General features: G+C 38.3%; 48 protein-coding genes, 1 tRNA gene and 3 pseudogenes. 23 read left to right on the top strand and 29 right to left on the bottom strand.

Going from position 1 to position 57,671, the window contains the following annotated elements:
- Positions 1 to 9: 9 nt before the first annotated feature.
- The 4 genes from ldpA to menD form a co-directional block, all read right to left on the bottom strand.
- Positions 10 to 1,092, bottom strand: coding sequence for a circadian clock protein LdpA (gene ldpA, locus VB691_RS13440; protein WP_323292008.1), 1,083 nt, complete (start codon positions 1,090 to 1,092; stop codon positions 10 to 12).
- Positions 1,093 to 1,172: 80 nt separating this feature from the next.
- Entirely contained in the window at positions 1,173 to 1,295 is a 123-nt protein-coding gene (locus VB691_RS13435) for an ATPase domain-containing protein (RefSeq protein ID WP_323292007.1), read from the bottom strand.
- Positions 1,296 to 1,358: 63 nt separating this feature from the next.
- A complete protein-coding gene (locus tag VB691_RS13430) occupies positions 1,359 to 1,664 on the bottom strand; it encodes an EAL domain-containing protein (RefSeq protein WP_323292202.1) in 306 nt (101 codons plus the stop codon).
- A gap of 24 nt (positions 1,665 to 1,688) precedes the next feature.
- Positions 1,689 to 3,458: a 2-succinyl-5-enolpyruvyl-6-hydroxy-3-cyclohexene-1-carboxylic-acid synthase gene (menD, locus tag VB691_RS13425; protein WP_323292006.1), complete on the bottom strand. Its 1,770-nt coding sequence runs from the start codon at positions 3,456 to 3,458 to the stop codon at positions 1,689 to 1,691.
- A gap of 258 nt (positions 3,459 to 3,716) precedes the next feature.
- On the opposite strand from menD, the gene VB691_RS13420 reads away from it, so the two are divergent.
- From VB691_RS13420 to gatA, 6 genes and pseudogenes are all read left to right on the top strand, one after another.
- Positions 3,717 to 4,046: a hypothetical protein gene (locus VB691_RS13420; RefSeq protein ID WP_323292005.1), complete on the top strand. Its 330-nt coding sequence runs from the start codon at positions 3,717 to 3,719 to the stop codon at positions 4,044 to 4,046.
- Positions 4,039 to 4,728 (top strand): annotated as a pseudogene (locus tag VB691_RS13415) (caspase family protein); the annotation flags it as partial. The gene VB691_RS13420 and the pseudogene VB691_RS13415, both read left to right, overlap by 8 nt.
- 384 nt (positions 4,729 to 5,112) lie before the next feature.
- Positions 5,113 to 6,210 (top strand): annotated as a pseudogene (locus VB691_RS13410) (formylglycine-generating enzyme family protein); the annotation flags it as partial.
- A gap of 561 nt (positions 6,211 to 6,771) precedes the next feature.
- A complete protein-coding gene (locus VB691_RS13405; protein WP_323292201.1) occupies positions 6,772 to 7,347 on the top strand; it encodes a zeta toxin family protein in 576 nt (191 codons plus the stop codon).
- A complete protein-coding gene (locus VB691_RS13400) occupies positions 7,340 to 7,513 on the top strand; it encodes a hypothetical protein (protein WP_323292004.1) in 174 nt (57 codons plus the stop codon). The genes VB691_RS13405 and VB691_RS13400 overlap by 8 nt, the downstream gene beginning before the upstream one ends.
- A gap of 73 nt (positions 7,514 to 7,586) precedes the next feature.
- Positions 7,587 to 9,035: an Asp-tRNA(Asn)/Glu-tRNA(Gln) amidotransferase subunit GatA gene (gatA, locus tag VB691_RS13395; protein WP_323292003.1), complete on the top strand. Its 1,449-nt coding sequence runs from the start codon at positions 7,587 to 7,589 to the stop codon at positions 9,033 to 9,035.
- A 124-nt stretch (positions 9,036 to 9,159) separates the two neighbouring features.
- Here gatA and VB691_RS13390 read toward each other — a convergent pair whose 3' ends face one another.
- Positions 9,160 to 9,903 carry a DUF3782 domain-containing protein gene (locus VB691_RS13390; protein ID WP_323292002.1) on the bottom strand — a complete coding sequence of 248 codons (744 nt, stop codon included), beginning with the start codon at positions 9,901 to 9,903 and terminating at the stop codon, positions 9,160 to 9,162.
- 233 nt (positions 9,904 to 10,136) lie between these two features.
- On the opposite strand from VB691_RS13390, the gene VB691_RS13385 reads away from it, so the two are divergent.
- Positions 10,137 to 11,030: an alpha/beta hydrolase gene (locus tag VB691_RS13385; RefSeq protein WP_323292001.1), complete on the top strand. Its 894-nt coding sequence runs from the start codon at positions 10,137 to 10,139 to the stop codon at positions 11,028 to 11,030.
- A 45-nt stretch (positions 11,031 to 11,075) separates the two neighbouring features.
- Here the strand turns inward: VB691_RS13385 and VB691_RS13380 are convergent, their stop codons facing one another.
- Both VB691_RS13380 and VB691_RS13375 read right to left on the bottom strand, forming a co-directional pair.
- A complete protein-coding gene (locus VB691_RS13380) occupies positions 11,076 to 11,426 on the bottom strand; it encodes a cell division protein SepF (protein ID WP_323292000.1) in 351 nt (116 codons plus the stop codon).
- 548 nt (positions 11,427 to 11,974) lie between these two features.
- Positions 11,975 to 13,651 (bottom strand): caspase family protein, encoded by a 1,677-nt coding sequence (locus VB691_RS13375; RefSeq protein WP_323291999.1) that lies wholly within the window; start codon positions 13,649 to 13,651, stop codon positions 11,975 to 11,977.
- 166 nt (positions 13,652 to 13,817) lie between these two features.
- Here VB691_RS13375 and rpmF point away from each other — a divergent pair, with 166 nt between their 5' ends.
- Positions 13,818 to 13,997, top strand: a complete 180-nt coding sequence (gene rpmF / locus VB691_RS13370; protein WP_323291998.1) for a 50S ribosomal protein L32 — start codon at positions 13,818 to 13,820, stop codon at positions 13,995 to 13,997.
- A gap of 88 nt (positions 13,998 to 14,085) precedes the next feature.
- Here the strand turns inward: rpmF and VB691_RS13365 are convergent.
- A tRNA-Ala gene (locus VB691_RS13365) sits at positions 14,086 to 14,158 on the bottom strand.
- Between the two features lie 73 nt (positions 14,159 to 14,231).
- Between VB691_RS13365 and VB691_RS13360 the strand changes: the two genes are divergently transcribed.
- Entirely contained in the window at positions 14,232 to 15,110 is an 879-nt protein-coding gene (locus VB691_RS13360; RefSeq protein WP_323291997.1) for a rhodanese-related sulfurtransferase, read from the top strand.
- Between the two features lie 69 nt (positions 15,111 to 15,179).
- Positions 15,180 to 16,316, top strand: a complete 1,137-nt coding sequence (gene cbiD, locus VB691_RS13355) for a cobalt-precorrin-5B (C(1))-methyltransferase CbiD (RefSeq protein WP_323292200.1) — start codon at positions 15,180 to 15,182, stop codon at positions 16,314 to 16,316.
- On the opposite strand, the gene queA is transcribed toward cbiD, so the two are convergent.
- Positions 16,299 to 17,384 carry a tRNA preQ1(34) S-adenosylmethionine ribosyltransferase-isomerase QueA gene (gene queA, locus VB691_RS13350; RefSeq protein WP_323291996.1) on the bottom strand — a complete coding sequence of 362 codons (1,086 nt, stop codon included), beginning with the start codon at positions 17,382 to 17,384 and terminating at the stop codon, positions 16,299 to 16,301. The genes cbiD and queA overlap by 18 nt on opposite strands.
- 269 nt (positions 17,385 to 17,653) lie before the next feature.
- Between queA and VB691_RS13345 the strand changes: the two genes are divergently transcribed.
- The gene (locus tag VB691_RS13345) at positions 17,654 to 18,043 is read left to right on the top strand and encodes a hypothetical protein (RefSeq protein ID WP_323291995.1); all 390 of its coding nucleotides are present in this window, start codon (positions 17,654 to 17,656) and stop codon (positions 18,041 to 18,043) included.
- Between the two features lie 245 nt (positions 18,044 to 18,288).
- On the top strand, positions 18,289 to 19,680 hold the full coding sequence (locus tag VB691_RS13340) for a transposase (RefSeq protein WP_323291994.1): 1,392 nt from the start codon (positions 18,289 to 18,291) through the stop codon (positions 19,678 to 19,680).
- A gap of 44 nt (positions 19,681 to 19,724) precedes the next feature.
- On the opposite strand, the gene VB691_RS13335 is transcribed toward VB691_RS13340, so the two are convergent.
- The 3 genes from VB691_RS13335 to VB691_RS13325 form a co-directional block, all read right to left on the bottom strand.
- A complete protein-coding gene (locus VB691_RS13335) occupies positions 19,725 to 20,033 on the bottom strand; it encodes a TMEM14 family protein (protein WP_323291993.1) in 309 nt (102 codons plus the stop codon).
- Between the two features lie 3 nt (positions 20,034 to 20,036).
- Complete coding sequence (locus VB691_RS13330; RefSeq protein ID WP_323291992.1) at positions 20,037 to 20,807, bottom strand: circadian clock KaiB family protein; 771 nt, start codon at positions 20,805 to 20,807, stop codon at positions 20,037 to 20,039.
- A gap of 169 nt (positions 20,808 to 20,976) precedes the next feature.
- Positions 20,977 to 22,251 carry a type IV pilus twitching motility protein PilT gene (locus VB691_RS13325; RefSeq protein ID WP_323291991.1) on the bottom strand — a complete coding sequence of 425 codons (1,275 nt, stop codon included), beginning with the start codon at positions 22,249 to 22,251 and terminating at the stop codon, positions 20,977 to 20,979.
- Between the two features lie 424 nt (positions 22,252 to 22,675).
- Here VB691_RS13325 and VB691_RS13320 point away from each other — a divergent pair, with 424 nt between their 5' ends.
- Entirely contained in the window at positions 22,676 to 23,050 is a 375-nt protein-coding gene (locus VB691_RS13320) for a hypothetical protein (RefSeq protein ID WP_323291990.1), read from the top strand.
- 108 nt (positions 23,051 to 23,158) lie between these two features.
- Here the strand turns inward: VB691_RS13320 and VB691_RS13315 are convergent, their stop codons facing one another.
- From VB691_RS13315 to VB691_RS13280, 8 genes are all read right to left on the bottom strand, one after another.
- A complete protein-coding gene (locus VB691_RS13315) occupies positions 23,159 to 23,542 on the bottom strand; it encodes a F0F1 ATP synthase subunit epsilon (protein WP_323291989.1) in 384 nt (127 codons plus the stop codon).
- A gap of 3 nt (positions 23,543 to 23,545) precedes the next feature.
- Entirely contained in the window at positions 23,546 to 24,946 is a 1,401-nt protein-coding gene (atpD, locus tag VB691_RS13310; protein WP_323291988.1) for a F0F1 ATP synthase subunit beta, read from the bottom strand.
- Between the two features lie 45 nt (positions 24,947 to 24,991).
- Positions 24,992 to 25,888 (bottom strand): F0F1 ATP synthase subunit gamma, encoded by an 897-nt coding sequence (locus VB691_RS13305; protein WP_323291987.1) that lies wholly within the window; start codon positions 25,886 to 25,888, stop codon positions 24,992 to 24,994.
- 139 nt (positions 25,889 to 26,027) lie between these two features.
- Positions 26,028 to 27,368, bottom strand: a complete 1,341-nt coding sequence (locus VB691_RS13300; RefSeq protein ID WP_323291986.1) for an acyltransferase — start codon at positions 27,366 to 27,368, stop codon at positions 26,028 to 26,030.
- Positions 27,369 to 27,417: 49 nt separating this feature from the next.
- On the bottom strand, positions 27,418 to 28,950 hold the full coding sequence (locus VB691_RS13295) for an alternate F1F0 ATPase, F1 subunit alpha (protein ID WP_323291985.1): 1,533 nt from the start codon (positions 28,948 to 28,950) through the stop codon (positions 27,418 to 27,420).
- Positions 28,934 to 29,707 (bottom strand): hypothetical protein, encoded by a 774-nt coding sequence (locus VB691_RS13290; protein ID WP_323291984.1) that lies wholly within the window; start codon positions 29,705 to 29,707, stop codon positions 28,934 to 28,936. The genes VB691_RS13295 and VB691_RS13290 overlap by 17 nt, the downstream gene beginning before the upstream one ends.
- Before the next feature lie 47 nt (positions 29,708 to 29,754).
- Complete coding sequence (locus tag VB691_RS13285; protein ID WP_323291983.1) at positions 29,755 to 30,033, bottom strand: F0F1 ATP synthase subunit C; 279 nt, start codon at positions 30,031 to 30,033, stop codon at positions 29,755 to 29,757.
- A complete protein-coding gene (locus VB691_RS13280; protein ID WP_323291982.1) occupies positions 30,026 to 30,721 on the bottom strand; it encodes a F0F1 ATP synthase subunit A in 696 nt (231 codons plus the stop codon). The genes VB691_RS13285 and VB691_RS13280 overlap by 8 nt, the downstream gene beginning before the upstream one ends.
- A gap of 189 nt (positions 30,722 to 30,910) precedes the next feature.
- Here VB691_RS13280 and VB691_RS13275 point away from each other — a divergent pair, with 189 nt between their 5' ends.
- Positions 30,911 to 31,231: an ATP synthase subunit I gene (locus VB691_RS13275; protein WP_323291981.1), complete on the top strand. Its 321-nt coding sequence runs from the start codon at positions 30,911 to 30,913 to the stop codon at positions 31,229 to 31,231.
- A 40-nt stretch (positions 31,232 to 31,271) separates the two neighbouring features.
- Here the strand turns inward: VB691_RS13275 and pheS are convergent, their stop codons facing one another.
- Positions 31,272 to 32,276: a phenylalanine--tRNA ligase subunit alpha gene (pheS, locus tag VB691_RS13270; protein WP_323291980.1), complete on the bottom strand. Its 1,005-nt coding sequence runs from the start codon at positions 32,274 to 32,276 to the stop codon at positions 31,272 to 31,274.
- 372 nt (positions 32,277 to 32,648) lie between these two features.
- Between pheS and VB691_RS13265 the strand changes: the two genes are divergently transcribed.
- The 3 genes from VB691_RS13265 to VB691_RS13255 are packed head-to-tail and all read left to right on the top strand — an operon-like array spanning position 32,649 to position 34,773.
- A complete protein-coding gene (locus tag VB691_RS13265) occupies positions 32,649 to 32,933 on the top strand; it encodes a type II toxin-antitoxin system RelE/ParE family toxin (RefSeq protein ID WP_323291979.1) in 285 nt (94 codons plus the stop codon).
- Positions 32,934 to 32,941: 8 nt separating this feature from the next.
- Entirely contained in the window at positions 32,942 to 33,241 is a 300-nt protein-coding gene (locus VB691_RS13260; RefSeq protein WP_323291978.1) for a HigA family addiction module antitoxin, read from the top strand.
- 50 nt (positions 33,242 to 33,291) lie between these two features.
- Complete coding sequence (locus tag VB691_RS13255; protein ID WP_323291977.1) at positions 33,292 to 34,773, top strand: DEAD/DEAH box helicase; 1,482 nt, start codon at positions 33,292 to 33,294, stop codon at positions 34,771 to 34,773.
- Positions 34,774 to 34,997: 224 nt separating this feature from the next.
- On the opposite strand, the gene VB691_RS13250 is transcribed toward VB691_RS13255, so the two are convergent.
- Positions 34,998 to 35,867 (bottom strand): RnfABCDGE type electron transport complex subunit D, encoded by an 870-nt coding sequence (locus VB691_RS13250; protein WP_323291976.1) that lies wholly within the window; start codon positions 35,865 to 35,867, stop codon positions 34,998 to 35,000.
- 394 nt (positions 35,868 to 36,261) lie between these two features.
- Between VB691_RS13250 and VB691_RS13245 the strand changes: the two genes are divergently transcribed.
- The 3 genes from VB691_RS13245 (at position 36,262) to VB691_RS13235 (ending at position 40,162) form a co-directional block, all read left to right on the top strand.
- Positions 36,262 to 37,731 (top strand): efflux RND transporter periplasmic adaptor subunit, encoded by a 1,470-nt coding sequence (locus tag VB691_RS13245; RefSeq protein WP_323291975.1) that lies wholly within the window; start codon positions 36,262 to 36,264, stop codon positions 37,729 to 37,731.
- A 15-nt stretch (positions 37,732 to 37,746) separates the two neighbouring features.
- Positions 37,747 to 38,964: an ABC transporter permease gene (locus VB691_RS13240; protein ID WP_323291974.1), complete on the top strand. Its 1,218-nt coding sequence runs from the start codon at positions 37,747 to 37,749 to the stop codon at positions 38,962 to 38,964.
- Between the two features lie 82 nt (positions 38,965 to 39,046).
- On the top strand, positions 39,047 to 40,162 hold the full coding sequence (locus tag VB691_RS13235; protein ID WP_323291973.1) for a fatty acid desaturase: 1,116 nt from the start codon (positions 39,047 to 39,049) through the stop codon (positions 40,160 to 40,162).
- Between the two features lie 18 nt (positions 40,163 to 40,180).
- Here VB691_RS13235 and VB691_RS13230 read toward each other — a convergent pair whose 3' ends face one another.
- The gene (locus VB691_RS13230) at positions 40,181 to 41,260 is read right to left on the bottom strand and encodes an ABC transporter ATP-binding protein (RefSeq protein WP_323292199.1); all 1,080 of its coding nucleotides are present in this window, start codon (positions 41,258 to 41,260) and stop codon (positions 40,181 to 40,183) included.
- Positions 41,261 to 41,459: 199 nt separating this feature from the next.
- Between VB691_RS13230 and VB691_RS13225 the strand changes: the two genes are divergently transcribed.
- On the top strand, positions 41,460 to 42,170 hold the full coding sequence (locus tag VB691_RS13225) for a purine phosphorylase (protein WP_323291972.1): 711 nt from the start codon (positions 41,460 to 41,462) through the stop codon (positions 42,168 to 42,170).
- Between the two features lie 201 nt (positions 42,171 to 42,371).
- Here the strand turns inward: VB691_RS13225 and VB691_RS13220 are convergent, their stop codons facing one another.
- The 5 genes and pseudogenes from VB691_RS13220 to VB691_RS13200 form a co-directional block, all read right to left on the bottom strand.
- Entirely contained in the window at positions 42,372 to 43,022 is a 651-nt protein-coding gene (locus VB691_RS13220) for a DUF1295 domain-containing protein (protein WP_323291971.1), read from the bottom strand.
- Between the two features lie 29 nt (positions 43,023 to 43,051).
- Positions 43,052 to 44,221 carry a glycosyltransferase family 4 protein gene (locus VB691_RS13215; protein WP_323291970.1) on the bottom strand — a complete coding sequence of 390 codons (1,170 nt, stop codon included), beginning with the start codon at positions 44,219 to 44,221 and terminating at the stop codon, positions 43,052 to 43,054.
- Between the two features lie 54 nt (positions 44,222 to 44,275).
- Positions 44,276 to 44,422 (bottom strand): annotated as a pseudogene (locus tag VB691_RS13210) (CHAT domain-containing protein); the annotation flags it as partial.
- A 10-nt stretch (positions 44,423 to 44,432) separates the two neighbouring features.
- Positions 44,433 to 46,712, bottom strand: a complete 2,280-nt coding sequence (gene hypF / locus VB691_RS13205; protein WP_323291969.1) for a carbamoyltransferase HypF — start codon at positions 46,710 to 46,712, stop codon at positions 44,433 to 44,435.
- Positions 46,713 to 46,816: 104 nt separating this feature from the next.
- Positions 46,817 to 47,464, bottom strand: coding sequence for an excinuclease ABC subunit C (locus VB691_RS13200; RefSeq protein ID WP_323291968.1), 648 nt, complete (start codon positions 47,462 to 47,464; stop codon positions 46,817 to 46,819).
- A 91-nt stretch (positions 47,465 to 47,555) separates the two neighbouring features.
- On the opposite strand from VB691_RS13200, the gene ffh reads away from it, so the two are divergent.
- Positions 47,556 to 49,028, top strand: a complete 1,473-nt coding sequence (gene ffh, locus VB691_RS13195; RefSeq protein ID WP_323291967.1) for a signal recognition particle protein — start codon at positions 47,556 to 47,558, stop codon at positions 49,026 to 49,028.
- Positions 49,029 to 49,234: 206 nt separating this feature from the next.
- Positions 49,235 to 49,378 carry a hypothetical protein gene (locus VB691_RS13190; protein ID WP_323291966.1) on the top strand — a complete coding sequence of 48 codons (144 nt, stop codon included), beginning with the start codon at positions 49,235 to 49,237 and terminating at the stop codon, positions 49,376 to 49,378.
- A 91-nt stretch (positions 49,379 to 49,469) separates the two neighbouring features.
- On the opposite strand, the gene VB691_RS13185 is transcribed toward VB691_RS13190, so the two are convergent.
- A complete protein-coding gene (locus VB691_RS13185; protein WP_323291965.1) occupies positions 49,470 to 57,260 on the bottom strand; it encodes an RHS repeat-associated core domain-containing protein in 7,791 nt (2,596 codons plus the stop codon).
- Between the last annotated feature and the right edge of the window lie 411 nt (positions 57,261 to 57,671).

Genomic DNA, 57,671 nt, shown 5'->3' with positions numbered 1-57,671 from the left:
CGTCAATGGTTAGGCGTTGCAGAAATTCCCTAGGGGTTTCAACTGTGACACAAGAGAATAAGCGGTTTCAACGGCTTGCCAGAGTAATTCGGGGGAATCTTCCAGCAAATTGCTTGTGTTTAAGGACATGGCTTGTCTTTCTAATGTTTCTAACAGGGGAGATAATAAACAACGGGCATAACTTCCATAGGCAATACCGGCCACAGATTGGCTGGCGGTTATCCCATCATTTAAAAGACCTAGTTCCTTCAATTTTGGGGCCGTATAGTCGTTAGTTCCCCCTGCCAATTGTATCCATCCTGGTAAGTTAGCGTTAAGGACTTTTTGGCCTAATTTGATGGTTGCATGGGTAGTTCCTTGGCCTATGTCTCCACTCATGGGACGACCATCTGTTTGCCAAATTAAGGCACAGGGTAAGGGAGAAATGAGGTCATAGAGGGTTTGTAAATAGTTGATTAACCCTTCACCGTCGGGACAACTAATGGCCAGGAGTTTCAACTGAGAAACCCAGGGGCTTAATTGTTGCCACAGTTGACTAAATTCCGCCTCTCTGCCTACTTGAGTATGGATTTCAATGGCATCTATGCCCATGGTTTCAATCAGGGACGCGATCGCCTTTGGGGTAATAATATGCGATCGCGTATCGATCAGCTTGAGGGGACAGACGGGCAAACAACGACCACATCCATAACATCGCCGATCAATTACTCCCTCTAGGCTAATGGCCTGGGCTGGACAAATAGACTCACAGGGACGGGGACAGTCGGGGGGGCAGTGTTCAGGGTTAAAATGGGCTTTCCGAAAGTGGGGATCTTCACCGTCGTTTAAACTTACCATTAACCAGGGTTTATTTATCCCTGGAAACCCCTTATTTTGTGCTATTTTTGCCCATTGACTGGCAATTCTTATCCCATCTTGGGCGGCAGTAATGACGGCCGGATCTGCGGCCACATCAATGCAGTCCGCACCCGCTAAGGTATAAACGAGGGCTAAACTACGGATGGCAGGCAAGTCTTGGAAACTTGCGCCACAGATTAGCTTAAACCATTGTCCTGCTTTTAGTGACTGCAAGGGAAATATTAGATCGCTCACCTCTCTATGCTAATGGTTTCTGTCCCAATTGTGGGGATTTTTTTCGGGCGGTTAGTTTATCTTTTTTCTCTCCCTAAACTTTAGCCCGCAGACCCACAAATTAAAGTTGGTCTACCCTGGGGTAAACCGCCTCCGGTAATTTCATCAAGTCCTTGAATACCTGTCGGACATTTGACTAATTGTAGATTTTGGTTGTTTTCCATAAAATAATTCTCTCTGTCACTAATTTTACTGCTGACTGGCTACTGAATTTCGACTTCTTGAATTCAGGTTGTCTCCTCAAACTCAAAAGGAGCAGGTTTCGCTATTTCATAACCTTGAGCATAATCTACCCCCATAGCCTCTAATTTTTCTAAGATAACTGAATTTTCCACAAACTCAGCTATTGTTTGCAAATTCATAACATGACCAATGCGATTAAAACTCTCAACAATTGTCCGATCAATCTCACTATTAACTAATTTTCTCACAAAACTGCCATCAATTTTCAAATAATCAACGGGGAAATTTTTAATGTAATCAAAAGAGTTCATACCATGGCCGAAATCATCGATCGCAAAACGACAGCCCAGTTTTTTCAGTTTAAAATGTTACCTTTAGTCAAGGAAGTCATTTAATTTTGCTAACTGATCTAAATTATTTTTCAACCAAAAAGTATCTTTTTTTCTCTCTGTTTTTAGTTCTAACACACGAATACCTGTAGTGGGTAAAGAATTTAATATTTTTTTGAATTGTGTCCAATTTTTGATCAAGATATGTTCAATATTATAGGTTTGGCAAAGTTGAGTAAAATCAATATTTTGTGGGGTTGCAAAATAATCTTCAAATAAGGATTTATCTTGGGAAATTGGTAACATCTCAAAGATGCCACCCCCATTATTATTAATCAAGATAATTGTTAAATGTCCTTGAAACTTCTGACTGATTAAAAAGCCATTTGTATCATGTAAAAGGGCTAAATCTCCTGTAATTAAAATACTACTTTTAGCCTTATAAGCAATGCCTAAAGCCGTCGATAAAGTGCCATCAATTCCATTCGCACCACGATTAAAATAAGGCATAATTTGACGATCATTCGGCATCCAAAAAAATTCCGCATACCGCACAGACATACTATTAGCAATAAAAACAGGTGTCTTTTCTGGTAAAACCTTAGAAACTAACCACATAACTTTAGTTTCTGATAGTTCTTTCATCTTACTAAATGTCTGATTAATTTCTTTATTAACCTGACTATTTGCGGCTTTCCATTGTTTTAAATAGGATAAATCTCTTTTAGCATCATAATCAAAATCATCATAACATTCTAAGTCCATATTTTCCACAGAAACGCGAATATAATGGGTTTTATGATGAATCGGATCGAGACTATCAGGACGCTCATCAATAATCCAATATTGAGGATTAATTTGTGTTAACCAAGTTCTTAATTCTTTGCTTGTCGGTAATTCTCCGACTTGAATAATGACATCAGGAACTAAAGTTTCTGCAATTTCAGGATTGCGTAAAATCAAATCATAGGTATTAATTATATTGTTTTTTCTTGGCCTATAATTTCTGATAGGTGATAAAGCTTCCGCTAAAATTGGATAGTTTAAAAATTGAGACATATAATTAATATTGTTACAATAGGGATACCAATTTTCTGAATCAGAAACACCAGCAATAATAATTCCTTTAGGAATATATAACCACTTACCTAAATAATCACTTAGAAAATAATCACCCCCAATAAGTTTATGATTGCCTGATTCAATATTTGACCAGAAATTTTTAAAATCAATCTTAGAAACTTGTTCCTCTATTTCTGGTTGAATAATAGGAGCCAAAGGTTCACGAAAGGGACAATTTAGATGCACCACTCCCTTATAAGGAAATAGGGTATGATCCCAAGCAGTTACTATCATTTGTCTGAGATAACGTAACATTGTGATCTCAGTGGATGGTAAAGATAATTCTGTATACCAATTACAATAATTTCCGTATAATTTAACCTGATCAATGGTTTGTCCAGCGTGACAATTTCGTAATTCTGGGGGACGATCTGCGGTTAATACTAATAAGGGAACTTTACTTTCTTTTGCTTCAATAATAGCCGGATAAAAGTTCGCTCCAGCAGTCCCAGAAGTACAAATTAAAGCTACAGGAAGATGGGAACGTTTCGCCATTCCTAAAGCAAAAAAAGCAGCCGATCGCTCATCTAAAATAGGGATAGTTTCAATGTTAGGATGATTAGCAAAAGCAACGGTTAAAGGAGTAGATCTAGAACCAGGACAAACCACAGTAGTAGTTAACCCTAACTGGGCTAAAGTTTCAACTAAAATAGAACACCATAACGTATTAACATTGCGAAAATCAAGCTGCATTCTTTAATTTTTATCCTAACAATATACCATTATTAATCTTATCATAGCAGTCCTAAGTTTTTGTAAGGGTAATTCATGAATTTATCCTACAGATAGCTTATATGGATAGGAGCTTAATATTAATATTATTAAGCTCTTTCGCCTTGTCACAGGCAAGATGCCTATGTTACTATTTACAAATGATTTAGATTTGCCCTATATCAAGAGTTGCTTAGTAACCTTTTAATTTCAAGTTAAAACCATCAGGAAATAATAATTATGTCAGAAGAAAAAGGAATTTGGATTATTCGGGAAACTGATGATAGTAAAGCTATCTCAGACTGGGGTGCTGACTATGATGATTCATCAGATAATAATCGTAATGGTTTTATTAGTGCTAGTCAATTAAAACGCAATGTAGGTGAGTTTTTGGAAGTGATCAAAGACGCATTTACTCAAGCGGAAAATGCTTCAGAAGGAATACAATTATCAGAGTTAGAATGTTCCATTGAAATTAGTGGAAAAGGACAAATAGGCATCTTAGGAACTGGTGGTGAAGCGGGAGCAAAAGGCGCAATTAAATTAAAATTTACTCGGAAAAATGGCTAAAAATTGGGCGATTTGTGTTGGTATCAATTATTATAAATTTAATCCACCGTTAGGATGTGCGGTTAATGATGCAAAGAAAATGAGTGATTTTTTTCAAGGGGCAAACTTTCATGAAATTTATCTCTTTACAGATGATTCACCTCCTATTCCTGGTACAAATAATGATTTTGATTCTAAACCAACTTATATTGATTTTTCTTATTGGTTGGGAAAGCGATTTAAACCCAAAAATAAACCCTTAGATCTCTCAGATAATCTCTGGTTTTTCTTTAGTGGTCATGGTTGGCGATATCGAGGTCAAGACTATCTTTTATTGTCTGATAGTAACTCAGATCCAGAGTATATTGAACGCACTGCTATTCCTATTAGTGATGTTACTCATTATCTCCGTCAGTCTGGCGCAGGTAATATTATAATGTTGATTGATGCTTGTCGAGATTCTGCTAAAGGTTCGAGTCTTGAATTAGCCAAAGAGCAAGGAGTTATTAAGATTTCTTCTTGTCAACCAAATCAATTATCTTATGAAATAAAACCCTTAAATCATGGGGCTTTTACCTACGCTTTATTAGAGTCTTTACAGTTACAAGGTGAGGGAAACTGTGCTACTTTGGAAAGATTATGTAACCGTTTGAGAAGTAGAGTTAAAGACATTTGTTGGCAATATCAGCAAAAAACACAGGTTCCTTATGCTGCGGTTGAACCAGAAACCAAGTATCATTTAATTCTATTGCCTGATTATATTCAACCGAATAGAGACGATCTTTCTTTGCTTAGAGAAGATGCTTTAAAAGCGGAGGTTAATGGAGATTTAAAGTTAGCGGAAATGATTTGGTATCGTCTCGTTAAGTTTGATACTGATGTAGCTTTAGCATCTTTATATAGGATTAGAGATAAATTAAGAGAACAACCACCATCAGGAACAAATACTGATCCAATAGACTTATCTAGTAATGATCTAAAATCTGGTAAATCATCGAATATTATTGGAGAACAGATAGAAAATGAAACAGTAGAGGAAGTTAAAACAAAAGTATCACATCAACCATCAAGTAATCGAAAACCAAGCATCAGGTTGCCACAAATATCATTCCCTCATTTACCAACCATCATCATGAGTCGGAGACAGTTACTAAAAGGACTAGGTTGGGCAGGTACAGGAATAGGAATAGTAACTATAGGTAAGGGTGTACAATTTTATTTAGAGTCATCAAAACCCCTTCCCAGTAGCAAGACTGAACTAAAAATCTCAGATTCAAAATTTGAGTTTGAAGTAGTGACAGTTAATAATAAAGGGAAAGAAATAAACCGCGAAACTAAACAAGCAGAATACTTGACTGAAAAGTTAAACAATGACACCGCATTAGAGATGGTTTCTATTCCCAGTGGGACATTTATGATGGGAACAGATGATGCTGAAATTGAGAGATTAGTCAAAAAGTTTGGTGTCGAATATTTTAGAAGAGAAAAGCCTCAACATGAAGTAACAGTTCCTGCTTTCTCCATGAGCAAATATCCTATCACCCAAAAACAATGGAAAGCAGTTGCGGCTTTGGACAAAATAGATATAGATTTAAGCTTGGAACCCTCCTTTTTCAAAGGGGATGATCGTCCTGTCGAACAAGTAAGCTGGAATGACTCTGTAGAGTTCTGTAAGCGGTTGTCCAAGCTAACAGGACAAGAATATAGATTGCCTTCAGAAGCAGAGTGGGAATACGCTTGTCGTGCAGGAACAACAACCCCCTTCCATTTCGGAGAAACCATCACAACCGATTTAGCTAATTATAATGGCGAATCTACCTTTGCTGATGAGTCGAAGGGTATAAATAGAGGAGAAACAACCCCTGTAGGTCAATTTCCCCCCAATGCTTTCGGTTTGTATGATCTGCATGGGAATGTCTGGGAATGGTGCGCTGATGACTGGCATGATAATTATGATGGTGCGCCTACTGATGGTAGTGCCTGGATTGAAAATATTGATGATAAAAATAAGTCATATTCGGGTAAAAATGAGGAAAATAACCCTTATTTCGTGCTGCGGGGCGGTTCCTGGAACGTCATTCCGAATTACTGCCGTTCCGCTTACCGCAACAACGTCAACCGCCGCGACAACCGCAACTACGATTTCGGTTTTCGGGTAGTATGCGTATTCGGGAGAAGTCTTTAACCCTTTTCTCTTTTGCCCTCTTGCCCTTTTCTTCGATTTTGAAATTTTGTTTAGTATATTTGTACTACAATATGATTAGGTTTATGTACACCATTAATTTGTAGGGGCATGGCGATAATAAGTTGACGGTTTTAAGAGTAAGATTACTAATGCTATGCCCCTACCGTTGAGGAATGCGATCGCCGTTTTAGTGGTTCAAAAAAGCTTTTAATTCTCTCTGTTTCAACTGATGACATTTAATTCTTTTCAAAGGGGTCTATAGGCGCACGGATTCTCCATTATCCATATAATATCATGTCAAGTCAAGTTTTACAAGGGGTTTTGTCTCAAAAAATAACTATTGCGCTATAGTTACAGTCCTCAAAAATGGCGATCGCTTGGTATGAATGTTCTGGAAAATAACTATTGCGCTATAGTTACAGTCCTCAAAAATGGCGATCGCTTGGTATGAATGTTCTGGAGAATAACTATTGCGCTATAGTTAGGGTTCTCAAAAATGGCGATCAAGGGCTTAATGGTATTAAGCCCCTACAGAGGATGTTGGCTCAATTGGATGAACTGATGGCTAATGTGTATATAATTGGTGGAGCGAATGGGTCAGGGAAAACCACCGTTGCGCGGAGATTATTACCCTATTTCCTTGATATTTTTGAATATGTCAATGCTGATGAAATTGCTGCTGGCTTATCCCCCTTTAACCCTGAATCAGTTGCTATTCAAGCAGGAAGATTGATGTTAGGCCGTTTAGATACCCTAGTTAAAGAAAGAGCAGATTTTGCTTTTGAAACAACTCTCGCAGCCCGAAACTTTGCTCGTTTTTTGAGAAAATGTAAAGCTTGCGGCTATACCATTAACCTGATTTATTTCTGGTTACAAACGCCGGAATTAGCCATAGAAAGAGTTACGAGACGGGTAGAAAGTGGAGGACATAATATTCCTGTTGAAGTCATTCGTCGTCGCTATGAAAGGGGAAGAATAAACCTAACTCAGTTGTATTTACCCCTGTGTGATACTTGGATTATTTATAATAATTCTGAGGATAATCCTCGATTAGTTGCTGCATTGGGAATCAATCAAAAACTGATTATTAATGACCATGAAATCTATCAGCAAATTACAGCTAACCCCAATGAATGAATCAAAATTAACAGAAATCCATCAAAAAATTGACACAGGTGTAAAAATAGCGATCGCAGAAGCAATTGAGAGACACAGAAGATTAGGAGAATCCATTAGTATTCTCAAAGATGGGACAGTAGTTACATTAACCGCCGAACAAATCCCACCTTTACCAAAAACCTAAAATGGTAATATTTTTAGATGGTGAGCTTGTATAGTAGACTTCTCATGCCTTCCATTATTGATCAGGATAAACTATGACATCTATCCGCGAACTGCATCAACAATTAGTCAAAAAAGAACGTTCTGCCGTCGAAATTACCACAGAAGCGTTAGAACGCATCAAAAAAGTAGACCCCAAAGTCAAAAGCTTCTTACAGATTACCGCAGATTATGCCCTAGAAATGGCCAAGCAAGTCGATAAAAAAATCGCTGCTAAAGAAGAAATTGGGCTATTAGCAGGCATTCCCATCGGTATTAAAGATAATATGTGTACCACAGGCATCACCACAACCTGTGGCTCTCGAATATTAGAAAATTTTGTCCCTCCCTATGAGTCTACCGTCACCCAAAAATTAAAAGACGCAGGAGCCGTAATGGTAGGCAAAACCAACTTAGACGAGTTTGCTATGGGGAGTTCCACCGAAAACTCCGGTTATCAAGTCACCGCCAACCCTTGGGACTTATCCAGAGTTCCTGGGGGTTCATCTGGGGGTTCTGCTGCTGCCGTAGCTGCCTCAGAATGCGTTGTCGCCCTTGGATCTGATACAGGGGGGTCAATTCGTCAACCCGCCGCTTTATGTGGCGTAGTGGGGCTAAAACCCACCTATGGGTTAGTGTCTCGTTTTGGGTTGGTAGCCTATGCTTCATCCTTAGACCAAATCGGCCCCTTTGCCCGTAATGTAGAAGATGCAGCCATTTTATTAGGGGCGATCGCCGGTTATGATGCGAAAGATTCTACCAGCTTAAATGTTCCTATTCCCGACTATACCCAATTCCTGAAACCCTCCTTAAAAGGGTTAACCATAGGGGTTATTGACGAAACCTTTGGGGAAGGTTTAGATGCAGTAGTAGAAAAAGCCGTTAATGAGGCGATCGCCCACTTAAAGAGTTTAGGGGCGAAAATTAAAAAGATTTCCTGTCCCCGTTTCCGTTACGGTTTACCCGCTTATTATATTATTGCGCCATCAGAAGCATCTGCCAATTTAGCCCGTTATGATGCGGTAAAATACGGCATTAGAGAAGATGCAGACACCCTAATTGAGATGTACACCAAAACCCGCGCCAAAGGGTTTGGAACAGAAGTTAAACGGCGTATCATGTTAGGAACTTATGCTTTATCGGCCGGGTATTATGATGCTTATTATATCAAGGCACAAAAAGTTCGCACCTTAATTAAGAATGATTTTGATGCTGCTTTTGAAAAGGTAGATGTTTTAGTGTGTCCAACAACGCCCACCACAGCATTTAAAGCAGGAGAAAAAACCTCTGATCCTTTAAGTATGTATTTATCTGATTTAATGACCATTCCTGTTAATTTAGCAGGTTTACCAGGAATGAGTATTCCTTGCGGGTTCGACAAACAAGGTTTACCCATTGGCTTACAATTAATTGGCAATGTGCTGGAGGAAGGGAAACTATTTCAAGTCGGTTATGCCTATGAAAAATCAACAGATTGGCATAATAAAACACCTTCATTAAAGTAGATTGGGAACGATTTGATGAAGCTGTACAACAAATAAGACAAACTGTCAATGTTTGCAACAAATCGTTATAAACATTGATAGTTTTCGTTTAAATTAGATTAATAATAGCAACAATAAATATAATTTACCACGTCTGAGGTTGAAAATCTGCATCATTGATAATAGTAACAGTATCACCCGAAGGTTTAATCACAAATAAGCCTTTTTTATAAGCATAGCCATCTATTCCTTCGTTAATTTCAATACCTGCCACTGCACCGTAAGCTTGATAATTTTTGTAATGGGGAAAGGCAATTTTAAAACGGGTTAATTTTTCTAAAAACTCATCTACATCATCTTGAGAAAGTCTAGACTTACATTCGACTAAAACGAGATCTGTCTCATCGACAGCAAGAATATCAATTTCCATTGCCATCCCTTGACGTTTAACTCTAGCGCGAGGGTAAACTTCTTTAATATCAATGCCTTTTTCCTGAAAAAGCCGCAAAACCGCAGGTTCTACTAATTCTTCCACAAATCGTCCCCATCGAGTAGTAAGACTATCTACTGCTTTGCTAGTTCGTTCTACTGTACGCTCAAGTTTTGCCATGCTGCGATCTCTTTCTAGTTTAGACTCAGCAAGCATACGTTGCGTTTCCGCTCGATAATTCTCGCTTTCTAGTTTAGATTGAGCCAAAATACTTTCTATTTCTGCTCTATGGCGATCATATTCTGCCTTAGATTCAGCAGCACGACGATCATATTCTGCTTTAGATTCAGCAGCACGACGATCATATTCTGCTTTAGATTCAGCAGCACGACGATCATATTCTTCGGCAGAAGTGCGAAATAATTGGTAAATATCTTCAATAGTTACAGGATCACTCATATATCTAAATCTAGAACATCCTCCATCATTTTAGCAATTTATTTGAGAACCCCGACGAGTGCCAAACCAAGAGAAATATCAAGAAAAATAACACCGTCAATCCATGGTTTTAATCCCAAGGTACAAGGTACACCCTAGGGCAATTCGTGAATTGCCCCTAAACAATTAATATTTTTGGTACATTAGCAACAATGATCCATAATCATTGATAACCGATTGAGGATAATGCCCCAATGATGACCAATCTTTTACTTAAAGGATTGCTAAGTGGTGTAGGAATAGGTGCGATCGCCTATATCTGCGCCTGTTTGGCCCTAGTTGCTGCTCAAAATCGCCTCATTTTTAAACCGATCTCTACCATCACAACCACCCCCACTGATTTAGGATTAAATTATGAGGATGTCTGGTTATCAGTCTTAACCCCCCAAGGGAAAGTGGAAAAAATTCATGGCTGGTGGATTCGGGCCACTTCTTCAAGTCAAAAGGTCTTATTATATTTGCATGGTAATGGGGGTAATATTAGTTATAACTTAGGCCCCATCAAATCCTTTCAAGAAGCGGGATTTTCTGTTTTAATTATTGATTATCGGGGTTATGGCCGCAGTCAGGGTGATTTTCCCACAGAATCAGAAATTTATCGGGATGCTCAAGTTGCCTGGGATTATTTAATTGAACAACGGAAAGTTAAGCCCCAAAATATCTTTCTCTATGGTCATTCTTTAGGGGGTGCAGTAGCCATTGATTTAGGGGTGCGTAAACCTCAAGCGGCGGGAATTATTGTAGAAAATACCTTCACTTCCATGAGGGATATGATGGATTATTTAGGGTCATTTTATCAACTTTTTCCAGCGGATTTAATTTTACATCAACGGTTTGATTCTTTGAGTAAATTACGATTATTACAGATTCCTTTACTCTTAATTCATGGAACTAGCGATCGCACAGTTCCCGCTTATATGAGTGAAAGACTTTTTAAAGCAGCAACGGTTCCTAAAAAGCTGTTTTTAGTCCCCAATGCCAATCATAATAATGTGGGAGCGATCGCTGGAGAAGACTATGAGCAAGTTATGCAAGAATTTTCTCAATTAGTTCGTAATAATCAGCGTCAATTAGCCTTAGAAAGATAAGATTGACAATTGATATATTAACAGTAACACAGCCTTCTAGGCTGTTTATCTTTGTCTTGTTTCTATTTTCTTATTCCCCAGTTTTAAGCAAGGTGAAACTGAAGGAGGTGAGGGACGCTTAGAATTAATTGCCACTTGGTTAGGCACAAACATAAAGGTCTTTTCACTAACCCAAAATGTCTGGCCATCAATAGCACAAGTTCCACCTGCCATCCAATCTACCACACGCTGAGCTTGTTCGACACTCAACTGATCTAAAATCAAGATCACCACTCTTCTTTGCTGCAAAAGTTGCAAAGCTTGGCGCGTTTCCTCTACAGACTTTATTGTTTTAATAACCACTTCAGACTGAGAATGTTGGTTAACAGACCAATCAAATTGAGGTATGTTGTTCATTGATTCAGAGTTCATATTGGTGAGTGAAAGTTACTAAATATGATGCTGGTTATCTTCCCTAACTAATCAGATAAATGGACTCCGAATAATCCTGATTAGTGGCTAATTCATGATTCTTAACTGGGTTTAATACATCCGTCTTTCTTAAAATATCTGAATTATTTAAACTGCGATGTATTATTGGTCACATTTTTCCTTTGTTTACTTAAGATTTTTGCTTTTTAGATTGCTCAAATCCCAGAAATTATCCAACAGAAATATCCCTCAAATCATAGCAATTTGCTAAGGATAAAAGGGTATAAATTTTAGGTCTAAAAAAGAATCATCTTAAAGCGGATTGTAAAAATTAGAAAAACCTAGATCATGATTAGGTTATTTCCTCGATCTCATTAATCTTTGTTTGATTAGCCTCCTCTAAAACACCACTTTTTAACCGAAAAGCACCATAATTGTAGTAATGCCACTTTTCTCACTCAATGCGTTTCATAGAAGGTAACACACTTTTGTCTGTAAAATCATTAAATGAATATAAAATTTACATAAAACCTTTAACGAGGAGGCAACTGCTGCTGCCACTGCTTCATAGACTGTTGTGCTTTTTTGTAAACCTGACTATCCTGGGGAACTAACTGAGCCGTTTTCAGGGCTAAGTTTAATTGTCCTTGGGTTGCCCTAGTTTGGGCCAACTGATAAATTTGTTGACTCAACTGTTCAATCAACTGTTGCGCTTTATTATAGCCAGGTTCCCCCATTTTTAGATATCCTAGGGTTGTAATTGCCCGATTATAAGAGGATGCTTGGTTTGGCTTCACTAAGGCCAAAGCTGCCTCAATTAACACTTGGTTATCCTCTTGCTGTTGACTCAAGGTTTGCCAACGTTTAATGGACTGTTGGGCTGATAAATAAAGGGTTTGATCTTGATTCGGCACTAACTGCGCGGCAGCTATCGCTCCGATAAAATCTCCTTGAGTCGCCCTTCCTTGAGCAATATCAAGAATTCCTTGACTCCAACGAGCAATATTCTGTCTTGCTTCCCCATATAAAGGAGTATTGGGCTTAATTTGACGAGCAAATTGAATGGACTCATTTAAGCGCGAGGCTTGATATAAACTTAAGGGAATTTTGGCATAGTCTAAAATAAGTTGATTTTTCTCGGTTTTCTCCTCAGAGGCCAAATCAAGCTGTTGTCTTATTTTTCCCTGTATCAACCAGATTAAACCCATAAATAGGAGAATTCCGCCCCCCCATAATAACCATTGATGAAACAATTTGATTTTAGTGAAAATTGCCTGTTTTTTAACGGTGGAGCTTACTATTTGTGGATTATCTACTTGGGTTGTCTTGCCCTTGCTCTGTTGTCTGGGTAAGGAAAACTTAAACTGAGTCTGAGCAGGTAATTTCGGTAAGATAGGTAAGTTTAGGGTTGTTATAGGTTGATTAATGCTTGTTTGGCTCAAATTTTGTTGTAATGTAACGGTTAAGGGTTGAGGCTGGTTTTTTGCTTGGGGTTTTGGTTGGGGTAACAGAGGTTGACGACTGGCGGTTAAACTGGGACTAATAATGATGGGGAGTGCAATAGTGGGAAAATTAGCCCGATGAATAGGGTTTAAGCGTTCTTGTAGATAAGCGTCTAACTTAGTCAGGGTGAGATGATGACCATAGTAACGCAAGGCTTCAATTAAAGCCGTCATAAAGATGCCTTTTTCTGCACTGATGGTTTGATAGACATGGGAGCGACAGGAAAAAATGAGAGAAATATCCTTTTCTTGGGCTAATTCCAGGGTTATTTGTCCTAACTTGCCATCTTTAAACGGATTTTGTAGATCTAAGATCACTAATAATTGTTCACTACTGGCTTTTAATTTTTCAAACAGCGATCGCATTTTAATGCCTGTTTGGGGAATGGTTTGGGGGTTACTATCAATCGGCAATAAATAGTCTTCTCCTTGATAATTAACGCCATATCCTTGAAAAAAGAACCAACAATGTTTGACTTTGAGGGGGCTATCATTAATCCATTGTAGAATGTTTTCTCGATTGGGATAGGTTGAGCGTTTTCCTGGAGAGGGGGAAGTATCGGTTAATAATAGTAATTGACGGGAGGGGAGCTTTGCTTCTTGGAAAAAATAACAATAAAGGGCTTGTGCGTTATTCTCGGCCCCCTTTAAAGGTTGCCAATGGCAATATTCCTCAATTCCCATCGTGATAGCGCGAAAATTTTCCATAATGGCTGTTTTCTCCTCTTATACCCCAACGCCATTGTTGATGATGTGACGCTATTATCTAATTCAGCAGACTGTGGATGAATAGATACCGTTCCCATTTTATTAGCCAAAATTTAGAGAGAAGACTTACAATAGAAAGGTTGTCTATAATCGAGCATCTAGTCCGATGGCAGTTCCTAAGAAGAAAACTTCTAGCAGTAAACGTGATCAACGTAAAGCGCATTGGAAGCGCACCGCAGCTTTACAAGCAAAAAAAGCCCTATCTTTGGGTAAGTCTGTCACGACAGGGCGATCTAACAGCTTTGTCTATCCTAAAGATGAAGAGGAAGAAGACGACGAGGGATAATTTAAGCTAAGGGTATAAGGGGGGCGCGTCCATTTAGGACTGCTTGCGCCTCATACCTTTTTTTGTCAAGATAAATTAGGATTAGTTATGGAGGTTAGCGGACTTGAACCGCTGACATCCTGCTTGCAAAGCAGGCGCTCTACCAACTGAGCTAAACCCCCAGAAATTTACTCACTCTTACCATTATACACAGAGTCATCTGAAATAAGCAAGAATTTTTCTAAAATTTTTCCTATGTCCTACACTGTCGCCACTTTTTACAAGTTCGTCTCTTTACCCGACTTTGCCCAAAAACAGGCTTCTTTACTAGCATATTGCCAAAATCATCAGATTAAAGGCACAATTCTGTTATCCCAGGAAGGCATTAACGGGACGATTGCCGGAACATCTGATGACATTGAAGCAGTTATTAACTATTTGTGCAATGATCTCCGTTTTGCTGACTTAGAGGTTAAATATTCTTCTGCTCAACAGCTTCCTTTTGAACGGATAAAAGTGCGTTTAAAACAGGAAATTGTTACCTTGGGAATGCCAGAAATTGATCCTAGTCAACAGGTGGGAATTTATGTAAATGCCAAAGAGTGGAATCAGCTAATTAGTGATAATGAAACTATTGTTATTGATACTCGTAATATTTATGAGGTAGACATTGGCAGTTTTCAGGGCGCAATTAATCCTCAAACCCATTCTTTTCGAGAATTTCCTGATTATGTACGACAAAATTTAGATCCGAAAAAACATAAAAAAATCGCTATGTTTTGTACTGGTGGAATTCGTTGTGAAAAAGCAACCTCATTTTTATTAAAAGAAGGATTCACGGAAGTATATCATCTGAAAGGAGGAATTTTAAAGTATTTAGAAGAAGTTCCACCAGCAGAAAGTTTATGGGAGGGAGAATGTTTTGTTTTTGATGAAAGGGTAGCCATTAAACATCAATTAGAAGGGGGAAGTTATGAGATGTGTCTTGGTTGTGGTTATCCGATTTCTGAGGAAGATAAATTATCATCTGAATATGAAGAAGGAGTATCTTGTCCCCATTGTTTTGCTAGTTTAAATCCTGAAAAATTAGCTAAACAAAGAGAAAAACAAAGACAATTACATCAAAAAATATAGGGGAAATATTGCTTTAATTTTGCCGATTAAAACTGAAATAAATTGATGTTTTTTACTTAAATGATAATGATGAATAATCCTCAACCCCGCTCAGGTTATACTTTACCTGTATTTGCTTGTGCTGCTGCGATCGCTGCTTTAAATCACCTCCATAATATTAAAAGCAATCAGACAGTTTCTTTAGAGTTAATTGAACCACCAGAAATGGCAAATATTCCCATTCAACAAGTAGCTAAAATTAACGAAAATACTGCATTAGGAATTACCATTAGTGAGCCAGGGGACAACTTAGATTTAACGAGAAATACCCCAATTTGGGCGATTGTTGAAATAGTAAAAAACAGTCAAACTGATGAGCAAATTATTATTAAAGGGGGTGAAGGAATTGGCAAACAAATTAATAATGATCAAAAAGATGCAATTTATTCCTATGCTAAAAAATTATTGTTTTATAATTTAAAACAACATCTTAACCCAGAAGAAAGTATTCAAGTAACTATTATTTTACCGGAAGGACGAAAACTAGCAAAAAGGACTTCAAATGAAGCATTTGGAGTAGTAGAAGGACTATCATTATTAGGGACAAATGGCATTTCTCAACCTTTAAGCGCACCCAGTCAATTAGAAGTTTATAAACAACAATTAAAAGAAAAAGCCAAACAATTTAACACCTTAGTCTTTTGTTTAGGAGAAAACGGTTTAGACTTAGCTCAAAAATCAGGCATCAACTCTCAACAATTAATTAAAACAGCCAATTGGTTAGGGCCATTATTAGTAACAGCAGGATTAGAAAAAGTTCAATCTATTTTACTATTTGGGTATCATGGAAAATTAATTAAATTAGCAGGAGGAATATTTCATACTCATCATCATTTAGCAGATGGAAGACGAGAAATATTAGTCGCTCATGGGGCAAAAATAGGATTATCAACACCAATTTTACAAAAACTTTTTACCTGTGAAACTACTGAAGATGGGTTACAAATATTGAGAAAATTAGACCAAGAAACAGGAACTAATTGGACAGAAAAAATTTATCAATCCCTCGCTGAAACAATTGATCAAAGGACTCAAGATTATATTCGTAAATACCTGGATTTTGAAGGGAAGATTGGATCAGTTTTATTTGGACGCGATCGCCAGATTATTATTACCAGTAAAACAGGTAAAATATTACTAAATAGTGAATCAATCAGGCAAAATTAACATACCATCCCCAAAGGAATAAAAACGATACTTTTCTTCAATTGCTTCTTGATATAATTCTAACAATCTTTCCCTACCAATTAAGGCACTAACTAACATCAACAAACTGGATTTAGGTAAATGAAAATTAGTAATCATTCCCTCAACAACTCGCCAAGAATAACCAGGATAAATAAACATATCTGTCTTACCCCGAAAAGCAATTAAACCCTGTTTTCCTTGCATTTCTGCCACCTTGGCCGCCCCTTCTAATGACCTAACAGCAGTCGTCCCTACCGCAATAATACGGCCACCTTTAGCCTGGGTTTCCTGAATCTTTTTAACCGTTATTTCTGGTACGTCTATCCATTCTTGGTGCATACTATGTTTGGTGATTTCTTCTACTTCTACCGGTCGAAAAGTTCCCACCCCAACGTGCAAAGTAATGTAAGCTTTTTCAATACCTTTATCTTGCAATTTTTGTAATAATTCTTCCGTAAAATGTAGCCCGGCCGTCGGTGCAGCAACCGCCCCTGGTTTTTGGGCATAAACTGTTTGATATTGATCAGGGTTAGCCTCAGATTTAGTTACATAAGGAGGAAAGGGAATTTGTCCAATTTTTTCTATTTTTTCCCAAAATAAATCCACAGAAGACACCTCAAATTTTAATAACCGGCCTCCCGTTTCTTCATCCCTTTCTAAAACAGTTGCTTTCAAAAAAACATCTTCTAACTTATCTTCTTTACCTTCCCCAAACCAAATTTCACTGCCTATTTTAAACCGCTTTCCAGGTTTCACCAATGCCAACCAACAGAAGGGGGCTTTTTCTTCCAATAATAAGATTTCTACAGGGGCCCCAGTGGATGTTTTGCCATAAAGTCGTGCGGGAATGACACGAGTATTATTAAATACTAATAAATCCCCAGGTAACAACCATTGAGGTAACTCATGAAAGATACTATGAACATGAGTTGTGGCCGAATTAACCACCAGTAACCGTGAACTATCTCTAGGAGTAACGGGGGTTTGGGCAATTAATTCTGGTGGTAAGTGATAATCGTAACTGGATAATAAGTAATCCTGATTCATAAGTCTTCCCAATTGGCCTTAACTTGTTATATGCTGTTAGAAGGTAGAAAACCGATACATAACTTAGTATTGTTTCCCAGATTACCCTGAGAATCAACCCTAAGATCACAGTCTTGTCTCAGGGCAATCATCAGGATTTCAAAGTAATTGGGTATTTCCCCCCAGGTTACTGCTCAAAAGTTGGGGGGATTTCCCTAATGCAAATGGTGCAATTGTTGTCACACTAGAGCTAGAGGAATTGCTCGGAAGATGAACAAAGGGGGAAAACAATGGACTACATCTATTTTTTGGCGAATGCAAGTTTGACACTACGGGTTATTGAATATCTACAACAGAAATATAAATCGTTGCTTTGTTCAATGACAGTGATCCATCAAATTAATGGCTGGATCATTAAGGTAAAGTTTAGACAACCGTTGACTCCTCAACAACATGGTGACTTTAAGGCGTTTATGAATGAGTTGGGTATCCCTTACGAGTTAGAAATTCGCCTACAAATGGTCTTCTGGAGTTTGGAAACGGGACAATCTCCTATCGATGTGATGCGTCGTTATCAAGTGGCGATTGTTTCCCATGGCTCTCCCGATAGTAATGATATTGAGGCCTTTCGTCAACAATTTACCAGAGGTTTAGGATATTGTCCTGAAACTTTAGCTTAAGTTTTAGCTCCTCCGCGAGAAGCCCCGCGCTCTATCTGTACTCGGATGAGCGTCGGGATGAGAGCGGGTCAATTGAGGGGTTCGATACCCCGAAAATTGACAAATGATCTTATTCTGGGACATTTTGCTTTTCAATATATTGCTTAAGAATAGAGATAGTAACACCTCCACTCTTAAGCAATAAAATATGATTTATTCCACAAAATTGTGTTATTATTTCAGTATATCAGAAAATGCTAACACTGATGAAAACTACCTATCAGTATCGACTACAACCAACAACAGAACAGAAGCTAGAACTCAACGCCTGGCTTCGGGTTTGTCGTTATTGGTACAATCGGATGCTAGGTGAAAGATTTTCTTGGTGGGAAAACAATCGACACGCGGCTAATAGTTGTCCAATTTTTGTAACAAGTCTTCCTGAATTACGTGAACTACCTAACTATTACAGCCAAAAACTTCAATTGCCCATAATAAAAAAAGACTTGACATTGATTAAATGGTCAGGAGAATTACTTGATTTTGGGCGAGTTGATTCAACAGTTTTGCAAGATGTATGTAAGCGTGTTGATAAGGCTATGAGACGTTTTATCAAAGGCGATACTACAGGTAAAAGGTCAGGTAAACCTCGTTTTAAAACTGAATCAAGTTTTAAGACCATGACATTTACTACAGCCAAAAATGAATGGATTAAATTAGTTCGTAAAAATTGGCTGTACATTCGTCTACCCAAGTTGGGAGTAGTTAAAGTGAGGATGCACCGAGCAATACCTCGACTTCGCTCGGCACAAGTACCTGAAGGCTTTATTCTTAAACAAATCAGTTTAACAAAAAAAGCGGATGGCTGGTATATCCAACTGGTATTAGAAGATGTAAACATACCTGAATTTACCCCAGATAAAATTATCCCAACCTGGGAAAATTCCATAGGACTTGATGCAGTTTTGCATGAAGATGTTTATCTAGCTACATCAGAGGGAGAAAAACTTCCGTCTTTAAAACCATTACGCAAAAATCAGGATAAACTTGACCGCATCTCTAAGAAAAGAAATGCGCGTAAACATGGTTCTCGTTGTCGCCGTAAACTAGCTTCACGAGAAGCTAAACAGCATCAAAAAATTGCCCGTTCGCGGCAAGATTTTCAAGACAAAACTGCCCATAAACTTGTGAGAAGTGGAAAAAAAGTTTTTTTTCATGAAGACTTAAATCTCAAAGGTTTAACTAAACGAAATAAAGGTAAACAAGATGAAACCGGAAAGTTTCTTCCTAATGGTCAGTCAGCTAAATCAGGACTAAATAAGTCGTGGCTAGATGCTGCTTTTGGTAATTTTTTTAAGACATTGGACTACATAGCTGCAAAAGCTGGAGCAGTTGTCATTCCACAAAAACCTGCTTACTCATCTATGATTCTTTGCTATCGCAATGAGGTTATTTTTACTGATTGCAGTATCCGAGATTATTGGGATGAGGAACTATCTTTGATGGTTGATCGTGATATAAACGCCGCGATTAATTTGAAAAGACTGGGGTTGGGCATTTTCCCCAGTATAAAACGCCGTAGTGAAAAGATAGATATAGTCGGAACTATGTCTGATAGTACCACGAAGGAAATCTTAAATACCCTTATCGGGCTTTAAGAAGCCCACGCTGTACCTGTACTCAGGTCAGCGTTGGGAGTATGTCACGTAGGACTGACCAGGATCGCAAAAATTGCTACACTCAGGATTAACATCAATCCTGCTGGCATGAATTTACGGGTTTTCAATAGTCTGATGACAAAGACGACTATTAGCAAAATAGTTGTGATTTGTCCCAAGGTCAGTCCCCAGGCAATTTTTTGTAATTGAATTATGGCAGAACTAATTAACAGTAAACCTGTCACCACACCGGAAATAAGAGAGGGTTTGCTCTTAGCCTTGGCATAACCAATGATACCACCAACCAGTAGAATAATTCCGTATAAAAAAGCAGCTAAAACGGTTAAATTCATAAATTAATTGCTGGTAATAATTGGTAAAACCCTCGTTAAATCATTTAACTCCCCAACAATGCGCTTGACTGGTTTTGGCCAGACTCTGACTAGGGTTGGGGTTGCTGAAATTTGATTATTTTCAGCTAGTTCTGGATGTTTACAAATATCAACAACTTTCAGAGTATAAGGGTGTTGAAGATCGGTTTCTAGCAACTGGTGAAGGACTTTTAAGATATGTTTGGTTGAGGCATTATTGCCAGAAACAAACAGGCGTAAAATGTATCCTTGATGCTCCTCAGTCCCTGTTTTTTGATGGGGTTCAATGGTTGTAAATTGACTTTTGATTTCTTGTTCCCACCGCTCATCTAACCGAACTAGGAGATCATGACTTTCCCAGAGTTGGGGAAACCGAGAACGATAGGTTTCTATCATAATCGGATTACAAGCCTCTTCCTGCCAATTGGCTGTTTGCCAAAGGACATCAGGTGTGTTAAACAACACATTTAATAAGGGCTGATAGCGACGAACTGCGGGATAAAGTTCAGCCACTGTCTTGACCGTCTTTTCCCTGGTACAAAACCAACGATCAACCGTTGCGGTATAGCCTGGTACGAGAAAGTGAGGCGGCTCCGGCAACTTTAATAATTCTTGCAAAACCAAGCATAACTGAGAATGCCAATGAATTTGCTTGCTACTATCGAGACAATAAACCAGATCACCGCCTGGGGTAAACAGAGCGATGCCTTTAAACAATTCTGGTAAGACTTTGGGAATCCCGCTTACATTCGTCATCAGAAAATTGGGTTTGAAACCCAGAAGCCTAAATTGTGAGGTTTAGGAATCACCGCCGTTTTACGGCGCGTGAGGATGTCAATCAGAGGAATTAAACTTCGGATGAAGGAAGAGTCGCTTTAAACATAACTGACTTGGCCTTCCTCATCCTTGTTTCTTTAGGGTTTTTCTAGATTCGACCCCGTAACATCATAGCAATTTCGTTGGGGGTGGGGGATAATTCGAGGGCGGTTTCCTCTGTAATACGCCCTTCTTGATAAAGATTAAAGAGAGCCTGGTTAGTAGTAATCATGCCATCATATTCCCCATCCTTCATTAATTCGAGGATTTCGTCACTTTTCCCTTGAATGATGTAGTCTTTGACGGTTTCTGTATTAATCATAATGTCATGATAGGCGGCCCGTTTGCCGTCGGTGGTACGACATAACCCTTGAGAAATAATCGCTACCAAAGATTCGGCCATAGCCACCCGCATGGCCTCCCGTTCATCGGCACCATACAAACTCAAAACCCGTTCTAGGGTTTTAACTGCACTGTTGGTGTGGAGGGTTCCCATGACTAAGTGACCAGTTTGAGCAGCTTTAAGAGCAGTATTGACCGTTTCTTTGTCCCGCATTTCCCCCACCAGGATAATGTCTGGATCTTCCCGTAAGGCGGCTTTAAGGGCATTATCAAACTTGTGGGTGTGCATTCCCACTTCCCTCTGTTTAATCAAAGAGCGACGGCTTTGGTGAACGAATTCAACGGGATCTTCAATGGTGATGATATGTTTAGGATGCTCTTTGTTAATATAGTCCACCATGGCGGCCATGGTAGTAGATTTACCGGAACCTGTGGGCCCCGTCACGAGAATTAATCCTTTGTGAGAATCCGATATATTTTGAAAGATCATCGGTAAGCGCAACTGTTCCATGGTGAGAATTTTGAGGGGAATGAGACGCAACACCATGGCTGGCCCCCGCAAACTATCAAAGATGTTAATCCGAACACGGGCGAAATCATACTGAGTTGCCCCATCAAATTCCAGTTCTTTTTTAAAGCGTTGAATCTCATCCTCTTGGAGAATTTCCCGCAACCAACTCATAAAGGTGTTGTCGTCAATCTCTGGATAGTCTAAAACTATCATTTCCCCGCGCTCCCGCATTCGCGGTTTTTCTCCTACCCCTAAGTGAACGTCTGAGTAACCCTCATCAAAGGCCAGGCGAATTAATTCCACGAGGGGCGGTTGATCAGGGGAACGGCCAAAGCTTTTGGCAGGAGCTTTCGGTAAGGGGGGGGGCGCGATCGGAGGTTTGATCGCACCTTTGGGTGAAGGAGTTTCCATGGGAGGGGCCATAAACTGGGTGGCATCCCCAGGACTCTCAGTCATCATGTCAGAGTCTAAGTCAAAATCGGTAGCAGGTAGGGGAGGAACAGGAAGGGGGGGTAAGGAGGGGTGAGTCATAGTGCTTTTGGGATATTGCCTTTTTAATTAGCATTCCCAAAACAGACCAGAAAACTTAAAGGAATAGGGATTTTTTGCTCATTTATGAGAAAAGAATATTTTAATGTTAAGAAACGTTAACATTTTCGGTTAAGTTAATGGGGAAAACATCGACATTGATAGTTGAGGGAATTAGCTAAATGTTAGGAAACCCTAACTATTACAAAAGATTACATTAAAATCTCTATCGAGAGGCTTGATCCCTGATAGCTCCGTGTTGGTTCGACCCATCTGTAACATTTTGCAATCTTTAACATAGAAAGTAGCAACTGAATGTAAATTTTTATTGCGAAATGCTCATTTTCTCAGGAAGATTATCTATACTGGTTGACACAACGTTATCTGAGTTTCTAGATAAAGTTACTGGTTTGCTCTGGAGGAAAATATGGAATTCGCACAAAAGTCTGGATTTGAAAAGCTCTATTCTGTGACCTTAGTAAAAAGCTTTTTAGTATGGAGCTTTACTTTGACGGTTTGTTTATTAGTAGTTGGATTTCCCTTGATTGTCTTGATGGCAACAGTTGGGGCTTTAGCATCAGTTGTTTTACAATCAGTTTTACCCGTGAGTGCGGTTTTGTTAGTCGCAGGTTCTCTGATTGGTATTAATTTATTAGCGATTGTGTTAGGTGCTGCACTCCTAACGGTTAAAGGCATTCATCCCCAAGATGTTACTTGGTTGAGATGGCTGCACGGCGAAGCAATTCATTCTCACACTTCCGTCTATGCTGCTTGTCCTTTGACTTGTAGCTTAATTCAATAAACCTTGAGAAATAATTTCTCTTAGTTAGATAGTGATTCTATTCGCCAAAGTGTATACACAAGCTAGTGCAGCCCGGTCATTTACCGGGTTTTTTCATGATAATTAATCTTAAATGGCAATCTCTTGAAAACGACGGATAATTGTCGCTTCAAATTGAGCTAAGGCTGATCTCATTAGTCTTTCTCGTTCATCCAAAACTCTAAATTTTGTCTCAACAGTTTGTTTAAGAGTTTCTAAGTCTTTATCTGCAACCGCTTGCAGGGTAGAAACGAAAACATCATCCCCACATTTAACTAAAATACCTTCATTAATAGCGAGAAAAATTTCTTGATTAGATTCTAAGGTATAACAAAGAATTCCAGGAACTAAAGCGGCTACAAAATCAATGTGATGGGGTAATAAGCAAAATGAGCCATTCTCAGCTTCAGCGACAATTTTTGTCACTGTAGTATCGATAAATACTTCGGTGGGAATTAAAACTTTTAGGTTCATTACTTATTCCTTCTGATGGACTTCTTGAATATTTCCAATCATATATAAAGATTTTTCGGGATATTTACTAAATTCATCATTCAAAATACGTTCACATCCTTCAAGAGTTTCCTCTAAAGATACGGCTTTTCCTGGAATACCTGTAAATTGTTCTGTGGTAAAAAATGGCTGAGTTAAAAATCGTTCTAATCTTCTGGCACGATAGACAATATTTTGTTCACTTTGGGCTAATTCGGCTAATCCTAACATAGCAATAATATCTTTAATATCTTCATAATTTGCTAAAGTTTGACGCACAGTTTGAGCAATTTTATAATGGCGATCACCGACAACTTGGGGGGTTAATATTTTCGATCCTGATTGTAAGGGATCAACGGCAGGATATAGCCCTTCACTAACTCGTTTTCGAGATAAAACAATGGAAGCCGAAAGATGAGAAAAAGTATGAACCGCAGCAGGATCAGTAAAGTCATCAGCAGGTACATAAACCGCTTGAACAGAGGTAATTGAGTTATAATGAGTATTACAAATTCTTTCTTCTAATTCGGCTAATTCTGTTGCTAAAGTAGGTTGATATCCTACCCGTGAAGGGAGGTTTCCCATTAACCCTGAAACTTCCGATCCTGCTTGAATAAACCTAAAGATATTATCTATCATTAATAAGACATCTTGATGGGCTTGATCGCGGAAATATTCAGCAATAGTTAAGGCTGCATGACCTACCCGAAAGCGTACTCCTGGGGGTTCATTCATCTGTCCAAATACCATTACCATATTGTTAAGAACTCCCGCTTCTTTCATCTCTCGATAAAGTTCTTCACCTTCCCGCGATCGCTCTCCTATTCCACAAAAAATACTAACTCCTTGATAGCGACTTACCATATTATGAATTAACTCACTAATTAGCACAGTTTTACCGACTCCTGCACCCCCCAATAAGCCAGCTTTAGCACCTTTTTCTAGGGGAGATAAGAGGTCAATTATTTTAATTCCAGTTTGAAATATGTCGGTAGTAGTTGCTCTTTCTCCTAGGGGAATAGGCGGGGAATGAATTGATTTTAAGGTAGGATTTTTAATCGGTTTTTGACGATCAATTGTTTCCCCAAATACATTTAACATTCGACCTAGTAATTCTTTACCTACAGGCACTTGTAAGGTGTGTCCTGTATCTTTAACAATGTCACCTCTAGCTAGTCCTTGAGTGGGTTTTAAAGCCAGTCCTCGGACAGTTTCTTTATTCAAATATGTCATGACTTCAATCGTGATTTTGTCATTGTCTCCTGTGGTTAATAGGTGATGAGGATCTGGGAGTTTGTGAGGAAAATAAATATCCAAAACTGTCCCACGAATGGAAATTATCGTCCCTTGATTTTCCTGGTAATTATTGTTCTCTGAATTTAGCATATTTTTGCTTTCCTAATACATTAAATATTCATCTGTTTGTTTGTTTTATTTTGTGGATTTATTCAATGCTTCAAAACCAGAAATAATATCTAACATTTCCTCCGTAATATCACTTTGACGATGGTGTTGAAATTCTTTTTGTAATTCTAATAATCTGTCTTTTATATTTTTTTCTGCCACTTGCATCAAAGCTAAACGACTGGCATTTTCACTAGCTAAAGATTCAGCAGAAGCGCGATATAATGAGACAAAGAAATGTTGTTTAAATAAAGCAGAAGCTAAGCTTTCCGGTGACATAGTAAAAGTGGGTAAACAATGAGAAGGCCATGGTTGTTGTTTTAAGGCATTGAGTCGATTAATATTTAAGGGGAAAATTTGAAGATCACGAGGATAATAATTAGAGCCAGAAATAAAGTCATTATTGAAAACTAAAATCTGATTAATATGGCGTTCTTGTCGCCATTGTTCGAGAATTAATACAGTTTCTTGAATCGTGGTGGTAATACCTTCAATAGAACTGGGAACGGTTAACATTCTTTCACTAGGATAACCTAAATTTTCTAAGCGATCGCTTAACCTTAAGCCAATGGTTAATAAAGTACAATTACTAATCATTATTCCTTGTTTTTCGAGGGTTTCTAAAGTATAGTTAGCAATTTTTTCATTAAATTGACCACACATTCCCTGATCTGATCCAAATACAACTACAGCTAACTGTTGTTTTTGGGTTACTAAATTACCATTACCTAATAAAACTTCAGGAGCAACTTTTAAGAGAATTTGTAAGCCCATTTCTAGGGTTTTGTCATAACTTTCTAAAGAAATAACCGCCTTTTGATACTGACGAATACTCACCGCAGCTAAAGCTTTCATTGTCTTAACCACTGACTGAAGATCTGCTGCGGTGTCAATTTTTCGTTTGAAGGTTTCTAAGTTGGGCATAATTTTATACTTCTATTGATCCTAAATTGAGATTTTACTTCTACCTTTTAAATTGATACCTTAGAGTTTTAAAATTCTCCTGACTTTTTGAAAGGATAAGATAATTATATCAGCCATATTTGAGCTAAAATGTGCTTTCCTAGAATAACCATTCTAATTGTTCGACTAATGTTGGCATGACCTCACTTTGATCCCGATATTTGTGTATTCTCTGAATATTATTCTCCTGCATTAGTTTTTTCGCTAATTTGCTCGGTAAAATAACAGAATAGAGAAGGCCATCATTTGAAAACCCTTCACAAACACTGGATAACCAAGGAAAAGGATAATCGCCAAAAGGGGTGAAGTAGAAGGGCTTGGAGTTTTCAAATATGATATCATACACACCTAATTTTGTCCAATTGCTAATCAATAAAGTTCTGTTGATGGGGTCAATACTTGTCTTTAAAAATTTATCTATTTTTTTGATTCCACCGTTTTTTTCAATATATTCTTGTGTTGAGAATATATCCATGTGCCGCTCTTGAAAATTATCAACTGATTCTCTTAACTCTGTGGCTAATTGAAAACAATTAATATTTTGATCAGTTAAAATCTTTATACTAGAAATAAAGTTTCCTAAAAGATTTTGTGGCAAATTTGTTCTAACTCTATAATCAACAAGAATTGCTAAAGTCCTTTTTGTATTATAGGAATCTAAGTCAGAAATAATACTAAATACATGAGAACATAAAACATCGTTCACTGATAGCTTCTTTTGATTTCGTTCTAAAAATTCTTTCTTCATATTGTTTAGCTCATTCTGAGAAAAATAAAATTGTAAACTTAATTTATTTCTAGCAGATAATAAGAAATAAGAGAAAAGTTTAAATAATTCTCTTGTATTCAAATACCTAACCCCAGGCATTATATTGCTATTCTTTTCTAAGTTTTCTTGAAGATAGTTATCTCTTTCTTTAACAATTAAAGGTAAAACATATTCTTTTTTGTTAAGGGTATTAGACCAAGCTTTCATCAAGTACATAAATGTGTGCATATCTCCAATAGAATGATGCCAACAAACCCCTAAGATCATCCCGCCACAAGCAAAATTAGTAAGCTTAATAGTTAGTATTGGACTTTGATCTGATATTACTTTTTTGGGATTAATTGTATTGATAAGTCTTTTCTTTTGGATAGTGGGTAGTTCCTTAATAATTTGGTCTAGAGTCCCATTTTCTTTGGTTATTGAAAAATGGACACCTTGATTATTGCAATCGATATGTAGGATTTGATTAATATTAATCAATGTTCCGGCAAACAGAGGAAAATTACTGAGAACTTCCTTAAGAGAATCTATTAATAGATTATTATCAATACCTTTTTTATAACAAAAAATAACAGAAACAGGCAAATTTTTCAATAATTGATCAGTAATTGAACAGGCTATTGTCTGTTGGTTGTTATTATTAGCTTGAACAAGAAATGTCGCTGTTTCCATGAATTTAACTTGCCTTTACTCCTTACTTATAAACAAAATTCCTTAAAAATTAATTATAACCCAGTTCTGCGATCGCAGTTTCAGCAACCTTTAATAAATCTTGGTGATCGCTTTCTTTTAAGCTTTTGCCCTTGGTAATTCTCTGACAAATTTTGGGTAATTTATCAGTAACCTCCAAACGAATCATCGCTTCTGCATCCGCTATTTTATCTAAGGGTAACGCATCAAATAAACCCTGACTAACTGCCAATAAAACGGCAATTTGTTCCGCGACAGGAATGGGTTGATATTGGGGTTGTTTTAACACTTCCCTCACCCGACGGCCTCGTTCTAAAGTGTGACGGGTTGCTGCATCTAAACGAGTCGAAAAACGGGAAAAACTTTCTAATTCTTCAAATTGGGAGTAAGATAGTCTTAAATCCCCCGCCACCGCACGATAGGCCCTTAGTTGGGTTTTTCCCCCCACACGGGACACCGAACGGCCCACATCTACCGCAGGTAAAATCCCTTTTTGGAATAAATCAGGGGTGAGGTAAATTTGTCCATCGGTGATAGAAACAAGGTTAGTGGGGATGTATGCAGAGATATTTTGCGCTTCTGTTTCTACTATAGGTAAAGCTGTTAAGGAACCTCCCCCTAATTCCGAACGCAAACGGGTAGACCTTTCTAATAAGCGGGAATGGATGTAAAAAATGTCCCCAGGAAAGGCTTCTCGACCAGGGGGACGACGCAACAATAAAGATAATTCTCGATAGGCGCGGGCGTGTTGAATTAGGTCATCATAGATAATGAGAACATCTTGGCCCTTATCCCTGAAATATTCGGCCATGGAAGTTGCAGCATAAGGGGTGATGTATTGCAGTCCTGGTGGGTTTTCTCCTCCTGCTACCACCACAATACAATGATCCATCATTTGATGAATGCGTAACTCGCTGATCAATTTGGCCACGGCCGAACTTCGTTGGCCAATGGCGCAATAAATACAGATTACCCCTTCACCTCTTTGGTTAAGAATGGTGTCGAGGGCGATCGCAGTTTTTCCGGTTTGGCGATCGCCTAAAATTAATTCTCGTTGTCCTCGTCCCATAGGTATCAACGCATCTATTACTTTAATCCCTGTTTGTAAGGGGACTGTAACCGGGCCTCTATCCATGATCGCGGGGGCCTCTCGTTCAATGGGTAAACGTTGGACTGTGGCGATCGCCCCTTGATTATCTAAGGGTTTTCCGGTTCCGTCTACCACTCGTCCTAATAACCCTTCCCCCACAGGAACATCCATGACTCGTCCGGTAGGATAAACTTGGCAACCTGCTGTTAACTTTTCATTGATATCGAGGAGGATCACTCCGACTTCATGAGGATCAAGGTTAAAGACCATTCCTAAGCCTTTTCCCTCAAAGGTGACTAATTCTTCTGATTTTACTCTTGGTAAACCCGTAACGCGGGCGATCCCATTCCCTAAATAAGTAATTGTGCCGATTTCTTGGGTTTTTAGTTGGGTTTCATGGTTGCTTAAAACCGCATCAGAAACCTGAAAAAATTGTTCTAAAACGGTTTTTAGGGAGTCAGAATTTTGAGGCATTTTCTTGACCTACTAATGACTGGGACATTTTGGCTTCAAGTTCATCTAAATAGTGATCTAAATGCCAAGAAATTCGATAACCATGATTTAAGAGTTCAATGCCACAAATTGAGTCAGATGTGGTGTTGAATTTTACATCAATATCTTGTTCAAACTGTTTTTGCAAGGCTTTAATTAATTGTTCTTGCTGTCCTAAGTTAATGGGAAAGTTGGAGCGAATTGTAAAAGTTTGATTTTCTGTTTTGGCTAGGGGATGAGCCTGTCTTTGTTGTTCAGTCAAGTCAGGTAAACCTTGGATAAACTTGGCAATTATTTGTTGTTCTAAACTAACATCAGCTAAGTTTTCTAGGGCTTGTCTTGCTATTTTAATCACTTGCTGGTTTACTTGTTGACGTAGTTCCTCTAAAAAGGTCTGTTTTTCTTGTTTTAGTTGTTCATACCATTGCGCTCTTATAATTTCGATTTCATCTTGTTTTCTTGTCATTATAGATTGTTTTTCTGCTTCTATTTCCTGCTTTAGCATATCTAATCTATTTTGCTTGTTAAATTCCCATTCTTGTTGTTGTTGGCGATATTTTTCCGCTTCTTGTTGAGCAATTTCAGATTTAGTTTCTGCTTCTTTTAAACTGTCAAAAATGCTTTTTTCTCGTTGCTCCATTGCTTGCAAAATAGGGGGATAGAGAAACCGCTTTAACAGAAATAATAAAATGATAAAGTTAACAATTTGAGCAAAGGTTGTAAATGGATCAATTAACATAGTTCATCCTCACTGTCCTTAGGTAGTAACCTTTATTATCAATTATATTAACTGCCTGAATGAGCAATGACATAATTCCAAAAAGGATTGGCAAAAACGAGAATTAAACTGACAACAAAACAGTAAATTGCGGTTGATTCAACTAAGGCCATTCCCACAAATAAAGTCCGAATAATTGTATTAGCTTCATCCGGTTGTTGTGCTAAAGAAAGTAAGGCTTGAGATAGGGCCTTTCCTTCTCCTAATGCGGGGGCAATTGAGCCAATAGCAATAGTAAGTCCTGCTACCAGAATAGACGCGGTTCCAATTAATCCAATATTATCCATTTTTGTTGTCTCCTGTTTCTTCTTTGTATTGGGTTGCTGCGGCAATAAATACCATCGTTAAAATTGCAAAAATATAGGCTTGAATGAGTCCCGTTAATAAGCCCATTGCTTGCATGAGAATGGGGAAAAATAGGGGCGCGACTGATAACAATATTCCCACTATCATTGTACCACTCATCACATTGCCAAACAAGCGGACAGCTAAGGATAAGGTATTAGAAAAGCGGCTAATTAAATTAAAGGGTAACATCATCGGTGTGGGAGACAGATAATAGCGTTTAAAATAATCAAAAAATCCTTGTTTAGCAATGCCATAAAAAGGAATGGCAAAAAATACACAAATAGCTAGGGCCGCGGTGGTAGAAAGGGAACCCGTCGGAGATTGATATCCGGGAATAATACTGAGTAAATTTGAAGCTGCAATAAAGATGAATAAGGTACCAATAAAAGGTAAATAAGGTTCCGGTTTTTGTTGACTAATTTCTTCAATTTGATTATTAATACCAATCACAATCACTTCCAGTATATTTTGTTGTCTGGAAATTTGATAAGAACTGGATAAATTACGGGTAATTAACCAAGAAACAATCACTAATAAAACCATGAGTATCCAGGTATAAATTAGGGTTGCATTGAGAGTGATAAATTCCCATTGCCAAAAAATAATTTGATCGGGGGTTAATGTCATCTTGTTTCACCTTATAATTAAATCAAGTCTTATCTGTTACGGATTATTTGACCGTACTCTATACTTTAACTTAGAAAAAATGGATGATCAAGTTTTATCCCTGGCACATCATGCCGCTATTATCCCTCAATTAAGCTGGATAGAACAACTTTCTCGAAGTTTTTTAACAATTCTCAACAGTCACCGATTATGATGAGCTTTTTCCTAGATTTATCTCAATTATGGGCGTTTATGATGATATTTTTCATCGGGTTATTGATAGGATTTTGTTATTTTGGGGGTCTATGGTTAACTTTATGCCAATTACCGAAGGTTAATCATCCCTATCGCTTAATTATCAGTAGTTTTGTGCTAAGATTAGTAACGACTGTATTATGTTTTTATGGATTAATTCGCTTATTTTTGGCAATTGAGACAGGGATAATTATGTTAATGGCAATGTTAGGATTTTTATTAGCAAGAATAATTCTCACCCGTCGTCTTATTTCACAGGTAATAAGCATAAAATAAGGGTCAACAGCCGTTGACCCCGACAAAAGTTAAACGCCTCTTAAAATTGAGATAAAAAGCGCAGATCACTATTATAAAGACGACGAATATCATCAATTTGATGTAACACCATAGCAAATCTTTCTATCCCTAACCCCGCAGCAAAACCCGTATAAATTTCTGGGTCATAACCCACCGCTTTTAACACATTAGGATCGACCATACCACATCCCATCACTTCCAACCATTTGCCCTTCCATTGCACATCAACTTCCGCAGAAGGTTCTGTAAAAGGAAAATAACTAGCACGGAATTTAACAGGTAATTCTTCCCCAAACATTTGTTGTAAAAATTCCTTAATAGTACCCTTAAGATCAGTAAAAGTTAGCCCTTTATCCACAGCTAAAATTTCCACCTGATGAAACACTGCTGAATGAGTAGCATCTACTGTATCTCGACGATAAACCCGTCCAGGTGCCACAATACGAATAGGAGGTTCATGAGTCTCCATATAACGAATTTGTACAGGAGAAGTATGAGTTCTCATCAGACGACCATCAGCTAAAAAGAAGGTATCTTGCATATCCCTGGCCGGGTGATCCGGGGGAATATTTAACGCTTCAAAATTATAATAATCTGTCTCAACATGGGGCCCCGTGGCCACTTGATATCCCAACCCGACAAAGATATCTAAAACCCGATCTACGGTACTATTAAGGGGATGGAGACGACCCAAAGGACGACTAACCCCTGGCATGGTCACATCGAGAGATTCTGCGGCTAATTGTGCCTTTAATTTAGCGGTTTCTAAGGTGTTGCGTTGCTGATCTAAACTGTTTTGTAATGCGTCTTTGACATCGTTAGCGAGGGAACCAACACGAGGACGATCTTCCGCGCTTAATTTGCCCATACCTCGCAAAATTTGGGAAAGTTGCCCTTTTTTACCTAAATAATTAATGCGGAGTTGTTCTAGATCTTCCAAGGTAGCAACCGCAGCAATTTCCTTTTGCGCTTCTTCTTGTAAGGTCTGTAGTTCCGTTTCTAGGCTATTAGAAGTTGTGGTCATAGGTCTGGGATAGGATGAGATAATTGTTCACAAGACACCCATTCCAGTTTATCGGAGTTTTGAGTTTGTTTCTAGTTTGCGGTTAAAGGTTTGAACTAGATTAAATATAACTTAAAGCAATCTAAATAACAAATAAATTTTAAATTACTTATATAGCCAAAAATCCTAAGATCTATGGTGTTGGAGACAAAATCACAAAAATTATCAGAACGAGGTTGCGCTTTTTGAGGGACTTGTGTTAGGGTATAAGAGCATAATTGAAGTGCCGTTCTGCCTAAAAGTAGTTTTTGTGCCAAGATTTAAGAAACAACTTGTAATAAGTTAACCATAAATTTTAATAGTATTATTGAGCTAAATCTCAGCATAAATTCTGTGATAAAATCTTTTAACGATAAAGAAACAGAAAAGATCTTTTCTCGCCAACGTTCACGCCGAATTCCTCCTGAGATACAACAAATTGCTTATCGTAAGTTACGAATGTTACATAATGCTGTAATCTTAGCAGATTTGAGGATTCCACCCGCCAATCGTCTAGAAAAGCTAAAAGGCGATCGCATTGGTCAATATAGTATTAGAATCAATGAACAATGGCGACTTTGCTTTGAATGGCGTGACTGCGATGCTTATCAGGTAGAAATTGTCGATTATCATGGTTGAGAATTATTATGTACAAAGAAAAACTAAATCCAATTCATCCAGGAGAAGTATTATTAGAAGAATTTCTCGAACCGATGCAATTAACCATAGAAGAATTAGCAGCAGGAATCTCTTTTAGTCCTGAAGAGATCAATAACATTATCTCTCATCAATATTCTATCACAGCAGAAATTGCTTTAAGATTAGCTCGATTTTTTGGCACATCTCCTCAATTTTGGTTAGGATTGCAAACAGATTATGATCTTGATATTGCTCAAGAGATGTTATCAGAAAAATTAGAAAATGAAGTCAAAATTTATATTAAATAGTTAAATTAAAGTACAACTGAAAGACATCAATCTAGGACTAAATTTATTATATGGCACGTCCCAGTAAACTCAAATATGATCGCGGTACTTTAATTCTTTATCCCCCCCCTAAAGGTAAGGAATGGATGGAATTTGCGACTTGGGACGATCGCATTGAAAAGTTCCGAGTTCCTGCTATTTATTATCGTTCTTTGATTGAAACCTTACAAGCCCATAATCTTGAGTTTATAGATGAAGCTAAAGAGTTTATTCCCCTGGACTTAACCCCCAGTTTTGAACGGGAACCCTATCTCCATCAAAAAGAGGCTTTAGAGGCATGGAAACAGTCAGGACGCAAAGGAGTCGTCGTCTTACCTACCGCAGCCGGAAAGACCTATTTAGCCCAGTTAGCGATGGTTTCTACCCCCCGCACCACCTTAATTTTAGTGCCTACTTTGGACTTAATGCACCAATGGTATGCCCAAATGATGGCGGCCTTTCCTGATATTGAGGTCGGGTTATTGGGGGGAGGTTCCCGCGATCGCAGTCCTATTTTAATTGCGACGTATAACAGTGCGGCCATTCATGCGGAAACCTTGGGAAATCTGTACGCTTTACTGATTTTTGACGAATGCCACCACTTACCTACCGATTTCTTTCGGGTTATTGCGGAATACTCCATTGCGCCTTATCGTTTGGGGTTAACTGCTACCCCAGAACGGGCCGACGGCAATCATCGTGACTTAGATAGTTTAATTGGTCAGGTGGCTTATCGCAAGGGGGTTAAGGAACTTTCGGGGGGTACTTTAGCAGATCATAAAGTTGTTGAAATTAAGGTTAAACTATCACAAACTGAACGGAAACGTTATGATCAAGCAATGCAAATTCGCAATGATTTTTTACGGAAATCTAATATTTCCCTAGGTAGTTTAAATGGTTGGCAAATTTTTGTCCAAGCGAGTGCTAGATCACCCGCAGGAAGACGGGCCATGTTAGCTCATCGAGAAGCGAAAGAAATTGCCGCAGGAACCGAGGGAAAATTACGAGTTTTGACGGAATTAGTTTGTGAACATTATCAAGATTCTTTATTGATTTTTACCAATGATAATGCTACAGTTTACCGTATTTCTCAAGATTTTTTAATTCCTGCGATCACTCATCAAACTCCAGTTAAAGAACGTCATGAGATTTTAAACAGCTTTCGAGAAGGGATTTATAAAAGTTTGGTTACATCTCATGTTTTAAATGAAGGGGTAGATGTTCCAGAGGTAAAGGTTGCTATCATTATATCAGGAACCAGTTCTGCTAGGGAATATGTACAAAGATTAGGACGTATTTTACGCAAAGGGAAGGGAAAAAATAAGTTAGCAATTCTTTATGAAGTTGTGGCCGAAGATACCAGTGAGGAAAGAACTGCTCAACGACGTAAGGAAGGGTTGAAAACGCCAAAACCTCAGCAGTTGGAATTGTTACCCTCTCCTTATGAGGTGCCATCTAAAAAGCCTTTACGGGCCGCTGAGTCTTCTTCTCAGAAATGGGGAGAAGAGGAGTGAGTTATCAATGAATAATGAATAAATTCGCCCTGCCTTTTCTCATACAAAAAATCACAAAAGCCTCAACTAAATTACTGTTGAGGCCTAACCTGTTGTTCCCTAACCTTACTTACCTAACTATTAGTTAAGCTCATTCCACCATCGCATATTTTAATAGTTATGTCGGTACGTTTTCGTACATAAAAATGAGATGATTTCCCAAAAATATTAGACAAATATGGACATCATGAAGTTTTTTCAAAATTAATTATTTGTAAGTTGATAGACCAAGAAAATTTAGGAGCAGTCCAGCAATAATCGAGTAGGATAGTGAAGGGAGATAAGAGAAATAATGCCCAAAATATTGCGGTAGATAGATACCAGAAATGCTGGAGAATAAAGGTTAAAATGGCAATAGCAACGGCCCAACCTAAGCGACTTAGATGATGATTAGGAATGGAACGAGGATCGGTTAACATGAATAAGGCAAATAAGAGTAAACTGCCACTCATCAGATGATGTATCAAGACATCTCCACTCCATCCTAACCAAACATTACGAACGGTTTCTAACAATGTATAAGTTCCCAAAAATACTGCGGAGGTTTCCCAGCGTCCCACTCGTTTTAAAATGATGCCTCCTGTCCCTAAAAATAACACTAAATACCACCAATCATCTCCCCATTGGCCAGGAGACACCCAAGCATCTTGAGTTAAGATTAAGGTAGCAATAATACCAAAATTAGCAGGATTAAAAAAATGTTTGTTATTGACTCGAAATAGAAACTTACTTGCGATCGCTAAACTAGCAGCAATTATCATCGTTGTATAATGATTGGCCCGTAATAATAAACAGAGTCCCAAGGCCGTAATTAAAGCACTACGCCAAGAAGCAATAAATAGGGGATTAATGAGAGAATTGAACCAAGGTTGAGGATGATTAGGGGTATTTTGCCAAGAAACAAAAGAAGTTAGAACCCATTGAGTGAGCAAACAGGTGAGAATAATCACAATAATTAAATCAGGTTTCAGAGTCCAATCACGGGTTAAAATTCCTAAGAAAAGAAAAGAACTCAGAAACAAAATTTGATAGTCTCGGTCATCTTTTAAAATCATTATTATTTGAAATATTCATTTCAACAATTGACAATGAACAATGGACAATTGACAATTACCTCTACCTAAAAGGTAGAGGATTGAAAATAAGGAAAATTTTTTTAATTTATCCCCTTAAAAGAGGAGGTTTTAAACCAAATTAACCAATTGTCAATTGTCAATTGTCAATTGTCAATTGTCAATTGTCAATTATCCATTATCAATTGTTCACTCTGGGAGTGGGCAAGGCAAAATATCAAGATTTCGTCCATGTTGCCTAATTTTTTAAAGCCTTGCCCCTACAATGATAGATGAAAAGAAAATGTACCCAAACGATCGCCCTCATCCCACAACTCCAGAAACGTTAGTATATTTAGGATAAATTCTCCTACTTGTTACTAAAATCATATTTTTTATGGAAGTGCCTGTGCTTGGTAAATTCAATCATCCCCTCCCTTGGATTTTAGCTCTGATGACCGGTGGACTTATCTTTGTGGGGATATCAACCTACAAAATGGTTCAAACTCCCACTACTGAGAGTAAAATCGACAAAATGACCGTTGTTGCTCAACGGGAAACCCTCGCCGTCGAAATTGAAGCCAGTGGAACAGTAGAACCCATCGATACGGTGAATATTAGCCCAAAAAATCCAGGCAGGTTAGTGCAATTGCGGGTTGAACAGGGAATGCCCGTCAAACAGGGGCAAATTCTCGCCATCATGGAGAATACCGAAGTACGGGCTGAAGGAAAATATGCAGAAGCAAATTATAATAAAGCATTAGCCGATCTTGAAGCTGCCAAAATTCGCATTCCTAGTGCAATTCAACAAGCTCAAACCCGTTACGTCCAAGCTCAAGCCCAATTTAAAGAAACCCAAGCCAACCTAGAACGAGCTAAACAGAGAATTCCCAAAGAGTTTGACCAAATTAAAGCCCAAATCATTTCCGCTCGTTCTCAGGCTAATTTAGCGGCCTCCCGTGTCAAGCGTAATCAAGAATTATTGCAACAAGGTGCGATCACCCAAGATCGTTTTGATGAAATCATGAATGACTCTCTCAATGCTCAAGCTAATCTGGTTGAACTTGAGAAAAAACTGGAACAGACCGAAAATACAGCTAACCCTGAAGTTGGGCAACTGCAACAAGCAGTCATGCAAGCAGAGGCGGCAGTAGCAGAGGCAAATATTGCTTTTGAAGAACGTAAACAGACTGCTAAGACAGAAATTGCCCAATTAGAAGCAGCAGCAACTGCGGCTAAAGCCCAACTAGAAATGGTGGCGATTCAATTCCAAGATACTGCTATTCGTGCGCCTTTTGATGGGGTAGTTACACAAAAATACGCCACCCCAGGAGCATTTGTCACCCCAACTACGTCAGCATCTAGTACAGCATCAGCCACTTCTAGCTCAATTTTAGCCATCGCACGGGGTTTAGAAATAGTGGCCAAGGTGCCTGAAGTGGATATCGGCATGATTCAACCAGGACAACCTGTTAAGATTAAAGCCGATGCCTACCCAAATGAAGAATTCCAAGGACAAGTGATTCGCCTTGCTCCAGAAGCCATTGTGGAGCAAAATGTGACCTCTTTTGAAGTGACCATTGGACTCATTACAGGACGGGATAAATTATTGTCTAAAATGAATGTGGATGTCATGTTTTTAGGGCAGCAAATTAATGAGGCTTTAGTAGTTCCCACTGTTGCCATTGTCACCCAAGAAGGAGAAACCGGGGTGATGGTGCCTGATGTTGAGAATAACCCTCAATTTCGCTCCGTTACCATTGGCCAAGTGTTAGATGATAAGACCCAAATTGTATCGGGTTTAAACCCAGGAGAACGAGTGTTTATTGATATTCCTGAATCAAAAGAGAAAAAAGCCCCCTTCTAAAAAATATAGGTTTATATGAATCTTCTAGAAAGTTTTAAAATGGCAAGCTCAATGTTAGCTGCTAATAAACTACGCACTAGCTTAACTATGTTAGGGATGATTATTGGTAATGCTTCAGTTATTGCTACCATTGGCATTGGTCAAGGGGCCCAAAACTTAGCTACAGAACAATTAAACGCCTTGGGCCCCACAGTAATTTTTATTGTTCCTGGTACTCGCAAAAATCGTCGGGCAACCTTTAATTTACCGAGAACTTTAGTCTGGGAAGATGCACAAGTGATCGCCTCTTTAGTCTCTAGTATTAAAGCGGTGGCCCCGGAAATTAATCAACGTCAATTGATTTCTTATCGGAGTCAAAACACTAATGTGCTATTAATTGGAACCACCCCTCAATATACCTCAGTGCGAAGTTTTCCAGTGGCAACAGGACGGTTTTTAAATGAAATTGATGTACAAAGAAATAAACGAGTAGCGGTTATTGGTTCAGCTATTGCTGACCGATTATTTGTAGCAAATAGTCCCATTGGTGAGAGAATTAGGGTAAAAAATATTACTTTTGAAGTTATTGGAGTAATGGAAAAAAAGGGATCTTTTTTTGGCACTAATTTAGATGAAACGGTTTTAATTCCCTTGACTACAATGGCTAATCAAATTGTCGGGCGAACCTCTCCTTATGGGGTAGAATTAACCTGGATTAATGCAGAAGCGAAAGATGTTGATAGTGTGCGAGAGGCAAAGTTTCAAATTGAAAATCTTTTGCGTCTCAGACATAAGATTACCAATGAGGATGATTTTGGGGTAGAAACAGCCAAACAAATGTTGGACATTGTTGGAAATATTGCCACAGGTTTAACAGCCATGCTGACAGTTATTGCCGGAATTTCTCTGGTTGTGGGAGGAATTGGGGTGATGAATATTATGTTAGTTTCTGTCAGTGAGCGTACCTCGGAAATTGGACTGAGAAAGGCACTAGGAGCGACTCAAAGCGATATTTTAGGGCAGTTTTTAATTGAAGCGGTAATAATTTCTATTTCTGGGGGAATTATTGGTATTATGACAGGGGTGAGTTTAATTACTTTAGTGGGCATTGTTTCCCCTTTATCTCCTGGTATTTCCTCCAGTGCCATTATCATTTCTTTGGTGGTTTCTGGCGGTATTGGCTTAGGATTTGGGGTATTACCCGCACAAAGGGCCGCTAAACTTGATCCGATTGTGGCCTTAAGAAGTAGTTAAATCCTGGCACTTTCTTAGAGAACCCGTTAAGCTAACAAAAATAAATGAAATTCAGTAGTTATTAAGGAGAGGATTGGATTTTATGGAAAATGTGATTAAAAAGTCAGATTTTGTGCTACAGCCTTATATGAAAAGCAGCAACTTTCGGGGAACTTATCAAATCCTAAATACTGTTGTTCCTTACATTTTTTTATGGTTTTTAGCCTTTAAAGCTGTAGACATTTCTCTTTGGCTTCTTCTACCCATTATGGTTTTAATGGCCCTGTTTTCAGCCCGTTGTTTTTCTTTAATGCACGATTGCGGCCATTATTCCCTTTTCCGTTCAAAAAAGGCGAATCGGATAGTTGGTTTCATGCTAGGGGTTCTTAATGCGATTCCCCAATATCCCTGGTCTAGAGGTCATGCTTACCACCACAAAACTAATGGAGATTGGGACAAGTATCGCGGCCCTTCTGCGTTGATTACAACTGAAGAATTTGCCAAACTTACGCCCTGGGGCCAGAGGGGTTATGTTTTCCTGAGACACCCTTTGATGCTTTTTCCGGGTGGTTTTTTCTACCTCGCAATTAAGCCTAGATTGGCCCTAATTGCCGGAATTTATGATTTTATTGTTGATCTCTTTACTCGCTGGAAGAAAGATCCTAGTAAGAGTCTCTCGGAAATCATTGCTTCTCATAAATCCAGAAATTGGTACACTGCTGCCGAGTTTTGGGATTTGCTTTTTAATAATATTTGTGTTGTTGGTAGTTGGATTCTTTTTAGCTATTTACTGGGGGCAGGATTTTTCTGGAGTATTTATTCAATTACTTTGATGTTTTCGGCAGCAATTTTTATTTATGTCTTCTTTGTACAACATAACTTTGAAGGCACTTATGCCCACACAACAGAAGGATGGGACTATTTAAAAGGAGCAATTGAAGGCAGCAGTTATCTAGATTTGCCAATCATTCTCAGATGGTTTGCTGCCAATATTGGTTATCACCATATTCACCATCTTTCGGAAAGAATTCCTAACTATCACCTCGAAGCTTGTTATGAGGCTAATCGTCACCTCCTCACCCAATCAAAAACCCTGCATATCGGTGATATGCTTGGCTGTTCTAAGTTTATTCTTTGGAATCCTGCCGCCAGTACCCTTGTTTCTATTGACGATGCCGAATTTAACCCCCTTTGGCAGAGGGAACAGGTTATCAGCTAAAACTGAGGATCTTACAGACTATGACTTAAGAGAGGCCACAGGAAAAACTTGAGGCGCATGGGGGGCGATCGCTAAGTGAACCTTTGTACCAATAGGAAGTTGAGTCTGTAAGGCGGTACGGGCATGAAGTTGGCAACCGGAAAGGGTTGTTAAACAATAACGGTACTCCCTTCCTAAAAACTGGCGATCGCTGATCACCACTTCCCCTGTTTCATCGGGCTTTAATAAAATATCCTCCTGTCTGACCATTAAATCCCCTTCTGGGGCATGATTGAGGGGGGAAGGGGTGGGAATATCCCATTGACCAATTTCTGTCGTCCAGACTGTCCCCCGTCGTTGAGCAGGGATAAAATTGGCCTGGGTGACAAATTCTGCCACAAACCGAGAGGCAGGACAGCTATAAATTTCCTCTGGGGTTCCCAGTTGTTCCAGCTTCCCGTGAGACATAACCCCAATTTTGTCAGAAATGGCTAAGGCTTCTTCTTGGTCATGGGTGACAAAAATGGCAGAAATTCCCGTCGCTTTGAGAATATGACGAATTTCATGGCGTAGTCTCAAGCGTACTTGTACATCTAAGTTACTTAATGGCTCATCTAACAAGATTAACGCAGGTTGGGGAGCCAATGCTCTCGCTAATGCCACCCTTTGCTGTTGTCCCCCGGATAATTGATGAGGATAACGTTTTTCTAGGCCAGCAAGTCCTACCAAGGCTAAAACTTCAGTAATGCGGTGTTGAATATCTTTTTTACTAAAGCGTTCTTTTTTGCTGTTTAACCCAAAGGCAATATTATCCCCAATGGTGAGGTGAGGAAATAGGGCATAATCTTGAAATACCATCCCTGTGTTACGTTGTTCTGGGGGTAGGGAATAATGGGGACTGGCCACGGTTTCTCCAGCAAGTTCGATGGTTCCGGCAGAAGGTTGCTCAAACCCTGCAATCATGCGTAATAGGGTGGTTTTGCCACAACCTGAAGGGCCCAGTAACCCTAAAATATCCCCTTGCGCTAAAGTAAAACTGACTTGATCAACGGCTGACACCGGATGATTGGGAAATTGTTTAACAATTTGGTTGACTTGGAGAATTACAGGATGGGACATAGTCAGGGTTCTACTCATGGGAAATTCAGGACAATTACCAGAAAAATCATCAATTATGCTGTTTAAGTTAGGATCTAGAGAATGCTCTGGTTGCTTTCTCTTAGGATGCCCAAATAGGATTAATTTTCAATAACGACCTTTAAAAGTTATATACCATTTTTCTGCTTTTTTAAATAGGAAACTTTCTCAAGAATAACACATGTTATCTAGAACACCATTAACCCACCAGATTAATCGCCTTTTAGTCCCCCAAGGAATGGAATATCAAGCCGTTTGTCGGGGAATTAAGCAAACTTCAGCCAATCTCGAAATTATTGCCATTCCCGTTGGTATTAAACCTCTCACTGACTTTCTCAGGCAATGGCAGCAAACACCAGAATTTCTTAATAAGTCATGGACGGGTTTGATGGTAATGGGTTTAGGAGGAAGTTTATCCCCTAAATATCGTGTCGGTGACGTGGTTTTGTATCGAGACTGTGGCGATATTCAACCTATAGAAGAACAATGGTATCATTGTGATGCTGTGTTAAGTGAATTGGTGTTTCAACGCTTAGAAAATCAGCTATTTTGGGGCAGGGGAATAACCAGCGATCGCGTGATTTCTTCCGCAGAGGAAAAGCGATTATTAGGTCAAAAATATCAAGGTGATGTGGTTGATATGGAAGGAATTGCTATTTTAAAATGGTGTCAAGGTTTAGATATTCCTCTGGTAATGCTTCGGGTGATCAGTGATAATTGTCAACAGGATTTACCTGATTTAACACCAGCTTTTGGGAAAGATGGAGGGTTACAGCCTCTTATTCTAGCCCGTCAAATGCTGAAAAATCCGTCAAATTCTATACATTTAATTCAAAGTTCTCTACAGAGTTTAAAGGTATTGCAGCAAGTTACAACAAATCTCTTTGTCTGATACAATTTTGGGGCGAAAAGCTAAAAAAATCCGATTTTTAAACCGTGAAACCCTGATTATTTCCTTGAAATTTAGGCAAAAAATCCGATTTTTGGTTCAGGTGCAAGATCTGAGTTTGGGGTTTAGATATCATCACCAAGCCCGCGAAGGCGGGCTTAGTTTGTATAACCCCAGGCTTTAGACTGAGGGAATTTGAAATACTTATGGTTGAGAAATGATTGATTTTTTATCCTTGCTTATTAAAAACTTAGGAATAATTAATCCTGACACTTCTTGATAGGCTTCAAATTCGGGATAACGGGAAAGAGACTTATCTTTTTTGAGCATATTAGGCACAAAAAGTAAACTAACAAATACTCCTAAAATGACAAAAGGTAGCCAATGTTGAACTAACAAAGCAAAGCTACCATAGATAAGAATTTCTCCTAAATAATTAGTATTACGACAGCGAGCAAAAAAGCCTTCTGTAATTAGTCCAGAATGATATTTAAGCGTGTAATATTTTTGAGCATCACTACTGTAATGTAAAAATACTCCTAATAAATTCATAGCAATAACTACTGCTATTAAAGGGGGAGAAGCTTCAACATTTTGACTGATTAAAATAAAAGGCGCAACCCAGTATAAAATTAGTAACAAAAAGGTAAAGATACCGACCCCTATAGAAATTTCTTCTTCCCAACTTTTATCGGGATAAATTTTATCTTTTAACAGCCATAGAATACCATAACTTCCATGAATGGCAAGATAAACCCAAGCAGCAATACTAAAGTTTTGATAAAGAAACATTAAACCTAGTATAACAAATAGGGTTAGGGCCTTATGTAAATTAATGGGATGTTTGATTTTCATATTTACCTAGCTAATTTGTTCAATAGATTTTAGCTTACACCATTTATCACTTGAGCAACAATTTTGGCCATAGCATCAATACTATAAGATTCTAGACATAACTTTCTGGCTTGTAAACCTTTCATCTTCGCTTCTTCTAAATTAGCAAAAATCCATTCAATTTGAGTCGCTATTTGAGCAGGAGAATTAGGCTCAATTAAATAACCAGTATCTCCTAAGATTTTAGGAATATCCCCAATACGAGTTGAAATAATAGGTTTAGCCATGGCCATACCATCGGTTAATTTAATAGGAAATTGAGCATTAGCCGTGGGATTATTACGTTGTGGTACAACAATAATATCCGCTCCTGCTAACAGTTCAGGCATTTTTTGTAGAGGTTGTTGAGGCAATTTTATTAACCATTGAGGCCATTTTTCAATTAACATTTCGATATAACCATCTTTAATTTCTCTACCCCCAACCACCACTAAGCGTAAATCCGGCTGATTTAGCTGATCCATTGCCATTAAAACATCTTCTAGACCTTTATGGGGTCTTGCTGTCCCTGGAAACATTAACACCCGATATTCTGATAAATGATACTTCTGACGACTTTCTTGGTAATCAAACTTTTCAGGATCAAAGATAGTAGTATCTTTCCCATTAGGCAGATAAATTCCGCCATAACGATTTTGTAAAAATTGAGTATCAACTGTGATAGCATCCGCCTGATTAATTAATTTTTCCATCCACTGTAAATACAAAGGAAAATCAGGATTTCTTAAATCACCATCTTTTTTAAGAATTTGCTTAAGAAAATGCTTAGGAGTTGTTTTATATCGCCAACCATCTCCCCCAAACCAACTCATCTCCCAATCATCAATATCTAAAATAATAGGACAACGGTTTAGGTTTAATAAGCGTTTGAATAAGGCAATACCAAAACTGGTTGGTCTAGGTTTGATAGCATAGAGAAGATCACCATCGATCTGTTTAATAAGTTCTGTAATTGAAGCAAAAAATTGCGGATAAATATTGCCTTTAACTGAAATTACTTTAATATTAGAGGGAGGAACAGGATAGAAACTTTCCCCAAAAAGTACCCCAAACACAGTTACATCATAATCGAGTTTCTGTAACACTTGTGCCAAGAGATAGGCCCTCGTTCCACCACCCCCTGATAAAGCCGGTGCAAGCACAGAAATTTTAGTCACCACAATCTAATTAACCCCCGCAAAACTGTAAATTTAACTATCAACTATTCTCCTTTCTCGTTTAAGATTAGCATAAAATTGGGTCATAATGTCAGCACTGGTATGATCTTCAGCATTCCATAAACTGGCAATGACAGATTTGGCAACTGCCCTTTCTAAGACATAAGCAAGTCCAGATAATTATTGTCCGTTGGCATTAGCTTCTTAAAGATTTTTAACTCATATATTTCTTTTTTTCTAAGATTGCCGCGATAATTTGTCCTAGGGCTATTCCCCCATCATTCGGAGGTATTTTTTGATGCCAAAATGGTCTAAATTTTTCTTGAGTTAACCGTAAAATTCCTCTTTCTATTAAGTATTTATTTTGAAAACATCCCCCTGTTAACATAATTTGAGGTTCTTGTATTTTTTGAGCAATATTTATCATAATTTCCACTAAAGTGTTATGAAATTTAGTGGCAATTTCTGAGGGATCAATTTGATTAGCAATATCGTCTAAAATCCCTTTAATCATTAATTCCCAATCAATTATTAAAGGAAACTTTGATCCAATAATTTCATAAGGATAGTATTGATCAGTTCTAAAATATGCGATCGCATATTCTAAACCCATGGCCCCTTGTCCTTCAAAACTAATGTTTTGACAAGTACCTAATATTGCTGAAACTCCATCAAATAATCTGCCGACACTAGAGGTTATAGGTGCATTTAAATTACGGGATAACATTTGTTTTATCAAGGTTAATTCTTTGGTTAAAAATGTTTCTAAAAAAGGCAATTTTAAACCATCAAATGAGTCAAATAATTCAGATAATATTCCTAAAGCAATGCGTTTTGGTTCCTTAACCGCTTGATTTCCTCCTGGTAATTTAAAGGGACGAAAATGAGCAACTCTTTCGTAACCATCAGAGGTTACCAATAAAAATTCTCCTCCCCAAATTGTACCATCATTTCCGTATCCTGTGCCATCCCAAGCAACCCCTAAAACGGGAAATTTGAGGTCATTTTCTGCGACACAAGCTAAGACATGAGCATAATGATGTTGAACTTTAATTAAAGGTAAATTTTGAGTTTCTGCAAATTGACTAGAGAGATAATCAGGATGAGCATCACAAGCAATTATATTAGGTTTAAAGTCATAAAGTCCATTTAAACTTTCCATGACTTGATGAAATGCTTTTAATGCTTCTGGTGTGCTTAAATCTCCAATATGTTGACTGATAAAAACTTGATTATTTTTTAAGATAGCAACAGTATTTTTTAAATGTCCACCCACTGCTAAAATATTACTTTTTTTCTGTACATTTTGTATTGTTATCGGAAAAGGTGCATAACCTCTTGCACGACGAATCATCATTTCTCGGCCTCCCATTACTCTGATAATAGAATCATCAACAGGACGAATAATAGGACGGTTATGGACTAAAAATAAATCTGCAATATTGCCTAATCTTTGTAACGCTTCTCGTTCATCAATACAAATCGGTTCATCGGAAATATTGCCACTGGTTGCGACTAAAGGTGATCCAAATTCTTTGAGTAATAAATGATGTAATGGAGTAGAAGGTAACATAATCCCTAAATAGGGGTTATTAGGAGCAATTTCTTGAGATAAATTATCATTGTTTTTCCGACTTTTTAATAAGACGATAGGGGCTTCAGGAGAAGTTAATAAGGTTTCTTCTAAGGGACTAACTTCACAATCATATTTAATCAGTTCTAAGGAGGGATAAATTAGGGCAAAAGGTTTATGAGGACGACATTTTTTTTGACGTAACTTATTCACCGCTTGGGGATTTTTAGCATCAACCATTAAATGAAATCCCCCTAATCCTTTTATGGCTAAAATTTGGCCATTTTTAAGAGCATTCACCGTCTTTTTTAATGCTTCATTTTCTATAGCTAAAACTTCCCCTTTGTGGTTCCATAATTCTAATTTTGGGCCACAAGTAGCACAACAATTTGGTTGAGCATGAAAGCGTCTATTGAGAGGATTTTGATACTCTGTTTGACACAATTCACACATCATAAAATCTTTCATTGTTGTCTGAGGCCGATCATAGGGTAAAGCATCAATAATAGTATAACGTGGCCCGCAGTTTGTACAGTTAGTAAAGGGATAGTAATAACGTCGGTTATTGGGGTCAAAAATTTCTTGTAAACAGTCAGAACAAGTGCTTAAATCAGGTAAAACAATAGCGGTTTTTTCTCCAATGCTACTATGACGAATTTCAAAGGTAGTATAATTAAGAGGATTTAACCAAGTTTTCTCTAAGGTTTGAATCTGCGATCGCGGTGGTTTTTTTAGAGGAATTTCAGTTAAAAAAGTCTCTAAACTGTCTTGGTTTCCTTCAACTTCTATAAAAACCCCTGACGCAGAATTATTGACCCATCCTTTTAAGTTTAATTCTGTTGCTAAACGATAAATAAAGGGACGAAAACCAACCCCTTGTACTGCACCTTGAATAATAATTTTTAATCGTTGTAATTGCATTATAGTTATGTCATTGTTTAATTACCATTATAATTATGGAGCATCAATAATTATTTTACCTAGATCCTTTAAAATTTGTAATACTAAGTAATGCCATTTTTTTCTTAAAATTTTAAATTTCCTTTAACTGTTGGATAAATAGAAACTTTAGCGACTTTCGCTAAGCCTGTTTTTTGTTCTTGTTTTTTCAAATGTTTAACCTGTTCTTCTAATTCTTTTACTGTATCTGAATATTCCCAGATTTTACGTTCAGTTGCTAAAATTGTCACCCCTTTATAGGTTAAATTATTGCCCCTTTCTTGTTTATATTCAGCCGCAAAAGTTACAATATTTTCTTTTAAAGTTTCTTTTTCCTGTTCTAATTCTTTAATTAGAGTAGAAATTTCTAAATAACGTTCAATTTGTTGCTCAGGTGTTAAGTCAGGGGTAACAGAAGACTTGGTAATTTTATTAATAGGAATACCTGCATTTAACGGGGGATTATAAAACGTAATATAATCAGCTTCAATCTCATTCAACTCTGTTTCATCACAATCTAAATAACAAACTTTACTCGCATTAACTGCTTTAATATTAGATAAATCAGAGGCAAACAAACAAGTTCTTAACTCAGTCGCTTGACCAATATAATAAACCCGATTAGCATCATCTGCAATCAAATAAACCCCAGAATATTCTGGCAAAGCATTAAGATTATTTAAGCGAACATTAGCCAATTCTTGCACTAAAGGCAAATCAGATAATTCCGTCATCAAAAATCTCCCCTATGATTACAAAAGATAAAGTACAATTAAAGCAGTCGAAAAATTATCATTAATACTAACCGTACAACAATAACGCCTTATGTTTGATGCTCTCGCCGATCGCTTAGAAGATGCTTGGAAAAAATTACGGGGTCAAGACAAGATCTCCCAATCTAATATACAAGAAGCCCTAAAAGAAGTGAGACGCGCCCTCTTAGCAGCAGATGTTAACCTGCAAGTCGTCAAAACCTTCATTGCAGACGTAGAACAAGCGGCAGTTGGCGCAGAAGTAATAGCAGGGGTCAACCCTGGCCAACAATTCATCAAAATTGTCTATGATGAATTAGTCAAGGTCATGGGTGAAAGTAATGTCCCATTGGCCCAAGCAAAAACCGCCCCCACCGTGATTTTGATGGCAGGGTTACAGGGGACAGGAAAAACCACCGCAACCGCCAAATTAGCTCTATATTTACGCAAACAAGAGCGCAGTTGTCTGATGGTTGCTACAGACATCTACCGTCCTGCGGCTATTGATCAGTTAATCACATTAGGGCAGCAAATTGATGTCCCAGTCTTTGAATTAGGCAGTGAGGCCAACCCCGTTGATATTGCGACTCAAGGGGTGGCCAAAGCGAAAGAAATGGGCTTAGATACGGTCATCATCGATACTGCGGGACGACTACAAATTGATGAAGAAATGATGATAGAATTAGCCCGTATTAAAAAGGCGGTCAACCCTGATGATACTCTGTTAGTAGTGGATGCCATGACAGGGCAAGAGGCGGCTAATTTAACCCGTACATTTCATGAACAAATAGGGGTTACAGGGGCTATTCTGACCAAATTGGACGGGGATACCAGAGGGGGTGCAGCCCTATCTGTGCGTCAAATATCGGGGCAACCGATTAAATTTGTGGGGGTAGGGGAAAAAGTCGAAGCATTACAACCCTTTTATCCCGATCGCATGGCTTCCCGTATTCTGAGTATGGGGGATGTCTTAACTTTAGTCGAAAAAGCCCAAGAGGAGATTGATCTGTCAGATGTGGAACAGATGCAGTCAAAAATTCTAGAGGCGAAATTTGATTTTAATGACTTCCTGAAACAAATGCGCCTAATCAAGAATATGGGGTCATTTGGCAGCATTTTAAAGATGATTCCAGGGATGAATAAACTCAGTAATACGGACATTGAAAAGGGAGAAACTGAACTCAAAAAAACTGAGGCGATGATCAGTTCTATGACCCTACAAGAACGGAAAGACCCCGACTTATTAGCCCAGTCTCCCAGTCGTCGTCGTCGCATTGCTAAGGGTTCCGGTCATCCCGAAACAGAAGTAAGCAAACTGGTTAAGAATTTTACCCGAATGCGGACAATGATGCAGCAAATGGGACAAGGGGGAATGCCCGCTATGCCTGGAATGGGTGGCGGAATGCCTGGTATGGGCGGCGGAATGCCTGGTATGGGGGGAATGTTTGGTCAGGCCCCACCCCCAGGTTTTCGGGGTTACGGGGGCGGTGGTAAGGCGAAAAAACCCAAAAAAGCGAAGAAAAAGAAAGGGTTTGGCAATTTATAACTCTAGGGTGGGCATTGCTCACCCTACAAGAGCGATCGCACCATTAAAGATAAAATAAAGCTAAAAGCCCCCCAATGCACAGGGGGGAATAAGAAAAAATGTCACCAGGCGATCGCCATAGAATTAGTTAAAAGATAGTAAATTGTAGGTTGGGTTGAACGATAGTGAAACCCAACAAATAAAGGGGGAAGGAAAGGGAAGGGACAATGTTGGGTTTCGTCCCTCAACCCAACCTACAAGATCGGCGATCGCACTTTCCAAAGGGGGGAATAAGAAAAAATGCACCCTTTGAAAAGGTTAGTAATGTATTAGACATCTCCAATAACCCCGATTTTACCCTGATGATATAAGGGTTTGAGGTTAATTCTTGGAGATGTCTATTATGAATAAATACGACTCAACCCAACCTACGAAGGCGAGGCGATCACACTAGGAGAGCCATTAATTACCATAGAAAAACCATGGTAGAACATCAACACAAGCATGACCCAGACTACTTATAGCACCACCACCAGCAACTATGTTATAAGAACCAGCACAATTGTTTTCAGTAACTAAATCACCTTTTTTATCATAAATACACTGCCTTCCATCGGTTGCTCTATAATCGAACTTGTAAAAACAATGTGTTGGTTGGTAGTAGGTGAGGCTGTTGAAAGCAGAATCAAGTTGCGATCTATGTGGTGGACAGTCATTATTATAAATCTCATTTCTGTTATGATGCCGTCCAGGACCTTGACCCGGTAAAATGCCTTGCCATTCCCCACCTGTATTCCAGAAATGAGAAGCCGCTTCAACAAATCCCGCCGCCATCATGCTTCCCCCCACTACTATTGCTGCACAAATTTCCGGTTGTACAGCACAAAACATAATTGGTGCCACAGGAACTAAACCGTTAGGGTCTATTAAATTAACTGTACTATTTAAAACATACCGATATAAATTACTATCTCCTCCAGCAAAACCTATTGGATCTTCCCCAATAAACCGCCCTATTTCAGCATCATAATACCTTGCTCGATAATAATATAACCCTATCTCTTCATCAAATTCTCGTCCGGTAAACAGATAACGAGTCTCTACACTAGGATCGCTTTCAGCAATCACTTGACCAAAGGAATCATAGGTTAAATGATTGACTAATATGCCATTTTCATCCACTAAGTCCCGAATGGTTCCTAAATGATCCGTTAACATCCAGATAACATTACTATTGCTGTCTTCTTGTGCTAATACTTGATCAACTCCTGCACCATGTAAATAACGTTGACTTAAAATAGGTTCATTTTCCCCTGTTATTCCGTCATTATCCACAAATTCTAAGTGAACATCATCTCCGTTATAAACAAAATGGGTGACAACTCCTGCAACTTCATCTAAGGGGGTTGTATCTACTGTTTTGCTGATACGTCGATTAAACGCATCATAAACAAATTCGACGCGCTGTAGTTCATTTCCGTCACTATCCTTGTCAATGACTACTATTAGACGGTTACGATAATCCCAGGTAAATTCTTGGCTGTTTCCTGTGGCTATCTCTGTTTTACTGATTAAGTTACCTTCATTGTCGTAGTCGTAGTTATAAACCCCATCGGACAATAAACGGTTTGCTGTTCCTGTTTCATAGCCATTTTCGTGCAAACTGGAACTAATACGGTTGCCATTGGCATCATATTGATAGGTTTCGTCTGCAAAATTAGCATTACTACGCTCTGCACCAATTAGCTGATCTCTGTCATCATAAGTATAGTCTGTTACTCCATCAACATCGGTTATCTGGGTAATGCGACTGGAAGCATCATAACCATAATTGTAGAAAGCAACGTCATTTGTACCGTTATTATGACCTATATTGGTGAGACGATTTAAGTCATCATAATTGTAGTTTGTTTGGTTAACTAATTGAGTTCCAACTAAGTCACTATAACGACTAATTGAGGTATATTGTCCTAATGAATTGTAAGCAAAATTAACACTTTTGTCATTGACATTATTGCCGAATTGTGCTAATTCAATCAAGCGATTTAGGGCATCATAATTGTAGTTATTTGTGCCAGCTTCTACCCCATTAATTGTATCAATAACTGACAACATATTGCCTACATTATCGTAGGTGTAATTGAGAGTTACATGGGGAGTATTGGGGGTGTTTAAATTATCAGCAGTAATCAGGCGATCGCGGTTATCGTAAGTATAAGTAAGGGAACTATATTGATCCACAACTGAGGTTAAATTACTGACTGCATCGTAACTATAATTAATGACTTGATCTGTGTCTATCCAAGTTTCTTGAATCAGGCGATCGATGTCATCATATTCATATTCAATACGGCGATTATTACGATCAGTTTGTCCAATTAAATTATTAACTAAATCGTATTCATAGGTAGTTGTATTATTGAAAGGATCGGTTTCAGTTATTAAGCGATTTCTGGAATCATAGGTAAAAGTAGTTTTGTTGCTTAATCCCAATTCATCCGAACTAATAATGGCATTTGTACCTCCCTGACGAATAATAGCAATTTCCTGGGTTGTTAATGCCGTATCATAGATAAACAGGTTATCAATAACCCCAGTGAAAAGTTCGTTAATAAAGCCTGGATTGCGACCTATTTCAATAAAATTGTAACCTTCTCCTAAAGTTCCAAGTTCAGTAAAAACTTGATCATCAACATAGAGAGTTACTGTAGAAGCAGACTGGTTATAAACCACTGCAACAAATGTCCATTCTCCTAAGTCAACTGGTTCAAATCCTACAACCTGGCCTGAACCTGAAAAAGCTGACCACCCTAACCCACCACTTCGATGATCAATGGTCAGTGTTCTGTCAAAATCACCATTATCATGAGAAATGATAGTGTTTTTGTTACTAGCATTCAAGCCATTAGCTTTGACCCACGCACCTATAGTTAATTGAGGATGAATAGAAGGATTAATGTTAATATCTGCTCGAATATAATCATTAATACCGTCAAATTGATAGGCTTGTCCTTCATAGCCTTCTGTTAGAGTTGCGCCTACAACATTCCCGTTTTTATTGTTACCACTGACATCATTAGCATTGCCTTCAAAGGGATAGAAAGCTAGTAAATCTGCAGCGATTACTGAAGCATTTTCATTTACTTCAATCAAATTATTGTCTAGATCATAATCAAATCGAGTAATTATCTCTTCTGGATCGATTGTTTGAATAAGACGATAACGATCATCATAAATATTTTGGGTTTCGTTGCCTAATGGATCAACAACTGACAAGAGATTACCAATAGAATCATAAGTAAAGGTTGTTATTTGATTGAGGGAATCGGTTGTCTTAGTCAGGCGATTTAAGACATCATATTCATTGGTAATAATGCTACTTTCTGGGTCGGTTGTAGTTAAAAGATTTCCATCAGCATCATAGGTATAAGTAGTAATAGGAGAAGTTAATGGACCATTACCATCAGGATCAGCTTCTGTGATAGAAATGAGACGATTTAACGCATCATATTCAAACTCAGTACGGTTGCCATTTTCATCAATAATTGCTGTTTGATTGCCTACGGTATCATATTCAAATTGTTGGGTTGCTTCGTCGTTTGTTCCTACTGCATAGGTCATAGAAATAAGACGACCAAAAGCATCATAATCATTATCAGTAACACGACCCAAAGCATCAGTAATAGTATCAACTAAACCGTTAGCAGTATAGGTAAATTGAGTGATGAGATCGTCATCTCCTCCTACTTCTCCAATAACTTCAGTGATGGAGAGAACATTACCATTATTCGGGTCAATATTGTAGAGAGTTTGGTGATCTAATCCATCAATATAACTGGTTAATTGGTTAAAGGTTGGGTCATAAGTATATTGTTGATAAGGGTTGCTACCACCAAAAATTACATAAGTTTGACCCGCGTTATTACGACCAAAAGGATCGTCATTACTACGACCGGGATCGGCATCCAAAGCCCCAATAATCAAGTCATCAATACCATCCCCATTAATATCTCCACCACCACTGACAGACCTTCCAGAAAGATCAAATAGCTCGATCCCATTGATAGTAAATCCATTAGTGCCATCAAGGGAAAATACATCAAAATTGGCATTAAATCCATTGCCACTGCCGAAGATAACATAAGTTTGTCCCGCTAGCGTAACACCATTGGCATTAACAAAATCATCCCCCAGAATCAAGTCATCGATACCATCCTCATTGATATCTCCTGCGCCACTAACAACCCTTGTTCCGCGAGTCATAAATCCATTTGTACCATCAAGGGAAGATAAATCAAAGGTGGCACTAAACCCATTGCTATTGCCAAAGATGACATAAGTTTTGAAGTCGTTTGCAATAATCAAGTCATCAATGTCATCCCCATTAACATCCCCCACATTCTTAACAATATCGTATGAGGAATTACCTGTTCCGTTGATGATAAATCCATTTGTGCCGTCAAGGGAAGATACATTAAAATTGCTACTAAATCCATTGCTGCTACCGAAAATCACATAGGTCGGATCGTCATAATCATAATTACCAATAATTAAGTCATCAATACCATCATTGTTGATATCTCCTGCACCACTGACAGAGGTAATGGAGGTATTAAAGCCAAAATCTCCGTTGATGATGAATCCATTTGTGCCATCAAAAGAAGATAAATCAAAGGTTGCATTGAATCCATTTCTACTACCCAAGATGACATAAGCTTCATTGTTATTTCCAAAAATCAAGTCGTCAATGCCATCATTGTTAATATCTCCTGCACCACTGAAATGTTGTAAATTGTTATCTGGATCGACTCCGTTAATAATGAATCCGTTTGTGCCGTCCAGAGAAGATACATTAAAATTGGCATTAAATCCATTGCGACTACCAAAAATCACATAACCTTTACCTCGACGACCATTACCATAAGGATCACCAATAATTAAGTCATCAATACCATCACCATTGATGTCTCCTGCACTCGTGACTATCCATTCAGGGCCGCCATCCATATCATTCTTGATAGTAAAACCATTTGTGCCGTCAAGGGATGATAAATCCAAATTAGCACTAAATCCATTATTACTGCCAAAGACGACATAACTTTCTCCTGACACATCAGCAATACTGCGGTAATAATCAAAAAAAGTACCAATCAATAAATCATCGATGCCATCTCCATTAACATCTCCTGCAATACTGACAGACCATCCTGACCCGTCATTTTCATTGATTCCATTGATAATAAATCCATTTCCCCCATTCAGATCACTTAGGTTAAAATAACCTGTCGTGCGAATATTATTACCGATAGAAACTGAGTCCAAGACTCTGATGACATTCCCTCGCTGATCATATTCAAAGTCAGTGGTGTTACCTCTTCCATCTATGCTACGAGTAATTAAATTTTCTTCATTTCTTTCTATTGATGGTAAAACACCCACTTCATCTGATGCAGATACCAGTTGTCCTGCTTGATCGAGGAGAGTTCTTCTGATATTGCCATTAGCATCCCTATAAACCGACTCAACTGCCCCTAAACGGAAGGCTGAAGGTGCAGAAAAAAGATTAGTGGTTTGATTCGGTTGATATAATCCTTGTACCTGTACGGGATCAAAATCTAACTGAGATCCATCTTTGAGAATGGCCCGATCTGCTCTTCCTGCAAAGTCATAGAATGTCTGTTCATAGTTACCCCGTTTGTCCGTTTCTGCTGTCATATGGCGATCGCCGTCATATTCCCAAGTGCGAGAGGTACCATCAGGATCAGTAATACTGGTAAGATTTCCAGCAGCATCATACTCTAATACTGTCTCACGATTAGCCGGATCAGTAATCTTAGTAACTAGACCATTTGCGTAGGTAAAAGTGGTTTGTAAACCTACAGGATCGATAATAGTGGTAATATTCCCCTGACTGTTGTAGAGGTATTCAGTAGTGTTTCCATTGCGATCGCTGATACCAGCAATTTTATTATCTGCGTTGAAGGTATAAACCATCTGATCCGTCATAGTGCGTCGAAATGTGCCATCTGCCAACTTTTCCAACACCGAAAAATCCCCTGGAGGCGAGTCATAACCGCCTTCTGGTAAGGCTTCAAATAATAATTCTCCACCGTCTCCATCGATGATTAACACCGAGCCATCCGTATTTTCGACGATTTCCACCAAACCAGACAAACCCCAGCCATTGCCGAAAATACTGCCAATACTGTTGACATGGATGATGTCCCCTGTTTGGCTGCTAGTGGAACCATTGACAGCATTGTTGTTATTTAGTTGTAATAATCCCGTGGTCAGTTGATAATCATAACGCCCTGATGCTAATCCTCGCATATCTGCTTGTAAGGCAGCGTCAACAGGGCCATTCCCTGTGGGAACTGACCAATAATTACGCCCTCCTGCTACTTGATACTCAAAGTCTCCTTGTTGAATAGTTAACTCAGCCATGAGTCGAGGAACACTACGAGGATTAGCATTGGCAGTTATATTACTATAGCCAAAGTGTACAATGGGGCGGGGATCGGCTCTTTGTGAGTCATAAGTCAAGCTTAACCCACGATTAACCCCTAATGATTGATAAGACACGAGATCATGAGTTTCGATGACTGTCCCAGAGTGCAGTTCAACTTCTGAAGTTGCTGCTTCTCTTGCGCTACATTCAAGACATTGTTGATCTTGATTCCGAGGGTTATCATCAGCATTTTCAGGGTTTCCTGCGGGTGGAGCAAAGAAATGCCAACTACTGTTACGAATACCTCCGTCTATGGTTTCGATAACGTTTCCATTAGCATTGACTCGTCCTGTTCCCACATTATCAAATAACCCCGTTTCAGGATTAATTGACCATAAGTCCATTTCTGTTCCTGGTTCATATCCCGCTAAATTCGGCAATGATAAGGGTGCAGGGGTATTAAAGACCATTTCTCCTGGTTGTATCGTCACCACAAGGTCTGGCATTAAGTTTGCGGGTAATGCAGCAGGGGTTAACTCTCTTGTTACTTCAGTAATGCTTAAGGTTTCAGTATAGAGATCACCTTCTGGGGTTTCTATACTTCCTGCGGCCACGAAAACGGAAGCATTAGGGATATTATCAGTGGTTACTAACGTATTAACATTAGGATCAATAGTAACAGCATTGGCCATATCAATGGGTGGCAAATAAATGGGACGAGAAATAACATTATTTACCCCAGTTATTGGATCTCTTTCTAAGAGTAACGGTAATTTTTCCGCAATGAAAGGATAGGTAACATCTCCTGTTATAGTTTCCCCTCGTACTTTCAATGTATCACTCGGTAACTCTCCTGGACTCTCAATAATAAATTCCCCATTAGCATTAGTAACAGTCTGTAAGTTTCCTAACTCAATAACCACACCTTCTAAGGGATCTTGATCCGTATTTTGAATGACTCCAGAAATGCGGGTGGTAGTAACAGGATCAGCAACAACTTCTAACAAAAAGTCTTTAGTTGTTTCGGTTTGTCCTTCAAGTGCAGTCACTGTAAATTGATAACTGCCTATTTCTTGCTCATTGGGATTAAAAACTAATCTGTTATTAGCTTCCAACATTCCCGTAGGAAGAGTTTGTTCACTGGATAATAAATAAGTGGGTGTAGTGTTTTCAGTAAAAATAGTCGATAAATCAATTTCTAACCTTTCTCCTGGCATTACAGTTAAGTTTTCAATCTGATTGACTCCAGGAAGAAATTGTGCTAAATGTTCTATGATTTGATTTCCCGTTGTTCTTTCAGCATCTTCTCCTAACAATACATCGGCATTTTGTTGCAGGAAAATGTTCAAAAGATCAGCATCATCTCCAAAACTTCCATAAAGGCCTAATAATGTATAATCAGAAGTTTCTACTGTTCCATTGCCATCAAGATCAAATAAGGTATCTTGGGAAGAAGTTAGATAATTAGTTAATAAGTCTCCTGTGTTTCTCGTTGCTCCTTCTCCTAACAAAACATCAGCATTATTAGTTAATAAAACATTGAATAAATTTGGATCATTGCCAAAACTCGCATATAAACTAATTAAAGTATAATCTGATGGCTCTAACTTATCATTCCCATCTATATCTAGGTTTATTGCCTCATTATTACTAAATAAGAGCAGATTTTCTTCTAATCTTTCTTCTTGACTATTATTTAACTGTTGTCCCCTTTGTTCCGGGAAATTAAATATATTATTTTCAGTTTCAGGTGTTAGTAGATTTGTTGTTCCTAAGAGATTTAGTTGAGAATAACCAATATCCATTTGATTGTTTTGTATAATTTTCCAAGTTATTTTATTTATACTATTTTTGACAATAATTTTCTATTTAGAAAATATAAAATATACTGATCGCCTTTAATCAATTTAAATTGTAGGTTGGGTTGACGAAGGAAACCCAACAAATCAAGAGTTTTCTGTTGGGTTTCGCAGTTAGATCAGGTTAGTAATACATTCCCAATAAGTGTGGCTCAACCAAACCTACGAGGCTTGTAAGGGCAATTCATGAATTGCCCTTACAAGATAAATTACAGAAATAGCCTAATTGAAGCATTTAACTAACACGGAAACGATAGTCACTCAAATTGTTACTATAGCTATCTAATAACAAGAAATAAGTGCCATCTCCGGGTAAAATTGTATCCAAGCCAAACCCAAAATTACCAGAGGTAATAA

Source organism: Crocosphaera sp. XPORK-15E, from assembly GCF_034931425.1.
Lineage (GTDB): Bacteria > Cyanobacteriota > Cyanobacteriia > Cyanobacteriales > Microcystaceae > UHCC-0190.
The sequence above is the reverse complement of the archived record's forward strand: the minus strand, read 5'-3'. Positions and strand labels throughout refer to the sequence as shown.

Excerpts from the sequence above, each read along its gene's own strand:
- VB691_RS13435 (WP_323292007.1), bottom strand. The coding sequence starts at position 1,295 with ATGGAAAACAACCAAAATCTACAATTAGTCAAATGTCCGACAGGTATT.
- menD (WP_323292006.1), bottom strand. The coding sequence starts at position 3,458 with ATGCAGCTTGATTTTCGCAATGTTAATACGTTATGGTGTTCTATTTTA.
- VB691_RS13420 (WP_323292005.1), top strand. The coding sequence starts at position 3,717 with ATGTCAGAAGAAAAAGGAATTTGGATTATTCGGGAAACTGATGATAGT.
- VB691_RS13405 (WP_323292201.1), top strand. The coding sequence starts at position 6,772 with ATGGCTAATGTGTATATAATTGGTGGAGCGAATGGGTCAGGGAAAACC.
- VB691_RS13400 (WP_323292004.1), top strand. The coding sequence starts at position 7,340 with ATGAATGAATCAAAATTAACAGAAATCCATCAAAAAATTGACACAGGT.
- gatA (WP_323292003.1), top strand. The coding sequence starts at position 7,587 with ATGACATCTATCCGCGAACTGCATCAACAATTAGTCAAAAAAGAACGT.
- VB691_RS13390 (WP_323292002.1), bottom strand. The coding sequence starts at position 9,903 with ATGAGTGATCCTGTAACTATTGAAGATATTTACCAATTATTTCGCACT.
- VB691_RS13385 (WP_323292001.1), top strand. The coding sequence starts at position 10,137 with ATGATGACCAATCTTTTACTTAAAGGATTGCTAAGTGGTGTAGGAATA.
- VB691_RS13380 (WP_323292000.1), bottom strand. The coding sequence starts at position 11,426 with ATGAACAACATACCTCAATTTGATTGGTCTGTTAACCAACATTCTCAG.
- VB691_RS13375 (WP_323291999.1), bottom strand. The coding sequence starts at position 13,651 with ATGGAAAATTTTCGCGCTATCACGATGGGAATTGAGGAATATTGCCAT.
- rpmF (WP_323291998.1), top strand. The coding sequence starts at position 13,818 with ATGGCAGTTCCTAAGAAGAAAACTTCTAGCAGTAAACGTGATCAACGT.
- VB691_RS13360 (WP_323291997.1), top strand. The coding sequence starts at position 14,232 with ATGTCCTACACTGTCGCCACTTTTTACAAGTTCGTCTCTTTACCCGAC.
- cbiD (WP_323292200.1), top strand. The coding sequence starts at position 15,180 with ATGAATAATCCTCAACCCCGCTCAGGTTATACTTTACCTGTATTTGCT.
- queA (WP_323291996.1), bottom strand. The coding sequence starts at position 17,384 with ATGAATCAGGATTACTTATTATCCAGTTACGATTATCACTTACCACCA.
- VB691_RS13345 (WP_323291995.1), top strand. The coding sequence starts at position 17,654 with ATGGACTACATCTATTTTTTGGCGAATGCAAGTTTGACACTACGGGTT.
- VB691_RS13340 (WP_323291994.1), top strand. The coding sequence starts at position 18,289 with ATGAAAACTACCTATCAGTATCGACTACAACCAACAACAGAACAGAAG.
- VB691_RS13335 (WP_323291993.1), bottom strand. The coding sequence starts at position 20,033 with ATGAATTTAACCGTTTTAGCTGCTTTTTTATACGGAATTATTCTACTG.
- VB691_RS13330 (WP_323291992.1), bottom strand. The coding sequence starts at position 20,807 with ATGACGAATGTAAGCGGGATTCCCAAAGTCTTACCAGAATTGTTTAAA.
- VB691_RS13325 (WP_323291991.1), bottom strand. The coding sequence starts at position 22,251 with ATGACTCACCCCTCCTTACCCCCCCTTCCTGTTCCTCCCCTACCTGCT.
- VB691_RS13320 (WP_323291990.1), top strand. The coding sequence starts at position 22,676 with ATGGAATTCGCACAAAAGTCTGGATTTGAAAAGCTCTATTCTGTGACC.
- VB691_RS13315 (WP_323291989.1), bottom strand. The coding sequence starts at position 23,542 with ATGAACCTAAAAGTTTTAATTCCCACCGAAGTATTTATCGATACTACA.
- atpD (WP_323291988.1), bottom strand. The coding sequence starts at position 24,946 with ATGCTAAATTCAGAGAACAATAATTACCAGGAAAATCAAGGGACGATA.
- VB691_RS13305 (WP_323291987.1), bottom strand. The coding sequence starts at position 25,888 with ATGCCCAACTTAGAAACCTTCAAACGAAAAATTGACACCGCAGCAGAT.
- VB691_RS13300 (WP_323291986.1), bottom strand. The coding sequence starts at position 27,368 with ATGGAAACAGCGACATTTCTTGTTCAAGCTAATAATAACAACCAACAG.
- VB691_RS13295 (WP_323291985.1), bottom strand. The coding sequence starts at position 28,950 with ATGCCTCAAAATTCTGACTCCCTAAAAACCGTTTTAGAACAATTTTTT.
- VB691_RS13290 (WP_323291984.1), bottom strand. The coding sequence starts at position 29,707 with ATGTTAATTGATCCATTTACAACCTTTGCTCAAATTGTTAACTTTATC.
- VB691_RS13285 (WP_323291983.1), bottom strand. The coding sequence starts at position 30,033 with ATGGATAATATTGGATTAATTGGAACCGCGTCTATTCTGGTAGCAGGA.
- VB691_RS13280 (WP_323291982.1), bottom strand. The coding sequence starts at position 30,721 with ATGACATTAACCCCCGATCAAATTATTTTTTGGCAATGGGAATTTATC.
- VB691_RS13275 (WP_323291981.1), top strand. The coding sequence starts at position 30,911 with ATGATGAGCTTTTTCCTAGATTTATCTCAATTATGGGCGTTTATGATG.
- pheS (WP_323291980.1), bottom strand. The coding sequence starts at position 32,276 with ATGACCACAACTTCTAATAGCCTAGAAACGGAACTACAGACCTTACAA.
- VB691_RS13260 (WP_323291978.1), top strand. The coding sequence starts at position 32,942 with ATGTACAAAGAAAAACTAAATCCAATTCATCCAGGAGAAGTATTATTA.
- VB691_RS13255 (WP_323291977.1), top strand. The coding sequence starts at position 33,292 with ATGGCACGTCCCAGTAAACTCAAATATGATCGCGGTACTTTAATTCTT.
- VB691_RS13250 (WP_323291976.1), bottom strand. The coding sequence starts at position 35,867 with ATGATTTTAAAAGATGACCGAGACTATCAAATTTTGTTTCTGAGTTCT.
- VB691_RS13245 (WP_323291975.1), top strand. The coding sequence starts at position 36,262 with ATGGAAGTGCCTGTGCTTGGTAAATTCAATCATCCCCTCCCTTGGATT.
- VB691_RS13240 (WP_323291974.1), top strand. The coding sequence starts at position 37,747 with ATGAATCTTCTAGAAAGTTTTAAAATGGCAAGCTCAATGTTAGCTGCT.
- VB691_RS13235 (WP_323291973.1), top strand. The coding sequence starts at position 39,047 with ATGGAAAATGTGATTAAAAAGTCAGATTTTGTGCTACAGCCTTATATG.
- VB691_RS13230 (WP_323292199.1), bottom strand. The coding sequence starts at position 41,260 with ATGTCCCATCCTGTAATTCTCCAAGTCAACCAAATTGTTAAACAATTT.
- VB691_RS13225 (WP_323291972.1), top strand. The coding sequence starts at position 41,460 with ATGTTATCTAGAACACCATTAACCCACCAGATTAATCGCCTTTTAGTC.
- VB691_RS13220 (WP_323291971.1), bottom strand. The coding sequence starts at position 43,022 with ATGAAAATCAAACATCCCATTAATTTACATAAGGCCCTAACCCTATTT.
- hypF (WP_323291969.1), bottom strand. The coding sequence starts at position 46,712 with ATGCAATTACAACGATTAAAAATTATTATTCAAGGTGCAGTACAAGGG.
- VB691_RS13200 (WP_323291968.1), bottom strand. The coding sequence starts at position 47,464 with ATGACGGAATTATCTGATTTGCCTTTAGTGCAAGAATTGGCTAATGTT.
- ffh (WP_323291967.1), top strand. The coding sequence starts at position 47,556 with ATGTTTGATGCTCTCGCCGATCGCTTAGAAGATGCTTGGAAAAAATTA.
- VB691_RS13190 (WP_323291966.1), top strand. The coding sequence starts at position 49,235 with ATGTTGGGTTTCGTCCCTCAACCCAACCTACAAGATCGGCGATCGCAC.
- VB691_RS13185 (WP_323291965.1), bottom strand. The coding sequence starts at position 57,260 with ATGGATATTGGTTATTCTCAACTAAATCTCTTAGGAACAACAAATCTA.